At 47.8% G+C, this 57,671-nt stretch carries 49 protein-coding genes (2 of these 49 cut by a window edge); 23 read left to right on the top strand and 26 right to left on the bottom strand.

Going from position 1 to position 57,671, the window contains the following annotated elements; all coding sequences use genetic code 11:
• From prfA to rpmA, 11 genes are all read left to right on the top strand, one after another.
• A protein-coding gene (gene prfA, locus T496_RS0104885; RefSeq protein ID WP_027449754.1) for a peptide chain release factor 1 crosses the window boundary here: on the top strand, nt 1-559 show its 3' portion. Its footprint begins 557 nt before the window's first position; only the last 559 of its 1,116 coding nucleotides appear in the window; the start codon falls outside the window, past its left edge; it ends in the stop codon at nt 557-559.
• A gap of 7 nt (nt 560-566) precedes the next feature.
• Nucleotides 567-1,394 (top strand): orotidine-5'-phosphate decarboxylase, encoded by an 828-nt coding sequence (gene pyrF, locus T496_RS0104880; protein WP_027449753.1) that lies wholly within the window; start codon nt 567-569, stop codon nt 1,392-1,394.
• Nucleotides 1,395-1,405: 11 nt separating this feature from the next.
• Nucleotides 1,406-2,629: an HD domain-containing protein gene (locus tag T496_RS0104875; RefSeq protein WP_027449752.1), complete on the top strand. Its 1,224-nt coding sequence runs from the start codon at nt 1,406-1,408 to the stop codon at nt 2,627-2,629.
• Between the two features lie 44 nt (nt 2,630-2,673).
• The gene (gene lpxD / locus T496_RS0104870) at nt 2,674-3,708 is read left to right on the top strand and encodes a UDP-3-O-(3-hydroxymyristoyl)glucosamine N-acyltransferase (RefSeq protein WP_027449751.1); all 1,035 of its coding nucleotides are present in this window, start codon (nt 2,674-2,676) and stop codon (nt 3,706-3,708) included.
• 3 nt (nt 3,709-3,711) lie between these two features.
• Nucleotides 3,712-5,094, top strand: coding sequence for a bifunctional UDP-3-O-[3-hydroxymyristoyl] N-acetylglucosamine deacetylase/3-hydroxyacyl-ACP dehydratase (locus T496_RS0104865; RefSeq protein WP_027449750.1), 1,383 nt, complete (start codon nt 3,712-3,714; stop codon nt 5,092-5,094).
• Nucleotides 5,095-5,131: 37 nt separating this feature from the next.
• A complete protein-coding gene (lpxA, locus tag T496_RS0104860) occupies nt 5,132-5,905 on the top strand; it encodes an acyl-ACP--UDP-N-acetylglucosamine O-acyltransferase (protein WP_027449749.1) in 774 nt (257 codons plus the stop codon).
• Between the two features lie 7 nt (nt 5,906-5,912).
• A complete protein-coding gene (gene miaA, locus T496_RS0104855; RefSeq protein ID WP_027449748.1) occupies nt 5,913-6,833 on the top strand; it encodes a tRNA (adenosine(37)-N6)-dimethylallyltransferase MiaA in 921 nt (306 codons plus the stop codon).
• A complete protein-coding gene (locus T496_RS14870) occupies nt 6,830-9,250 on the top strand; it encodes a transglycosylase domain-containing protein (RefSeq protein WP_052342081.1) in 2,421 nt (806 codons plus the stop codon). The genes miaA and T496_RS14870 overlap by 4 nt, the downstream gene beginning before the upstream one ends.
• A 9-nt stretch (nt 9,251-9,259) precedes the next feature.
• Nucleotides 9,260-10,993, top strand: a complete 1,734-nt coding sequence (locus tag T496_RS14865) for an ATP-dependent DNA helicase (RefSeq protein WP_027449747.1) — start codon at nt 9,260-9,262, stop codon at nt 10,991-10,993.
• A gap of 383 nt (nt 10,994-11,376) precedes the next feature.
• Nucleotides 11,377-11,694, top strand: coding sequence for a 50S ribosomal protein L21 (gene rplU / locus T496_RS0104840; RefSeq protein WP_027449746.1), 318 nt, complete (start codon nt 11,377-11,379; stop codon nt 11,692-11,694).
• Nucleotides 11,695-11,713: 19 nt separating this feature from the next.
• Complete coding sequence (gene rpmA, locus T496_RS0104835) at nt 11,714-11,977, top strand: 50S ribosomal protein L27 (RefSeq protein ID WP_027449745.1); 264 nt, start codon at nt 11,714-11,716, stop codon at nt 11,975-11,977.
• 110 nt (nt 11,978-12,087) lie between these two features.
• Here rpmA and T496_RS0104830 read toward each other — a convergent pair whose 3' ends face one another.
• From T496_RS0104830 to T496_RS0104810, 5 genes are read right to left on the bottom strand one after another with little or no spacing between them, the layout of a single operon-like run.
• Nucleotides 12,088-13,569, bottom strand: coding sequence for a glycoside hydrolase family 10 protein (locus T496_RS0104830; RefSeq protein WP_044110654.1), 1,482 nt, complete (start codon nt 13,567-13,569; stop codon nt 12,088-12,090).
• On the bottom strand, nt 13,566-14,186 hold the full coding sequence (locus T496_RS0104825) for an HAD family hydrolase (protein WP_027449743.1): 621 nt from the start codon (nt 14,184-14,186) through the stop codon (nt 13,566-13,568). Before T496_RS0104825 ends, T496_RS0104830 begins: the two co-directional genes overlap by 4 nt.
• Complete coding sequence (gene metH / locus T496_RS13485; protein ID WP_052342080.1) at nt 14,183-16,891, bottom strand: methionine synthase; 2,709 nt, start codon at nt 16,889-16,891, stop codon at nt 14,183-14,185. The genes T496_RS0104825 and metH overlap by 4 nt, the downstream gene beginning before the upstream one ends.
• Entirely contained in the window at nt 16,888-17,370 is a 483-nt protein-coding gene (gene smpB / locus T496_RS0104815; RefSeq protein ID WP_027449742.1) for an SsrA-binding protein SmpB, read from the bottom strand. Before smpB ends, metH begins: the two co-directional genes overlap by 4 nt.
• A complete protein-coding gene (locus T496_RS0104810; RefSeq protein ID WP_027449741.1) occupies nt 17,367-17,873 on the bottom strand; it encodes a DMP19 family protein in 507 nt (168 codons plus the stop codon). The genes smpB and T496_RS0104810 overlap by 4 nt, the downstream gene beginning before the upstream one ends.
• Before the next feature lie 578 nt (nt 17,874-18,451).
• On the opposite strand from T496_RS0104810, the gene T496_RS0104805 reads away from it, so the two are divergent.
• From T496_RS0104805 to rpiB, 8 genes are all read left to right on the top strand, one after another.
• Nucleotides 18,452-19,633 (top strand): aldose epimerase family protein, encoded by a 1,182-nt coding sequence (locus T496_RS0104805; protein ID WP_027449740.1) that lies wholly within the window; start codon nt 18,452-18,454, stop codon nt 19,631-19,633.
• A gap of 53 nt (nt 19,634-19,686) precedes the next feature.
• Entirely contained in the window at nt 19,687-21,432 is a 1,746-nt protein-coding gene (locus T496_RS0104800) for a sodium:solute symporter (RefSeq protein WP_027449739.1), read from the top strand.
• Nucleotides 21,433-21,447: 15 nt separating this feature from the next.
• Entirely contained in the window at nt 21,448-22,122 is a 675-nt protein-coding gene (locus T496_RS0104795; protein WP_027449738.1) for an NUDIX hydrolase, read from the top strand.
• 48 nt (nt 22,123-22,170) lie between these two features.
• Nucleotides 22,171-22,881, top strand: coding sequence for an L-ribulose-5-phosphate 4-epimerase (locus T496_RS0104790; RefSeq protein WP_027449737.1), 711 nt, complete (start codon nt 22,171-22,173; stop codon nt 22,879-22,881).
• A 101-nt stretch (nt 22,882-22,982) separates the two neighbouring features.
• Nucleotides 22,983-24,524 carry an L-arabinose isomerase gene (araA, locus tag T496_RS0104785; RefSeq protein WP_027449736.1) on the top strand — a complete coding sequence of 514 codons (1,542 nt, stop codon included), beginning with the start codon at nt 22,983-22,985 and terminating at the stop codon, nt 24,522-24,524.
• 108 nt (nt 24,525-24,632) lie between these two features.
• Nucleotides 24,633-26,225 (top strand): xylulokinase, encoded by a 1,593-nt coding sequence (locus T496_RS0104780; protein WP_044110652.1) that lies wholly within the window; start codon nt 24,633-24,635, stop codon nt 26,223-26,225.
• Nucleotides 26,226-26,309: 84 nt separating this feature from the next.
• A complete protein-coding gene (locus tag T496_RS0104775; protein WP_027449734.1) occupies nt 26,310-28,322 on the top strand; it encodes a transketolase family protein in 2,013 nt (670 codons plus the stop codon).
• A 104-nt stretch (nt 28,323-28,426) separates the two neighbouring features.
• The gene (rpiB, locus tag T496_RS0104770) at nt 28,427-28,867 is read left to right on the top strand and encodes a ribose 5-phosphate isomerase B (RefSeq protein ID WP_027449733.1); all 441 of its coding nucleotides are present in this window, start codon (nt 28,427-28,429) and stop codon (nt 28,865-28,867) included.
• A 111-nt stretch (nt 28,868-28,978) separates the two neighbouring features.
• On the opposite strand, the gene T496_RS0104765 is transcribed toward rpiB, so the two are convergent.
• From T496_RS0104765 to T496_RS0104740, 6 genes are all read right to left on the bottom strand, one after another.
• Nucleotides 28,979-30,112, bottom strand: a complete 1,134-nt coding sequence (locus T496_RS0104765) for a hypothetical protein (RefSeq protein ID WP_027449732.1) — start codon at nt 30,110-30,112, stop codon at nt 28,979-28,981.
• A gap of 127 nt (nt 30,113-30,239) precedes the next feature.
• The gene (locus T496_RS0104760; RefSeq protein ID WP_231478004.1) at nt 30,240-30,791 is read right to left on the bottom strand and encodes a class I SAM-dependent methyltransferase; all 552 of its coding nucleotides are present in this window, start codon (nt 30,789-30,791) and stop codon (nt 30,240-30,242) included.
• A gap of 646 nt (nt 30,792-31,437) precedes the next feature.
• Entirely contained in the window at nt 31,438-33,930 is a 2,493-nt protein-coding gene (locus T496_RS0104755; RefSeq protein WP_197018929.1) for a C10 family peptidase, read from the bottom strand.
• 514 nt (nt 33,931-34,444) lie between these two features.
• Nucleotides 34,445-36,808, bottom strand: coding sequence for an ATP-dependent helicase (locus T496_RS0104750; RefSeq protein WP_027449729.1), 2,364 nt, complete (start codon nt 36,806-36,808; stop codon nt 34,445-34,447).
• A gap of 53 nt (nt 36,809-36,861) precedes the next feature.
• Nucleotides 36,862-37,848: a glycosyltransferase family 2 protein gene (locus T496_RS0104745; protein ID WP_027449728.1), complete on the bottom strand. Its 987-nt coding sequence runs from the start codon at nt 37,846-37,848 to the stop codon at nt 36,862-36,864.
• Nucleotides 37,841-39,340 carry an MATE family efflux transporter gene (locus T496_RS0104740; RefSeq protein ID WP_027449727.1) on the bottom strand — a complete coding sequence of 500 codons (1,500 nt, stop codon included), beginning with the start codon at nt 39,338-39,340 and terminating at the stop codon, nt 37,841-37,843. The genes T496_RS0104745 and T496_RS0104740 overlap by 8 nt, the downstream gene beginning before the upstream one ends.
• A gap of 83 nt (nt 39,341-39,423) precedes the next feature.
• Between T496_RS0104740 and T496_RS0104735 the strand changes: the two genes are divergently transcribed.
• From T496_RS0104735 to T496_RS0104725, 3 genes are all read left to right on the top strand, one after another.
• Nucleotides 39,424-40,326, top strand: coding sequence for a glycosyltransferase family 2 protein (locus tag T496_RS0104735; protein WP_027449726.1), 903 nt, complete (start codon nt 39,424-39,426; stop codon nt 40,324-40,326).
• Complete coding sequence (locus T496_RS0104730; RefSeq protein WP_027449725.1) at nt 40,281-41,270, top strand: glycosyltransferase family 2 protein; 990 nt, start codon at nt 40,281-40,283, stop codon at nt 41,268-41,270. Before T496_RS0104735 ends, T496_RS0104730 begins: the two co-directional genes overlap by 46 nt.
• A 71-nt stretch (nt 41,271-41,341) precedes the next feature.
• Nucleotides 41,342-42,481, top strand: coding sequence for a glycosyltransferase family protein (locus T496_RS0104725; protein WP_027449724.1), 1,140 nt, complete (start codon nt 41,342-41,344; stop codon nt 42,479-42,481).
• 155 nt (nt 42,482-42,636) lie between these two features.
• Here the strand turns inward: T496_RS0104725 and T496_RS14655 are convergent, their stop codons facing one another.
• The 15 genes from T496_RS14655 to T496_RS0104650 form a co-directional block, all read right to left on the bottom strand.
• Nucleotides 42,637-42,795 carry a DUF4295 domain-containing protein gene (locus T496_RS14655; protein WP_081778508.1) on the bottom strand — a complete coding sequence of 53 codons (159 nt, stop codon included), beginning with the start codon at nt 42,793-42,795 and terminating at the stop codon, nt 42,637-42,639.
• Between the two features lie 12 nt (nt 42,796-42,807).
• Complete coding sequence (gene rpmG / locus T496_RS0104715; RefSeq protein ID WP_027449723.1) at nt 42,808-42,999, bottom strand: 50S ribosomal protein L33; 192 nt, start codon at nt 42,997-42,999, stop codon at nt 42,808-42,810.
• A gap of 6 nt (nt 43,000-43,005) precedes the next feature.
• The gene (rpmB, locus tag T496_RS0104710; protein ID WP_027449722.1) at nt 43,006-43,269 is read right to left on the bottom strand and encodes a 50S ribosomal protein L28; all 264 of its coding nucleotides are present in this window, start codon (nt 43,267-43,269) and stop codon (nt 43,006-43,008) included.
• A gap of 117 nt (nt 43,270-43,386) precedes the next feature.
• A complete protein-coding gene (locus T496_RS0104705) occupies nt 43,387-43,902 on the bottom strand; it encodes a CinA family protein (protein WP_027449721.1) in 516 nt (171 codons plus the stop codon).
• A gap of 33 nt (nt 43,903-43,935) precedes the next feature.
• Nucleotides 43,936-44,967 carry a tRNA (adenosine(37)-N6)-threonylcarbamoyltransferase complex transferase subunit TsaD gene (gene tsaD, locus T496_RS0104700; RefSeq protein WP_044110650.1) on the bottom strand — a complete coding sequence of 344 codons (1,032 nt, stop codon included), beginning with the start codon at nt 44,965-44,967 and terminating at the stop codon, nt 43,936-43,938.
• The gene (gene map / locus T496_RS0104695; protein ID WP_027449719.1) at nt 44,967-45,824 is read right to left on the bottom strand and encodes a type I methionyl aminopeptidase; all 858 of its coding nucleotides are present in this window, start codon (nt 45,822-45,824) and stop codon (nt 44,967-44,969) included. Before map ends, tsaD begins: the two co-directional genes overlap by 1 nt.
• A 13-nt stretch (nt 45,825-45,837) precedes the next feature.
• Nucleotides 45,838-47,202, bottom strand: a complete 1,365-nt coding sequence (gene hisS, locus T496_RS0104690) for a histidine--tRNA ligase (protein WP_027449718.1) — start codon at nt 47,200-47,202, stop codon at nt 45,838-45,840.
• The gene (locus tag T496_RS0104685) at nt 47,192-48,469 is read right to left on the bottom strand and encodes an adenylosuccinate synthase (protein ID WP_027449717.1); all 1,278 of its coding nucleotides are present in this window, start codon (nt 48,467-48,469) and stop codon (nt 47,192-47,194) included. Before T496_RS0104685 ends, hisS begins: the two co-directional genes overlap by 11 nt.
• Nucleotides 48,470-48,488: 19 nt before the next feature.
• On the bottom strand, nt 48,489-48,983 hold the full coding sequence (locus tag T496_RS0104680; RefSeq protein ID WP_027449716.1) for a Fur family transcriptional regulator: 495 nt from the start codon (nt 48,981-48,983) through the stop codon (nt 48,489-48,491).
• 149 nt (nt 48,984-49,132) lie between these two features.
• Nucleotides 49,133-50,395 carry an NADH:ubiquinone reductase (Na(+)-transporting) subunit F gene (gene nqrF, locus T496_RS0104675; protein WP_027449715.1) on the bottom strand — a complete coding sequence of 421 codons (1,263 nt, stop codon included), beginning with the start codon at nt 50,393-50,395 and terminating at the stop codon, nt 49,133-49,135.
• A gap of 12 nt (nt 50,396-50,407) precedes the next feature.
• The gene (gene nqrE / locus T496_RS0104670) at nt 50,408-51,031 is read right to left on the bottom strand and encodes an NADH:ubiquinone reductase (Na(+)-transporting) subunit E (RefSeq protein WP_027449714.1); all 624 of its coding nucleotides are present in this window, start codon (nt 51,029-51,031) and stop codon (nt 50,408-50,410) included.
• A gap of 3 nt (nt 51,032-51,034) precedes the next feature.
• Entirely contained in the window at nt 51,035-51,643 is a 609-nt protein-coding gene (locus T496_RS0104665; RefSeq protein WP_027449713.1) for an NADH:ubiquinone reductase (Na(+)-transporting) subunit D, read from the bottom strand.
• 4 nt (nt 51,644-51,647) lie between these two features.
• Nucleotides 51,648-52,256, bottom strand: a complete 609-nt coding sequence (locus T496_RS0104660) for an FMN-binding protein (protein ID WP_027449712.1) — start codon at nt 52,254-52,256, stop codon at nt 51,648-51,650.
• 2 nt (nt 52,257-52,258) lie between these two features.
• Nucleotides 52,259-53,401, bottom strand: a complete 1,143-nt coding sequence (locus tag T496_RS0104655) for an NADH:ubiquinone reductase (Na(+)-transporting) subunit B (RefSeq protein ID WP_027449711.1) — start codon at nt 53,399-53,401, stop codon at nt 52,259-52,261.
• A gap of 6 nt (nt 53,402-53,407) precedes the next feature.
• On the bottom strand, nt 53,408-54,772 hold the full coding sequence (locus tag T496_RS0104650; protein WP_027449710.1) for a Na(+)-translocating NADH-quinone reductase subunit A: 1,365 nt from the start codon (nt 54,770-54,772) through the stop codon (nt 53,408-53,410).
• A 288-nt stretch (nt 54,773-55,060) separates the two neighbouring features.
• Here T496_RS0104650 and T496_RS13480 point away from each other — a divergent pair, with 288 nt between their 5' ends.
• On the top strand, nt 55,061-57,671 hold the 5' portion of the coding sequence (locus tag T496_RS13480; RefSeq protein ID WP_052342078.1) for a translocation/assembly module TamB domain-containing protein. The gene runs 1,691 nt beyond the window's last position; only the first 2,611 of its 4,302 coding nucleotides appear in the window; its start codon is at nt 55,061-55,063; its stop codon lies beyond the right edge, outside the window.

The raw sequence follows: 57,671 nt of genomic DNA, 5'->3' as shown, positions 1-57,671 counted from the left end.
TGTTCACCGCGTACAGCGTGTACCCGTCACCGAGTCTAATGGACGTATGCAGACAAGTGCTGCCACTGTGGCCGTTCTGCCTGAAGCAGACAAATTCGAAGTACACATCAACGAAGGTGAAATCAAATGGGACACCTTCCGTTCGAGCGGTGCCGGTGGTCAGAACGTAAACAAGGTAGAATCTGGTGTACGTCTGCGCTATATGTGGAAGAATCCCAACACGGGCGAAACCGAGGAAATCCTGATAGAATGTACTGAGACACGTGACCAGCCCAAGAATAAAGAGCGCGCCCTGTCTCGTCTTTATACATTCATCTACGACAAAGAGCACCAGAAATATATGGACGACATTGCAAGTCGCCGTAAGACATTGGTGAGCACGGGTGACCGCTCAGCCAAAATCCGCACCTACAACTTCCCTCAAGGTCGTGTCACCGATCATCGTATCGGCTATACCACACACGATTTGCAGGGATTCCTGGGTGGCGACATTCAGGCCATGATTGATGCGCTGACCGTAGCTGAGAATGCAGAACGAATGAAAGAAAACGAATTATAAAAAGAATATGACTAGACAGGAACTTATCCAGCAAATAAAAGAGAAACACTCTTTTCTGTGCGTTGGTCTTGACACAGACCTAAAGAAAATCCCACAGCACTTGCTAAAAGACGAAGACCCTATCTTCGCCTTCAATAAGGCTATCATCGAAGCTACCGCCCCCTACTGCGTGGCCTACAAGCCCAATTTGGCATTCTATGAGGCCTTCGGCGTGAAAGGTATGATTTCCTTTGAGAAAACCATTTCTTTCCTCAAAGAGAATTATCCTCATCATTTTATTGTAGCAGATGCTAAACGTGGTGATATTGGCAACACATCTGCCATGTATGCGCGCACTTTCTTTGAAGAATATGACGTAGATTCTCTGACCGTTGCTCCTTATATGGGTGAAGACTCTGTTACGCCTTTCTTGGGTTATGAGGGCAAGTGGGTGATTCTGCTGGCCTTGACAAGCAACAAGGGCTCACATGACTTCCAGTTGACAGCAGATGAGCAGGGCGAGCGTCTCTTCGAAAAAGTGCTGAAGACCTCACAGAAATGGGGCAATGACGAGAACATGATGTATGTGGTAGGTGCCACACAGGGACAGATGTTTGAGGATATCCGTAAGGTGGCTCCCAGCCACTTTCTGTTGGTACCTGGCGTTGGTGCACAAGGTGGCAGCCTGCAGGAAGTATGCAAATACGGCATGAATAAGGACTGCGGTCTGCTGGTCAACTCTTCTCGTGGCATCATCTATGCTTCTCAGGACGAGAACTATGCCGAAGTAGCAGGTCAGAAAGCTAAAGAACTTCAGCAGGAGATGGCTTTAGAACTTGCAAAGATCGGCATGTAAAAAACAGATGAATGAACGAAACAAAGATCATTAATGACCCCGTATTCGGGTTTATCCAAATACCTAGAGGATTGCTTTACGGCATCGTAAAGCATCCTCTGTTTCAACGTTTAAACAGGATCAACCAGTTGGGGCTAACATCGGTAGTTTATCCTGGTGCACGGCATACGCGATTTCAGCATTCACTTGGTGCCTTCCACCTGATGAGTGAAGCCATTCTGTCGCTCCAACAGAAAGGTCATTTTATCTTTGATTCAGAAGCCGAAGCCGTAAAAGCGGCTATTTTGATGCACGACATCGGCCACGCCCCCTTTTCGCACGTATTGGAAAACACGCTTATCTCAGGTATATCGCACGAGGACATCTCACTGATGATGATGGAGCAAATCAATCGCGACATGGGCGGTCAGCTTAATTTGGCCATTTCTATTTTCAAAAACGAATATCCGAAGAAATTTCTTCATCAGCTAATATCCAGCCAACTGGACATGGACCGATTGGACTATCTGCGCCGCGACTCTTTCTTCACAGGCGTCACAGAAGGCAATATCGGTTCGGCACGAATCATCAAGATGCTGAATGTGGTTGACGATCGTTTGGTCATCGAGCAAAAAGGCATTTACTCGCTCGAGAACTACCTCACCACAAGAAGACTGATGTACTGGCAAGTTTATCTTCACAAAACCACTGTGGCTTATGAGAAAGTGTTGGTAAGCATGCTGACGCGAGCCAAAGATTTGGTGCGCCAGGGTAAAGAGGTGTTTGCATCGCCTGCCCTCGCCTACTTCCTAAACGACAACGTGGACCGTCAGTGGTTTGAAAATCATAGTGAGGCATTGTTGATGTACGAGGATCTAGACGACTCCGACATCTGGAGTGCCATGAAAGCTTGGAAATATCACGAAGACAAAATACTGTCAACATTGGCGAAAGACATGCTCGACAGATGTGTCTTCAAAGTTGAGGTTCACGAAGAACCCATATCTGAAGAAAGATTAGAAGAACTACGTACGAGTATTGCCTTGAAAATGGGTATTCCAAAAGAGGATACACACTATATGTTTAACGTCAGCGAAATACAAAAAGATATGTATTCGGTTGATGATGATTCTATAGATATTTTATACAAAGACGGCAGTATAAAAGACATCTCAGAGGCCTCTGAGATACTAAATGTAGCACTTCTTTCTAAAAAAATACGAAAATATTATCTCTGTTATCAGCGAATTCAATAAAAATGTTTATATTTGCAGTCTAATTTGAAAAACTAGTAGATATTATGGAATTTACTGCTAAACAAATAGCTGATCTAATTGGAGGACGAGTAGAAGGCAATGAAGCAGCAGCCGTCCACACTTTTGCAAAGATTGAAGAAGGACAGGAAGGAGCTATTTCATTCCTATCAAATCCCAAATACACTCATTATCTTTACGAGACTAAGTCAACCATCGTATTGGTCAACGAAGACTTGGAACTGGAGCAGGAGGTTTCTGCCACGCTTATCCGTGTGAAGAATGCCTACGAGGCCGTAGCAAAGTTGCTGCAGATTTACGAGTCTATCAAGCCTAAGAAGACTGGCATTGACTCTTTGGCTTTCGTTTCGCCCAAGGCAACTATCGGTAAGGATGTATATATCGGAGCCTTTGCTTGCATCGGTGATGGTGCGGTGATTGGCGATGGTGCCCAGATTTACCCACACGTAGTCATTGGCGACGGCGTGAAAGTTGGAGAAAAATGTCTCTTCTACCCCAATGTAACCGTATATCAAGGTTGCCGTATCGGCAATAACGTAACCATCCATGCCGGTAGCGTGATTGGTGCGGATGGCTTTGGCTTTGCTCCAAGTACAGAGGGCTACGACAAGATTCCACAGATTGGTATCGTCATCATTGAGGACAATGTAGAGATTGGTGCTAACACATGTATCGACCGCTCTACAATGGGTGCTACAGTAGTTCATAAAGGAGTAAAACTAGACAACCTGATTCAGGTGGCTCACAACTGTGAGATTGGCGAGAACACCGTTATGTCGGCACAGGTCGGCATGGCTGGTAGCACAAAGATTGGTTCTTGGTGTATGGTTGGTGGACAGGCTGGCTTTGCCGGACATATCCACGTGGCTGACAAAACTTTCGTTGGTGCTCAGTGTGGTGTCATCAGCAACACCAAGGGCAACGAGCAACTTATCGGTTCGCCCGCCATGGATCCCAAAGTATTCTTCAAGGCTTCTGCCGTAATGAAGAAACTCCCTGATATGTATCGGGAACTTAATCAACTTAAGAAAGAATTAGCAGAACTTAAAGCAAACAAATAAAGTATGAAACAGAAAACTCTTAAAGGTAGTTTCTCGCTTTGCGGAAAAGGTCTTCACACAGGTCTTAGCCTGACTGTAACATTCAACCCCGCACCAGAGAACCACGGCTATAAAATACAGCGTATTGACCTCGATGGCATGCCTATCATCGATGCCATTGCAGAAAATGTTGTTGATACACAACGTGGTACGGTATTGGGCAAAGGCGATATTAAAGTTTCTACCATTGAGCATGCTCTTTCTGCTCTTTACGCTTTGGGCGTTGACAACTGCTTGATACAGGTTAACGGTCCTGAGTTTCCTATTCTTGACGGCTCTGCCATCAAATATGTAGAGAAGATTAACGAGATAGGTATTGAGGAGCAAAATGCCCCCAAAGACTACTATGTCATTCGTAAGAAAATAGAAGTTAAAGACGAAGCCACTGGCTCGTGCATCACCATCCTTCCCGATGATGACTTCACGCTGACAGCGATGTGTTCGTTTGAATCAAAGTTCATCCACAGTCAGTTTGCCACACTCGATGACATCAAGAAGTATCCCGAGGATATTGCAGCTGCTCGCACATTCGTATTTGTACGCGACATTGAGCCCCTGCTTCAAGCCAACTTAATTAAAGGTGGAGACCTTGACAATGCCATTGTCATCTATGAGCGCCAGACCACTCAGGAGCGCCTTGACACACTGGCAGATATGCTGCACGTAGAGCATCGTGATGCCAACGAATTGGGTTATATCCAGCACAAGCCACTGGTTTGGGACAACGAGTGTACACGTCATAAGCTGCTCGATGTCATTGGCGACATGGCCTTGATTGGAAAGCCTGTAAAGGGACGTATCGTTGCTACACGTCCTGGCCATACCATTAATAATAAGTTCGCACGCGAAATGCGTAAGGAGATTCGCAAGCACGAGATTCAAGCGCCTGCCTACGATCCAAACGAAGAGCCGGTAATGGATGTCAACCGCATCCGCGAACTGTTGCCACACCGCTACCCCATGCAGCTGGTTGACAAAGTGATTGAGATTGGTCCCAATAGCATTGTTGGTGTTAAGAATATCACATCTAATGAGCCCTTCTTCACTGGTCACTTCCCACAGGAGCCCGTCATGCCTGGTGTACTGCAGATTGAAGCCATGGCACAGTGCGGTGGTCTGTTAGTTCTCAACAGTGTGGAAGAACCTGAGCGTTGGTCAACATACTTTATGAAGATTGACGGTGTGAAGTTCCGCCAAAAGGTAGTACCTGGAGACACCCTGATCTTTAAAGTTGATTTGATGGCCCCACTCCGTCATGGTATTTCTACTATGCACGGCTATGCTTTCGTTGGCGACAAGATTGTGTCAGAAGCAACTTTCACTGCTCAAATTGTTAAGAACAAGTGAAGATTTGAAGATATTTAATAATAGAACAATTTAAATAATGGCAAATCAAATACATCCCCTAGCTGTTGTCGATCCTGAGGCAAAATTGGGAGACAATAATATCATTGGTCCTTTCTGCGTGATTGACAAGAACGTAGTGATGGGCGACAATAATCACCTGCTGAACAATGTTACCATACACACTGGTGCACGTATCGGCAGCGGTAACGAGTTCTTCCCAGGTGCATCAATTTCAACTAAGCCACAGGATTTGAAGTTCAAAGGCGAGGAAACAACATGCGAAGTTGGAGACAACAACTCTATCCGTGAGAATGTTACAATCAGTCGCGGTACTGCTAGTCGTGGTAAAACCGTAGTCGGTTCAAACAACCTGCTGATGGAAAACATGCACATTGCTCATGATTGTATCATTGGTAACGGCTGTATCATTGGCAATTCCACAAAGTTTGCCGGTGAAGTTGAGGTTGATGACTGCGCTATTGTTTCTGCAGAAGTCTTGTTCCACCAGTTCTGCCGTGTTGGAGGATATGTCATGATACAAGGCGGTAGCCGTACGAGCCAGGATATTCCTCCCTATATTATTGCAGGCAAGGAACCTATCCGCTATGCCGGCTTGAACCTTATCGGTCTGCGTCGTCGCGGTTTCTCTAATGAGACTATCGATATGATTCACGACACGTATCGCATCATCTACTCTCAGGGTATCCTGAAAGAAGGTATTGCTGAGGCCCGAGCAAAATATCCCGACTCTAAAGAAGTGGATTATATCTGCTCATTCTTTGAAAATTCAAAACGAGGCGTAATTAGATAAGAAGACTTTGGCAAAAACGCTGATAGTCATCACTGGCCCAACAGCTGTCGGAAAGACTGAGTTGTGCATTGAAATTGCCAAAAGATTTGGCATTCCTATTATCAATGCTGACTCTCGACAAATATTCCGCAAGCTATCTATTGGCACTGCCGCACCTACTGAAGCACAACTTCAGCAGGTGCGACATTATTTTGTTGGCCAACTAAACCTAGAGGATTACTACAGCGCTTCTATGTACGAAGAAGATGTTTTAAAACTTCTTCAAGAACTCTTTAAAACATCTGATTATGCCCTACTCACAGGTGGCAGCATGATGTATATTGATGCCGTATGCAATGGCATTGACGACATCCCTACTGTTGACGACGAGACACGTAATCTATTGAAGCGACATCTGGCAGAGGAGGGGTTGGAAAAGCTCTGTGAGGAGTTGAAGAGTTTAGACCCAGAGCATTATGCCATCGTGGACAAACAGAATCCACGACGTGTTGTACATGCTCTGGAGATATGTCACATGACGGGACGTACTTATTCTTCATTCCGCACAAATCAGAAACGAGAGCGCCCATTTAAAATTATAAAGATCGGTCTAACAAGAGATCGTGAGGAGTTGTATAGTCGCATCAATCAGCGTGTAGATAACATGATGCAAGACGGTTTTCTAGAGGAGGCTAAAATGCTATACGCAGAGAGAGACCTTAACGCGCTAAATACCGTTGGCTACAAAGAGCTATTTACATATTTGGAAGGCACTTGGTCACTAGATGAAGCCGTAGAACGCATTAAAGGCAATACCCGAAGATATGCCCGCAAGCAACTCACCTGGTACAAGAAAGATCCAGAGATGAAGTGGTTCACACTCGACAGCAACAAACAAATTCAAAACATAGAAGACGACATTTATAATTATATCATTCAGCAATCATGAATAGAACAGAAGTCGTGAACAAGACAAAACAGATCATAGAAAAGGGGAAGTTCTACTCTAAAAAGTTTATCTCTTGGTACATTGGTATATTCAAGGGACGCCCCTGGTATATCAAAATGGTATCGACCATTGGATCCTTCATCGTTCTTATGCTGTTATACATGGGAGCTGTGGATATCAATTTATTCTGGCTGTTCGGCAAATCGCCAAGCATGTCAACGATCATAAACACTCGTCCTGCGCAAGCATCTGAGATTTACAGTGCTGATGATGTGTTGATTGGTAAATTCTTTAGCGAGAATAGAACCCCCGTCACATTTGAAGATGTCAATCCTGTATTCTGGCAAGCTCTGATTGACACCGAGGACGAGCGCTACTACCATCACTTCGGCATCGACTTCCCTGCTTTTGGCGCTGCACTAAAAGACTATGTTATTCATGGTGAAGCACGCGGTGCTTCAACCATCACCCAACAGTTGGCCAAGAACCTCTTCCGTGTTCGCACCGAATACTCTACTGGATTACTGGGAAACATTCCTGGCGTTAAGATGCTGATAATGAAGACAAAGGAATGGATTACTGCTGTTAAATTAGAGGTCTATTTCGACAAGAACGAAATACTTACCATGTATGCCAATACGGTAGATTTTGGCTCAAACGCCTATGGTATTAAGACGGCATGTAAGACTTACTTTGGCATTACACCTAAAAATCTGAAGCCAGAACAAGCTGCCATCCTGGTTGGTATGCTAAAAGCCACAACTTACTACAATCCCAGACTGAACCCACAAAATAGTTTGAATCGCAGAAATGTAGTACTTGACAACATGCTTCAGCATGGACATCTGACCAAAGAACAGTTCGACACGTTAAGCGTAAAAAACATTGATCTGGACTATTCAGTTGAAAATGCCTATGACGGACAGGCGAACTATTTCCGCGAAGCATTGGCAAGCCATCTGAAAGATTGGTGCAACGAAAATGGATATGATCTCTACACCGATGGTTTGAAAATCTATACCACCATTGACACCCGCATGCAGAAATATGCTGAGGATGCTGCCTTGGAACAAATGAAACATGTGCAGACCAGCTTTAACAATCACTGGGGCAACACCAATCCTTGGCGCGACGAACAATATAGGGAAATACCTAATTTCATTGAGAATATTGCAAAGAGAACCTCACATTACAAGGCTCTGAAAAACAAATTTCCCAATGACCCTGACTCAATTGAATACTATTTGAATCAACCTCACCCCGTAAAGCTGTTTAGCTACGATGGAGAGATTGAACGCGAAATGAGCACCATGGATAGCATCCGCTACATGGTACATTTCATGCATTGTGGATTTGTGGCAATGGAGCCACACACCGGACATATCAAAGCATGGGTTGGCGACTTGGATTTTAAATCCTGGAAATACGACAAGGTTACCGCTATGCGTCAACCTGGCTCAACCTTTAAACTCTTTGTTTATACAGAAGCTATGAACCAGGGCCTCACCCCCGTCGATACACGTACAGACACGTATCTCAGCATCAAAGTATGGGACAAAGAGAAAAATCAAGAGGTTAACTGGATGCCACACAATGCCGATGGCATCACCTCTGGAGCTGACATGCCGCTGAAAGCAGCTTTTGCCAAGAGTATCAATACGATTGCTGCAAGACTGGGACAGGAGGTTGGCATTGACAAAGTTGCAAAAACGGCTCATCGAATGGGAATCAAGAGCAATCTTCAGGTAGTACCAGCCTTAGCTCTGGGTGCTAGCGACGTAAACCTACTGGAACTGGTAAATTCGTATGCCACCATCGCCAACGACGGACAAATGCACGAACCTGTCTTTGTTACACGCATTCTGGATCGTGATGGCAACGAGATATACAAGTCAAAAGAGAAGACTCAAGAGGCTGTAAGCTATCGCAGTTCCTTCTTCATGCAACAAATGTTGATGGGAGGCTTGCACGGAACCAGTTGGGCTTTGAATCAGTATGTCAGCCAATTTACAGACACCGATTTTGGTGGCAAGACCGGAACTTCCAACAATCATTCTGATGCATGGTTTGTAGGCGTCAGTCCAAAACTTGTTTGCGGTGCTTGGGTCGGTGGCGAATACCGCGCCATTCACTTCCGCACTGGTGCACTTGGCCAAGGTGGAGTCACGGCTCTACCAATTTGCGGCAAGTTTTACAAAGCTGTTCTCAGCGATCCTGCTTTCAAAGATTATCGAACCAAGTTTAATCCTTGTCACGATAAAAATATAACTCCAAGTATGTACGAGGGAGGCTACTACTACGAGGTACCCGATAGCCTTCAAGAAGACTCGACTGCTGTCGACGAACAAATAAATGAGGATATTGATGCCACCAAAGCATCTGCAAACGAAGGAAACACCCCATCAACAACGGAATAACACCGCTACATGGAAGAACTTGACTTAGACAATAAGGAGTGGCAGGATGCCCTTCAAATTATCAATCATACCCGGTGCTCTCTTTTTCTCACAGGAAAAGCGGGCACCGGTAAATCTACGTTCTTGCGTTACGTAGCCAAACATACAAAAAAAAAGAATGTTATTCTTGCGCCAACAGGTATTGCTGCCATTAATGCTGGTGGATCCACATTACATAGTTTCTTTAAGCTACCGTTTCATCCATTGCTACCAAACGATACCAGATACGACCGTCGGCACATCAAAGAGACATTGAAATATACAAGTGAACAAAGGAAACTCATTCGCGAGATAGAACTCATCATCATCGATGAAATTTCGATGGTACGTGCAGACATCATCGACTTCATTGACAAAGTGCTACGTATCTACACCCGAAATAACGATCCATTTGGAGGCAAGCAACTTTTACTTGTAGGCGACATCTATCAGTTGGAGCCCGTTCTTAAGGAGGAGGAACGCCAATTGATGTATCCCTTCTATCCTTCGGCCTATTTCTTCAATGCAAAAGTATGGCAAAACATTCAACTTGTTAGCATAGAACTTATCAAGGTCTATAGACAAAAAGATAGCAACTTTATTGCAATGCTGGACCGCATTAGGCAGAACCAGACGACAAGACAAGATCTGGCAGTACTTAATGAAAGAGTTAAGTATGCAGAAGAAGAAAATACAGCTCAAGAGCATCGTCTATCCATTACGTTGGCTACACGCAGAGATACTGTTGACTACATCAACGAGCAACATCTTAGCAAACTTGAGGGCCAGCCAAGCGTGTTCTATGGCAATATCAAGGGAGACTTCCCTGAGTCGTCCCTCCCCACCCCCATGGAACTACAACTAAAACTTGGGGCTCAAATTATCTTTATCAAGAACGACAAGGAAAAACGATGGGTCAATGGCACTCTTGGCATCATCACTGGTATCGATGAGGAAACAGGCATCATCAGCATTGCTGACGAAGAAGGACACGACTTCGATGTAGAACGCGAGATATGGGAGAACATGCGCTATACTTTCAATGAAAAAGAGCAGAAGATTGAAGAGCAACTGCTGGGCACCTACGAACAATTTCCCATTCGCTTAGCATGGGCCATCACCGTCCATAAGAGTCAGGGCCTCACTTTCAACAGAGTATCTATAGACTTCACTGGTGGCGCCTTCGCTGGGGGACAAACCTATGTAGCCTTGTCGCGATGCACATCATTACAAGGCATTTCACTGGTGGCCCCTATTCGTCAACAAGACATCTTCGTCAGAGCCGAAGTCGTACAGTTTGCTAGACAATACAACAATCAGACATTGATCAACCAAGCCCTACAAGCAGGAAAGGCCGATCGAGAATATCGCGATGCCATCCATGCATTTGACCGCGGTGATTTCAAACGTTTTTTGGACAACTTTTTCAAAGCTATCCATAGTCGCTACGACATAGAGAAACCCAATGCACAGCGATATATACGCCATAAGCTGGAAATCATTAATAAACAGAAAGATGAAATAGCGACGCTTAAGTCACAACTAGATGCCCAACAGGCCATCTTGAGACGCTTAGCCGCAGAATATACACTACTGGGTAAAGAGTGCGAACAGGAGCACATGACAGAGGCTGCTATACGTAATTACCAGAAAGCATTAGAGCTCTATCCTGAGTGCGGGGATGCCCAACGCAGACTCAAAAAGCTCAATAAAAACAAAAAATAAGTTTTTTCACGTCTCCAAATCATAAATCAAGATATTGTGTTCCCACACAATAAAAAAAACAAAAAATAATTAAAGAAAAGTTTGGAGACTTCAAAAAAAAAACATACCTTTGTCAACGTTATCCTGAAAACAATCTTTTTACCTTAAAAGAGCTAATACCTATTGAAGATAAAGCGATTGACTGTGAAGTCCATCGCTTTCGCTTTATATATGGATTTTAAGTTAAATAATACTAATACTAATAAAAAATATCAATTATACACCTTGTATAATGGAATAAAAGCAGTACCTTTGCACCCCGAAAGAGTCCGTGGAGGCAGGGTGAAGTGTGTACGAACGTACACCGCCTTGCGGAAAAACCCCTATTTACAAATAAAAACATAATGTACGCAATTGTAGAAATTCAGGGTCAGCAGTTCAAGGCTGAGGAGGGCAAAAAGCTCTTCGTGCATCACATCAAGGATGTAGAGGCAGGCAAGACTGTTGAATTTGACAAGGTGCTGCTCGTTGATACCGACGGCGCTGTCAAGGTTGGCGCACCCACCGTAGAAGGTGCAAAGGTAGTAGTAGAAGTAGTGAACCCGCTCGTTAAGGGCGACAAGGTCATCGTTTTCAAGATGAAGCGCCGCAAGGACTTCCGCAAGAAGAACGGTCACCGCGAACAGTTCACAGAAGTAGTAATCAAGCAGGTAGTCGCTTAAAACGTAGGAGGAACAGAAAATGGCACATAAAAAAGGTGTAGGTAGTTCTAAGAACGGTCGCGAGAGTGCTGCTCAGCGACTTGGCGTTAAGATCTGGGGTGGCCAGAAAGTAGAAGCAGGCAACATTATTGTTCGCCAGCGCGGTACAAAGCACAATCCCGGTAACGGCGTTGGTATTGGTAAAGACGATACTCTGTACGCTCTCATTGATGGAACAGTTAACTTCCACAAGGGCAAGCGCGATAAGAGCGTTGTTTCAGTAATTCCAGCAGCTGAAGCTTAACCAACTTACAAACAAAAACTTATTCCAAACAAACAATAGAGCCCTGCCTTTTGGCAGGGCTTCTACTTTATATATACTTTAAAACTTAATTTCGTAAAACTTGTCCAAGGTTATAGCTTTACTGTTTTCTTAGCCACCTTACTCTCATTTTGCATACGGTCAAGAGCTGTCACCACATAGGTATAGGCTTGATTTCCGTTCTTGTAAGGAAGCTTATAAAACGTATTCGTTGTGATTGTTACGATCTTTGAAGGGTCATTGGTATTCAACTTCTCTCCTTTAGCAAAACAATATACGACATACTTTGTTGCCACATCACCCCACTGTTTGCCTTTTGGAGCAGTCCAAAACAGCACATAACCATCCTGAGTCCAAACTGGCTTTACTTTACGAGGTTTACCGGGTGCCTTCTTATCCAAAAATGGCATCTCTGGTTGTAGTGCAGGATAGCGCCAGTAATTCTGACGAAGCTGAGTGGCATAGTTTCCCGTATTATCTACAGCAGCTTTAGCATACCACAAAACCGTTCCTTTCACGTTGCGCATTTGCTGGTGCAGACGCTGCTTAGCAGGTTGCTGATTAAAATTCGGATCACTTGGGTCTGCATGTTTTACGGTTCTTTCAATATCCTCACCAATAAACAGGGGACGTCCTCCTGCATACTGATTCCACCAGCGAATCAATGTATCATAGTCAGATGCACGATTTCCAATCTCCCAATAAATCTGAGGTACACAATAGTCCAACCAGCCATTATTAATCCATAATAACACATCTGCATATAGATCATCATAGTTCTGCAGACCATTGGTGTTACTACCGATAGCAGCATTTTTCTTGTTACGATAGATGCCGAATGGTGAGATACCCACTTTTACCCATGGCTTCGTTTCGTGAACTGTTTCATAGAACTGCTTGATAAATAGGTTCACGTTATATCTTCGCCAATCTCCACGGTCCATGATTCCATTTGAATGCTGACGATACTGTGCATCATCAGGGATAATCTGGCCTGGGGCAGGATAAGGATAGAAATAGTCGTCCATATGGATACCGTCGATATCATAACGCGAAACGATATCCTTTGCCACCATACAGATAAAGTCGCGGTTCTCTGGGATGCCAGGATTCAGAATCTTCAGCCCATCGTAATCAAAGCAACGCTCAGGGTGCTGAATAGCCACATGACTCGTAGCAAGAGCTGTAGTACCCTTCGTCTTAGCACGATAAGGATTAATCCAAGCATGCAACTCCATACCACGAGCATGACACTGGTCAATCATCCACTGCAGAGGATCCCAATAAGGACTAGGAGCCTTACCCTGCTGTCCTGTGAGAAAACGACTCCACGGTTCGAATTTGCTTGGATAGAGCGCATCGCACTCAGGACGAACCTGGAAGATGATGGCATTCACACCATCCTTTTGCAGTTCGTTCAACTGGTAAACCAGGGTCTCCTGCATTTTCTTAGTGCCCATGCCCTGAAACTGGCCGTTGACACATTGTATCCAGGCACCACGAAATTCCCTTTTCTGTTGTGCATTTGCCGTTGATGTCAGCAGCAAAGCAAGTAGTAATAGTATGTTTCTCATTTTATAAACTGATATATATCCTTTGTCCAGTCTGCCCCATTCTCAGGGCAGAACGTTTTGATACCCATCTGGCTGGCAGCAGCCACGTTGCGCGGACTATCATCAAGAAACAAGCATTCAGATGGTCTTAACTGCTCGGCTATCAGCAATCTACCGAATATCTCGGGATTTGGTTTCATCAACTTCATACGATAGCTCAAATATAAGTTATCGAAATAGTAGTCCACACTATGACCACGACCGTCAAACTTCTCCGAACCGACCCACTCCATCATGTAGGGATTGGTGTTAGAAAGCAGCAGCAGTCGATAGCCCTCCTGACGAAGACGTATCAGAGCCTCCAGATTACGTGCCGGCAGCTCTTTCGCATAGCCTTGCCATGCATAGGCACATTGTTCATGAGTCACCTCATTGCCCACCAGTTTAGAGAGTTCCAGACGAAACGTCTCCGCATCTATTCTACCACCTTCCAAGTCTCCAAAGATTCCCTCTTGCGTGTAGGCATCCAGTCGTTGCGCAGCATCTTTCAGTCCCAGGGCTTCAAACCTCCTGATGGCTTGCGACTGATCCAAAGTGATGACAACACCACCGAGGTCAAAAATAATGTTTTTAATCATTCAAACAAGTTTGGTTTATTACGCCGTGCCTCCTCTAAAGAGAGCAACTGCTGTTGTTCGTTATTATATTGTTCGCGCATGTGTTCGTATTCCTCATTTAGCTCTTCGGAATAAGCCTTTGCCTCTTTCATCAGTCGCTGCGCCACAATAGGATTCTGAGAGGCATCCTTTAACCATACCACAGGACCGCCATAGACCGGGGCAATCTTCAGCGCCACATGCAGTTCACTAGTGGTCGCGCCACCTATCATGATGGGGATATCAAGACCAGCCTTGCGCAGTTCCTTGGCAACATTCACCATTTCTTCCAGACTAGGGGTTATCAGTCCAGATAGACCTATCATATCCACCTGTTCATCTATGGCTTTCTGAACGATCTGGTCGGCAGGCACCATCACGCCCATATCAATGACTTCATACCCATTGCACGCCATGATAACACTTACGATATTCTTTCCTATGTCGTGTACATCGCCCTTAACCGTGGCCAAAAGTACTTTTCCCGACTTCGTTGAATTGCCTTGCTTTCCAGAATCAATGAAAGGTTGCAGTATTTCCACGGCTTGCTTCATAGTTCTAGCCGTCTTTACGACCTGAGGCAAGAACATCTTTCCTTGACCAAAACGTCGTCCTACCTCGTTCATGCCAGCCATCAAGGGTCCTTCAATGATGTCCACCGCCCGAGGATATTTTGCGACAGCCTCTTGTAAATCAGCAGCCAGTGTCTCGTTAGTACCACGAATAAGCGCCTCTTGTAATCGCTCCTCCACAGTGCGCTGTTCCTGAACAGCCGCTTGTGTCTTTTCGCTGCCTTGTACAGTCTCTTTATTGGCTGCATATTCCGAGTTCAATAGGCGTTCGGCAGCATCCTGACGGCGATTCAGGACCACATCTTCAAGCAACTCTAAGAGATCTTCTGGTATGTCGTCGTAAGTAACCTTCGTAGAAGGGTTTACGATACCAAAGTCCATGCCTACATGAATGCCGTGATAGAGGAATACGGCATGCATTGCCTCACGAATATAATTGTTGCCACGAAACGAGAACGAGAGATTGCTCACGCCTCCACTGACATGCGCACCAGGCAGGTTCTTTTTAATCCATTCTGCTGCTCTTATAAAATCGAGCGCATATGCATTATGTTCCTCCATACCGGTAGCCACTGCCAACACATTAGGGTCGAAGATAATATCTTGTGGAGCGAATGCCAACCTTTCGGTCAAGAGACGATAGGCTCTCTCGGCAATTTCCAATCGACGTTCGTAGGTCGTAGCCTGCCCCTTCTCGTCGAAACACATTACGACGACAGCGGCACCCATACGCTTCACATCAGCAGCATGACTCAAGAACACCTCCTCGCCCTCTTTCAGCGAAATACTGTTCACGATGCTTTTGCCTTGCACACACTTCAAACCCGCCATGATGACATCCCATTTACTGGAGTCAATCATCACAGGCACACGAGCAATTTCCGGTTCTGAGGCTATCAAATTAAGAAACATCACCATTTCGGCTTTTGCATCCAAAAGGGCATCGTCCATATTGATATCCAGCACCATTGCTCCATCTTCTACCTGCTTGCGCGCTATCTGCAGTGCCTCATCGTAGTTCTTTTCTTTTATCAGTCGCAGAAACTTGCGCGAGCCTGCCACATTACAGCGCTCACCCACATTGGTGAAAGCCATTGGCTCGAGCAGATCGAGACCCGAAAGTTGGATTTTACCAGATTTTGGAGCTGGCTGACGGGGCGTCTTTCCCACTGTTAGGGGCACGTATTCACGGATAAAATCTGGCGTCGTTCCGCAACAGCCGCCAACGATGTTTAACAATTCCTCATCAATAAACTCAGCTATCTGGGGAGCCATCGACGTGGGTGTCTCATCATAAAGGCCCAAAGAATTGGGAAGACCCGCATTGGGATAGGCACTGACATAATAAGGGGCTCTGCGTGCCAGTTCCTTCAGATAAGGTTTCATCTGGCGAGCGCCAAACGAGCAGTTGAGTCCTATGCTGAAAATGGGATATGAAGAAACCGAAGCCATAAAGGCATCCAACGTTTGTCCACTCAGCGTACGACCTGCAGCATCACTGACAGTCACCGAGAGCATAATGGGAATGTCGCGACTACCACGAGCTTGAACAGCAGCATCGATGGCAACCTTCGCATTCAGTGAGTCAAAGATGGTCTCTATGAGCAACAAATCCACCCCACCCTCTATGAGTCCTTCTATCTGTTCGGTATAAGCCTCAAACAGCTCATCATAGGTCAGTTCGCGGCGTGCCGGATCCGACACATCGGGCGACATTGAGCACGTCTTATTGGTGGGTCCAATAGAGCCAGCCACAAAGCGTGGCTTATCTAGCGTTGAGAACGCGTCAGCACACTGGCGAGCCAAACGGGCGCCAGCAATATTCATCTCTTTTGAGTATGATTGTAGATGATAGTCACTTTGCGAGATACGTTGAGCATTAAACGTATTGGTGGTGATTATATCAGCTCCAGCTTCAAGGTATCGTCGGTGAATATCGGCTATCACGTCAGGGCGCGTCAAGCAGAGCACATCATTATTGCCCTTCAGTTGCCCTTCGATGTCCTGAAAACGTTCTCCTCTAAAGTCTTTCTCGTCAAGTCCATACTCCTGAACAACGGTTCCCATAGCACCGTCGAGCACCAGTATTCGTTTAGTTATTTCGTTGTGTATCATTTATATACTTTCATTGCGCGATCCATTTCGCGTCTGTCTTCCTTCTCTTTCAGCGTCTGGCGTTTGTCATAGGCTTTCTTACCTTTACACAAAGCCAAATCCATCTTAGCGCGACCATTATCATCGATAAACACCAAGGTTGGCACGATGGTGTATCCTGTCTGCTTAGTTGCGCTCTCCAGTCTGTTGATCTCACGGCGTGTCAGCAACAGCTTGCGGTCACGCTTCTGTTCATGGTTATTATATGAACCATAGAAGTAAGGACTAATAGACATTCCTTTCACCCACAGTTCGCCGTGAATAATCGTACAATAAGTATCTACCAAGCTTGCTTTTCCTGCTCTTATAGACTTAATCTCTGTGCCCGTAAGAACAATACCGGCCGTAAACTCTTCTATAAAGAAGTACTCGAAAGCCGCTTTCTTGTTTTTTATCTGCACGGGACTCTTTTTACGGAGTTCCTGTTCTTGCTTATTCATTCTACTGTTGCAAATTTCTCAATGTTCTCATCCACATAGTGGGCAATCTGCTCTGTCCACATCTCTTCATTTTCTACAAACATATCATCGTAGTCGTCGAACTGTGGATACTGTTCAAAGAGTGCCATAAATTCCTCATCACTGCAGTCGGCCTCCAGCGCTTCGCGGTTTTCCAACCACAGCGTATGCACCTCGTAAAGCATCTTCGACAGGTCGCGCATATGCCACATCTTATTAAGCGCCTTAGCAAAGGGATTCTTGAAAATGAAAGGTCCGTAGCCATTGTGTATCAACTGTACGAAACCACCATCCATCACTTCCTGATGCAACGTATCCCAGCAAAGCAGCGTCATCTGGTCGGCATTCAATTCCTGAATAGCTTCAGCACTTGGTTCGCCTCCAACAGCCTCGCGCAGGGCGTCAATAAAAACCTGCAAGAAAGCATCCATTCCTTCAAGAGCAGCATTGCTCAAATCGGCATCTTTTACGATAATCTGTTTCATAGTGCAAAGGTAATATTAATTTTCGGAACCACCAAATTTTTTCACGCACCCGTGAAACATCAAGCCTGTAGAACTTGTTATCTTAGAAAAGCACCGACTAAAGCAAAAGCCAAAGCTAGGGCACACAAAAAGTGGAAATAACATGGATATTTATTTAAAAGTCATTAAAGACATAAAGAAAGAACTATTGACAGCTAAAAGGGTTCGAATAAGACAACAAAAGCGGCCAAACAAGGAGACAAGACGGCAACTATTACAAGCCAAAAGTGATTGAATAACCACACAAAACATATTAAGCAATATAGCAAAACAACAGATATACCCCCCTACCTCACTTCTCAAAACAGAGAACAACACAAAGAAAGTTTTCTTTACACTTTTCAATAACTCAGTTTCACAAAAAACCTCTCATTTTCCTTTATTCTGCACAGAAGTAGCAACAAACGGATATTGTTAAAATAAACAATAAGGAGTAAAAAACACATGAATATATTTGGCTAATTTAAAAGAATGTTGTAATTTTACACCCAAATTTGGAAACCTACAACAGATTTTATTATAATTAAAACCCAAAACCAATGAAAGCATTAAAAGCTAGTTTGTTCGGACTCGGCGCATCGATGGCGCTCGCGTTTTGTGCATGTAGTGGCAGCCAAGAAGCTGCAAATCTGACTGTTTCGGGACTGAACCCTGAAAAGTTTGACACCGTAATCAACGAGAAACCCGTGAAACTCTACACCCTTGTCAACGAGAATGGTGTGGAGGCATGTATCACCAATTTTGGTGCCCGTCTGGTTTCATTGATGGTCCCTGATCGTGACGGCAAGCTCACCGACGTCGTTTTAGGCTACGACAACATTGCCCAGTATGCCGACGCAGAAAAATTCGGTAGCGACTTTGGCGCCTCTATTGGTCGCTATGCCAACCGCATCAAGAACGGTCAGTTCTGCATTGGCGACTCTACCATTCAGTTGCCCCAGAACAATTTCGGCCATTGCCTGCACGGTGGTCCCACCGGATGGCAGTATCAGATTTTCGATGCCGAGCAGATTGACTCTACCACATTGAAACTCACACTTGTCAGCCCCGATGGCGACAACAACTTCCCCGGCGAGGTAAAAGCCACCGTCACCTACACGCTGACCAGTGACAACGCCATTGACATCAAGATGGAGGCCGAGACCGACCAGCCCACTATTGTCAATATGACTAACCACTCTTACTTCAACCTGAACGGCGATCCCACTCAGCCCGCAATGGATATGGAGTTGTATATCAATGCAGACAAGTTCACACCTGCCGACTCTACCTTTATGCCTACTGGCGAAATCTGTGAGGTAGCCGGCACACCTATGGATTTCCGCACAGCCCATGCCATCCAGGACTCTCTGCGCATGGACTTCGAGCAGGTAAAGTTTGGCAATGGCTTCGACCACAACTGGATTCTGAACACCTATAAGGACGGTAAGGGCGACGACACACAGGTTGCTGCATCACTCTACTCTCCAAAGACTGGAATTCTGCTCGAGGCCTTCACCAACGAGCCCGGCATGCAGGTTTACACTGGCAACTTCCAAGGCATCAACGGCGAGCAGGACAAGGTTCGCAAGGGTGGCGTGAAGTACCCACAGCGTCCTTCTGTATGTCTTGAGAGTCAGAAGTACCCCAACTCACCCAACCATCCCGAGTGGCCAAGTCCATTCCTGAATCCTGGTGAGAAGTACTACAGTCACTTGGTATTCAAGTTCTCTGTGAAATAAGGGAGTCTCGAAAAACTACAAACAAACTAACTACAATAATTACTAATACAACTATGAATTGGAGTTCTCATGAATTTATATGGCTCGACTGGACCATTCTTGCCGTCGGCCTTTTAGGAGTAGTGGCAGCCGTATGGTATGCTATTTGGAAAGATAAGAAAGCGCAGCAGGGTGAAGACTCATCTGCCTACCTTTTTGGTAAAGGCGAGCCTTGGTACGTGATCGGTATGGCCATTTTCGCAGCCAATATCGGTTCCGAACACCTTGTTGGTTTGGCTGGTACTGGTGCTAAAGACGGTGTGGGTATGGCCCATTGGGAGATGCAGGGTTGGATGATCCTCATCCTGGGTTGGCTGTTCGTGCCCTTCTACCAGTTGCTAATCAACAAGATGGGTAAGATTATCACCATGCCCGACTTCCTGAAGTTCCGCTACACCCAGCGCACAGGTTCATGGCTCAGCATTATCACACTGGTGGCCTACGTACTGACAAAGGTTTCAGTCACAGCCTTCACTGGTGGTATCTTCTTCAAATTCCTCTTGGGTATCCCCTTCTGGTATGGCGCCATCGGACTGATTGTCATCACAGCCGTGTTCACCGTGTTTGGTGGCATGAAGGGTGTCATGACCCTCTCTACCATCCAGACCCCGATTCTTATTATCGGTTCTTTCCTTGTTCTCTTCCTCGGACTGTCGGCATTGGGCGATGGCAGCATTGTTGCTGGTTGGGAAAACATGATGGCTGCATGTAATGCTGCACACGATGGTTTCGGAACTACTCACATGTTTCACACCGAACCTGGCGATCCCATGTATCCTCAGTTCCCTGGCTATGTAGTGTTCCTCGGTGCCTCAATCATTGGTTTCTGGTACTGGTGTACAGACCAACACATCGTTCAGCGTGTACTGGGTCAGGTGCCTGGCGAGGACAACGCAGAGGTTATCAAGCGTGCCCGTCGCGGCACCATTGCAGCAGGTTTCTTTAAGATTCTGCCTTGCTTCATGTTCCTCATCCCTGGTATGATTGCCTATGCACTCTCACAGAATCCCGATAGCGGCATCGTGATGGATATCACCAACCACGAGTCAACTGACGGTGCCTTCGCCATGATGGTGAAAAACATTCTGCCTGCAGGTGTCAAGGGTATCGTGACCATCGGTTTCGTTTGCGCGCTTGTAGCTTCGCTGGCAGCCTTCTTCAATAGCTGTGCCACCCTCTTCACCGAGGACTTCTACAAGCCCATGAAGAAAGGTATGAGCGAAGCCCACTACGTATTCGTAGGTCGAATGGCAACCGTTGTTGTCGTACTACTGGGTCTGGCCTGGATGCCTATCATGATGAACATGGGCAACCTTTATTCTTACCTGCAGGACATCCAGTCACTTATTGCTCCCGCTATGGTAGCTGTCTTCACGCTGGGTATCTTCTCTAAGAAGATTACACCAAAGGCAGGTGAGTGGGGCTTGATTGGCGGTTTCCTCATTGGTATGCTGCGCTTGGTGACCAACGTAGTCACTGATTCAGGTAAAGCCGTGATGGACGGCGCCTTCTGGGAGAACACTGCATGGTTCTGGCAGACCAACTGGCTCATCTTCGAGTGCTGGCTGTTGGTATTCATCATCCTGCTGATGGTAGTTGTCAGCTGCTTCACACCAGCTCCTTCTAAGGCACAGGTTGATGCCATCACCTTCTCTTCAGACTTCAAGAAATCTATCAAGGAGAGCTGGGGTGCATGGGACATTATTGGCACGTTGGTTGTAATTGGCCTCTGCGCTTGTTTCTATGTATATTTCTGGTAATAAAAGAAGAACGCAATGACATTCTATCAAGAACATGCTAAAGCCTGGGTGTCAGTAGACTGTATCATCTTTGGTTTCGAGAATGGCAAGCTGAAAGTACTCATAGGTCGTCGTAAGATGGACCCGGGTCGTGGCGAATGGAGCCTCTACGGAGGCTTCGTTGGCCCCGACGAAAGTATCGACGACTGTGCAGCCAACACGCTTTACGAACTGACAGGACTCAACAAGCTTTATATGCGCCAGGTAGGTGCCTTTGGTGCTGTAGATCGTGATCCTGGCGAGCGCGTTATCTCAATTGCTTACTACGCACTTATCAACGTCAAGGACTACGACGAGAAGCTTCGTTTGGAACACGACGTGGAATGGGTGGACATCAACGAGTTGCCTCATCTTTATTCCGATCACAACGAGATGGTGGACAAGGCACTCCGCATGATGCGACAGAAGATCAAGACTGAGCCCATCAGTTTCCGTCTGCTTCCCCCGCTCTTTACGCTCACCCAGCTGCAGAAGCTCTACGAGGCCGTGCTAGGAGAAGAGATTGACAAGCGCAACTTCCGCAAGCGCATCAAGGATATGGACTTCATCGAGAAGACCGAACTCATCGACAAGGTGACATCTAAACGCGGTGCAGCCCTCTATCGATTCAACAAGAAGGCTTACTCGGAAGATCCAAACTTCAAACTATAACGAACAGAACAAATAGAGGTTTCCTCATTATTTAAACGTACAACAAACATGTTAGAATCACTAAAACAAAAAGTATTTAAGGCCAATCTTGACCTTGTTAAGCAAGGCTTAGTCATCTTCACATGGGGTAACGTATCTGGTATCGACCGCGAGAAAGGTCTTGTTGTCATCAAGCCCAGTGGCGTGAGCTACGACGAGATGAAGGCTGAAGACATGGTGGTCGTAGACCTCGAGACAGGCAAGGTGGTGGAAGGCGAACTCAATCCTTCGAGCGACACGCCCACACACCTTATATTATATAAGGCATTCCCCAATATCCAGGGCGTGGTTCACACCCACTCTACCTATGCCACAGCCTTTGCGCAGGCTGGTCGCGACATTCCCAACATTGGCACCACTCATGCCGACTATTTCTATCAGGACATCCCCTGCACACGCGATATGACTGAAGCCGAGGTAAAAGGACTGTACGAGTTGGAGACGGGCAACGTGATTGTAGATGAGATACTGAACATCCGCAAGATCAACCCCGATCACACACCCGCTGTGCTGGTGAAGAACCATGGTCCGTTCTCATGGGGTACATCACCCGACAACGCCGTTTACAACGCCAAGGTGATGGAGCAGTGCGCCAAGATGGCCTTCATTGCATTCTCAGTGAATCCCAATCTCACCATGAACCCACTCCTGGTAGAGAAGCACTACATGCGCAAGCACGGTCCTAACGCCTACTATGGCCAGAAGGGCCAGAAGCATTAAGCTACAATAAAGACAAACGAAACAGCTACTTTGTTAATTCAATAAGCTACTTATTATTAATCAAATAAGCTACTAATTATTAATTAAAAACTAACAATATTATGATTAAAGCATTTGACAATTTCGAGATTTGGTGGGTAACTGGCGCTCAGCTCCTTTACGGAGGCGACGCTGTAGTTGCAGTCGACGGACACTCAAAAGAGATGGTTGACGGCCTGAACAAGAGCGGCAACATTCCCGTTAAGATTGTATATAAGGGCACAGCCAACAGCTCTAAAGAGGTAGAGCAGATCATGCTGGCTGCCAACAACGACGAGAAGTGCGTAGGTATCATCACATGGATGCACACCTTCTCGCCCGCCAAGATGTGGATCAAGGGCCTGCAGCAGTTGCAGAAGCCTCTGTGCCACTTCCACACCCAGTATAATGCCGAGATACCCTGGAGCGACATTGACATGGACTTCATGAACCTGAACCAGAGTGCTCATGGTGACATCGAGTTCGGCCACATCTGCACTCGCATGCGCGTTGCTCGCAAGGTGGTTTGCGGCTACTGGAAAGACGAGAAGGCTCAGAAGCAGATTGCCGTTTGGGCTCGCGTAGCAGCTGGTGTTGCTGATGCTCACAATGTGCGCTGTCTGATGTTCGGTATGAACATGAACAACGTAGCTGTGACCGATGGCGACCGTGTAGAGTTTGAGCAGCGTCTGGGTTACCACGTTGACTACTACCCCGTTAGCTCACTGATGGAGTACTTCAAGAAGGTGACCGATGCCGAGGCCGACGCCCTGGTTGAGGAGTATAAGAAACTCTACACCATCAAGATCGATGAGAGCGGCGAGCAGGTTTACTGGGAGAAGGTGAAGAACGCTGCCAAGGCCGAGATTGCTCTGCGCCGCGTGCTGAAGGATGAGGGTGCTACTGCCTTCACCACCAACTTCGACGACCTGGGCGATGCCAACATCGACGATCCTAACTTCTGCGGTTTCGACCAGATTCCCGGTCTGGCCTCTCAGCGCCTGATGCAGGAAGGCTACGGTTTCGGTGCCGAGGGCGACTGGAAGACAGCTTGCCTCTATCGCACACTGTGGGTGATTCAGCAGGGTATGCCTACCGGCTGCTCGTTCCTCGAGGACTACACCCTCAACTTTGCCGGCGACAAGAGCTCATGCCTGCAGAGCCACATGCTCGAGGTATGTCCTCTCATTGCTACCGACAAGCCCAAACTCGAGGTTCACTTCCTCGGCATCGGTATCCGCAAGCAGCAGACCGCCCGTCTGGTGTTCACTTCAAAGACCGGTGCAGGTATCAAGGCTACTGTTGTTGACCTGGGCAACCGCTTCCGCCTGATTTCTCAGGAGGTAGAGTGCATCGAGCCCAAGCCCATGCCTAAGCTCCCCGTGGCTTCAGCCCTGTGGATTCCTCAGCCCAGCTTCGAGGTTGGCGCTGCCGCATGGATCCTGGCTGGTGGTACTCACCACAGTGCTTTCTCTTATGACATCAACGAGGAGTACTGGGAAGACTTTGCCGAGATGCTGGGCATCGAGTATGTGAAGATCAACAAGCAGACAAATATTGCTGATTTCAAGCAGACTCTGCGCAACAACGAGGTTTACTTCATGCTTAACAAGGCATTGAAATAATATTATCTGAGCACGAAGAAACGAAGAGACAATGGGGCTTCACCACTGAGGCATCCTGCCACCTTCGTTCCTTCGTGCCTTTGTTTTCTACAAAAAACTATCATCGCTATGACACCAAAACAAACGATCGAAGCAGGCAAGACCATCCTCGGCATCGAGTTCGGCTCTACCCGCATCAAGGCCGTTCTCATCGACGAGAACAACAAGCCTATAGCACAAGGCTCACACGAGTGGGAAAACCAACTGGTAGATGGTCTCTGGACCTACTCTACCGAAGCCATTTGGTATGGTCTGCAGGACTGCTACGCCGAACTGCGCAAGGACGTGCTGAAGCAGTACGACTGCGAGATTGAGAGCCTGGCCGCCATTGGCTTCAGCGCCATGATGCACGGCTACATGGCTTTCAACGAGAAGCAAGACATCTTGGTGCCCTTCCGCACTTGGCGCAACACCAATACGGGCAAGGCTGCAGCTAAGCTCTCTGAGCTTTTCAACTACAATATCCCCCTGCGCTGGAGCATTAGCCACCTCTATGAGGCCATCCTCGACAATGAGGAGCACGTGGGCGACATCAAGTACCTCACCACCCTCGCCGGCTATGTTCACTGGCAGGTGACGGGTCAGTTCGTACTGGGCGTGGGCGATGCATCAGGCATGATTCCCGTTGACCCCAAGACCAAGACCTACGACGCCACGATGGTCAAGAAGTTCGACGAACTCATCGCTCCAAAGGGCTTCTCGTGGAAACTGCTCGACATTCTGCCTAAGTCGCTCAACGCAGGTGAGAATGCCGGTTTCCTGACTCCCGATGGTGCCAAGAAACTCGACGTCTCTGGCCACCTGAAGGCCGGCATCCCCGTTTGTCCTCCCGAGGGCGACGCAGGCACCGGCATGGTAGCCACCAATGCAGTGAAGCAGCGCACGGGTAACGTATCTGCCGGCACCTCGTCATTCTCAATGATTGTACTCGAGAAGGAGCTCTCCAAGCCCTACGAGATGATCGACATGGTGACCACACCCGATGGTTCACTCGTGGCCATGGTTCATTGCAACAACTGCACCAGCGACATCAACGCCTGGGTGGGCCTGTTCAAGGAGTACCAGCAGTTACTGGGCATCCCCGTAGATATGAACGAGCTCTATGGTAAGCTGTTCAACCGCGCCCTCGAGGGTGACACCGACTGTGGTGGACTGATGGCCTACAACTACGTCTCTGGCGAGCCCGTGACGGGACTCTCTGAGGGTCGCCCCATGTTCATTCGTTCTGCTAATGATAAATTCAATCTGGCCAACTTCATGCGTGCCCACCTTTATGGTGCCATTGGTGTGCTGAAGATTGGCAACGACATCCTGTTCAAACAAGAAAACATCAAGGTGGACCGCATCACCGGTCATGGTGGCTACTTCAAGACCGCTGGTGTGGGTCAGCGCATGCTGGCTGCTGCCCTCAACAGCCCCATCTCTGTGATGGAGACTGCTGGAGAAGGCGGTGCCTGGGGTATTGCCCTGCTGGCAGGCTTCATGGTGAACAACGCCCAGAAGCTTTCGCTGGCCGACTATCTTGAGACCGTTGTCTTTGCTGGCAACAAGGGTGTCAGCATTGCTCCCACGGCCGAGGATGTGGCTGGTTTCGAGCGCTATATCGAGAATTACAAGCGTTGTCTGCCCGTGGAGCAATGCGCCGTTGACAACAAGAAATAACGCATTATCGCAGTCATTTCTTTGTCTATTCAACAATTTTGCTTAACTTTGCAGACAAATTAGACATTTATTCATTATAGTATTATGAACGACAACAAGATTATGAACCTTGCAGCGGACAACATCCGCATCCTTGCTGCATCTATGGTCGAGAAAGCCAAGAGTGGACACCCCGGTGGTGCCATGGGTGGTGCCGACTTCATCAACACCCTCTACAGCGAGTTCCTGGTCTATGACCCCGAGAACCCCACATGGGAGGGTCGCGACCGTTTCTTCCTGGATCCTGGTCACATGGCACCCATGCTCTACTCTCAGCTGGCCCTCATCGGCAAGTTCAGCATCGACGACCTGAAAAACCTGCGCCAGTGGGGCTCTGTAACCCCTGGCCACCCCGAGCGCGAGATTGAGCGCGGCATCGAGAACACCTCTGGTCCTCTGGGCCAGGGCCACTGCTTCGCCGTTGGTGCTGCCATCGCTGCCAAGTTCCTGAAGGCTCGTCTGGGCAACGTCATGAATCAGACCATCTATGCTTACATCAGCGATGGTGGCGTGCAGGAGGAGATCTCACAGGGTGCTGGCCGTATTGCCGGCAATCTGGGCTTGGACAACCTCATCATGTTCTACGACGCTAACGACATCCAGCTCTCTACCAAGACCGAGGTGGTGACCTCTGAGGATACCGCCAAGAAGTATGAGGCATGGGGATGGTACGTACAGACCATCGATGGTAACAACGTAGATCAGATTCGCGAGGCCATCAAGAAGGCACAGGCCGAGACCGCTCGCCCCAGCCTGATCATTGGCCACTGCGTGATGGGTAAGGGTGCCCGCAAGGCCGACAACTCATCATACGAGAGCAACTGCGCCACCCACGGTGCACCACTTGGTGGCGATGCATATATCAACACCATGAAGAACTTGGGTGCTGATCCCGAGAATCCCTTCCAGATCTTCCCCGAGGTACAAGAGCTCTATGCTAAGCGTGCTGAGGAGCTGAAGAAGATCGTGGCCGAGCGCTATGCCGAGAAGGCTGCTTGGGCCAAGGCCAACCCCGAGAAGGCTGCTCAGCTGGAAGAGTGGTTCAGCGGCAAGGCTCCTAAGATTGACTGGAGCAAGGTAGAGCAGAAGGCTGGCGCTGCCACCCGTGGCGCTTCGGCTACCGTACTGGGCGTACTTGCCGAGCAGGTGCCCAACATGATCTGTGCTTCTGCCGACCTGTCTAATTCAGACAAGACCGATGGCTTCCTCAAGAAGACCCACGACATCGTTCGCGGTGACTTCAGCGGAGCATTCTTCGAGGCCGGTGTTGCCGAGCTCACCATGGCTTGCTGCTGCATCGGTATGGCTCTGCACGGTGGTGTCATCCCCGCTTGCGGCACCTTCTTCGTGTTCTCCGACTACATGAAGCCCGCCGTACGTATGGCTGCCCTGATGGAGCTGCCCGTGAAGTTCATCTGGACCCACGACGCCTTCCGCGTTGGTGAGGACGGACCTACCCACGAGCCCGTAGAGCAGGAGGCACAGATCCGCCTGATGGAGAAACTGAAGAACCACCACGGCAAGAACTCCGTATTGGTAGTTCGTCCTGCCGATGCCGAGGAGACCACCGTTTGCTGGCGCATGGCTATGGAGAACATCGATACGCCTACAGCGCTTATCTTCTCACGTCAGAACATCGACATGCTGCCCGCTGGCAACGACTACACACAGGCCACCAAGGGTGCCTATGTCGTAGCTGGTTCAGACGAGGACTACGATGTCATCCTGCTGGCTTCAGGTTCAGAGGTTTCTACCCTCGAGGCCGGTGCACAGCTGCTGCGCAAGGATGGTGTGAAGTGCCGCATCGTCAGCGTGCCTTCTGAAGGTCTCTTCCGCTCACAGAGCAAGGAGTATCAGCAGAGTGTGCTGCCCGCTGGCAAGAAGAAGTTCGGCCTCACCGCCGGTCTGCCCGTCAACCTCGAAGGCCTTGTTGGTGCCGACGGTTGCGTATGGGGCTTGGAGAGCTTCGGTTTCTCTGCACCCTACAAGGTACTCGACGAGAAACTCGGCTTCACAGGCGAGAATGTATATAATCAGGTAAAGAAACTCCTGGCTTAATATCATTAATCCACAAAGAGATACAGGGGGCACAGAGTGCGACTACAAGCCAATCTCTGTCCGCCTGTGTCTCTCTCTTTTTTATAATTTAATACCTATTGCTTATGGAAGTAAAGACTGTTGGCGTAGCCTGCGACCACGCAGGTTTTGCACTCAAGAAGTTCGTACTCGAGTATCTCGAGGAGAAAGGTTACCCCTACAAGGACTACGGCACCTATAGCGATGCCAGCGTAGATTATCCCGACTTTGGCCATGCCCTGGCCGAGGGCATCGAGCGTGGCGAGGTATATCCAGGCATAGCCATCTGCGGCAGTGGCGAGGGCATCTCTATGACGCTCAACAAGCACCAGCAGGTACGTGCTGGTCTCTGCTGGATTCCCGAGATAGCCCATCTCATTCGTCAGCACAACGATGCCAACGTGCTGGTGATGCCCGGTCGCTTCATCGACAACAACATGGCACGCAAGATCATGGACGAGTTTTTCAGCGCCACCTTCGAAGGTGGTCGCCACCAGAAGCGCGTCGACAAGATTGCGATTAAGTGAGAAAATGAATGCTTGCATTTATTTTCGAGCGTGAGCAATTTCAACCGCTAGGTCAAGTTGCGATTAAGCGAACGCAATAACAAGAAAGCGAGGCCTTGAGCCCCGCTTTTTTTATCCATTCAAATGTAACACTATTGCTTCTGCCATTTCATTCAGGGCCACACACTCCTCACGCGTCACATGGCGTTTGTCGGCATCATAGGTCCATGGACTAAGTATCAGCACGCGCCCCTCTGCACATGCCTCAAAAAGAGCAGCCGACGGTTTGTAGTAATTGCGAAAGCCATTGTCTGCCAAAAGGATAAACGGATGTTTTTCATCTAACAGAACCCGCATCACTTGCTTCTCCTGTGGCGAGATGAATGGCGACACCATCACACACCCCTTGCGAGCCTCAATCACACAGCCATTCATATAGCTACGCAGTTGCTGACGGTCGCCCCTTTCTGCAGCCCTCACCCACATGCCACGCACATGCACCGCAGCAAAGTGCTCCATAGATAGCAACTTCACATTCCCCACCCCACTATAGATACGCTCGCCTAGCTCAATGCCCTGTTGCATGCAAAAGAAGCCCGGCATCATCCGTTTCGTAGCCAACCGTTGAGGGTTCATCTGCACATATCGAATCATCGCATGCAACTGCCCACGACGTGATAATGGCCGCAGAAAAGGTCGCTCTATGAATACAGGGTCCAGCCGACAATAGCGTTCCTTACCAATAGCCAGACAAAGAGAATTCTTCTGGCTATCAGCCTCAACAATCGACGAAAGCCTCAACGCCCCACCTCTTTCGTTCATTGTGCCGTCTGTAAGGCAAGCATCAACAGCCCCATCCCTTTCGTTCATTGTGCCGCCTGTAAGGCAGGCATCACTTTCGCCCTCCACGATATAGCTATATGCACGCCCCAGTTTCTTGACAGCCTGCCAGAACCCTTGCGCCACCTGTCTAATACTCTTTTCCATCGGACGGCGAACGTACCAGACCATGTGCAAGTGATCAGGCATAAGACAATACTGCAAGATCTGAATCTCGGGATGAAACACAGGCACAGACCGCTGACACTCCAACAAGAGTCTGCCCAGCTCCGTTCTTTCCACTCGAGCCTTAGAAGGGTCGCTATCCGTCACGACCAAACGTCCTAACAACAGTTGCCTTGACGGCACCGTCAGCGTGACGTGATAAATGCCGATGCCCCTCCACGAAGTACCTTCCTTTTGCCATTGCCATAGACTCTTACCCATGCTTTTATATTCTCTTTAGTTAAGTTCCATTTTTCAATTTGCAAAGATACCCAAAAAAATCCCATGCCACCCTTTTGGCATGAGATTTTCTCGTCATCCCCTATTTTTCTCGTCAGTTCCAGACACATCAAGACTTCACCCCCACAATGGCAGCATATGAAGGACGCTTTCTGTGTATTTCCGTTTTCACGAATCCAGCCTCATCAAGCATCTCTTTCAGCTGCTCAGGAGGATAAGCCGTCATACCCTCCACCACGTCAATCCATTTTGAGCAGCTGTCCACCACCTCTACCATAATTACAAAGCGTCCGCCATGCTTCAGCACACGACGCACCTCCTGCAAGCACACAGGCAACTCTGGCCAGAAATAGACCGTTTCCACAGCTGTCACCAGTTCAAACTTCTCGTCTTCATAAGGCAGTTTCACAGCCGAGCCCTGACAGACGAACACCTGCCGGTCTATCACCTTAGCATTAACCTTACGTGCCTTTGCCACACTTTCCTCTGAGATGTCGATGCCATAAGCTACGCCGTTCTTGCTCCGTTTCAGCAGGCGTCTCAGCGTAGCACCACCGCCACAGCCAATGTCAAGCATGGTCCATCCCTCTTTAAACGTCACGAACGACAGTCCCCAATTGGTCAGCGGTGCATGACACGCATTCATAACCCTAAGCATCATGCGCCCCATTGTTCCCTTAGGGTAAGCGCAATTAGTGAAAAACTTACTTACTAATCCCATAATAGCTAATACATTTATTCAACGATAGATTATCGTTGCAAAGATAGCCTAAAAAGCCCAAGAGCGCAATACTCAAATCATGGTGTTTTTTCGCTCCGTCATAGCTCCATAAGCCTCACAAAATATTAACCATTTATGGGTATCCAGCCCCCCCTCTTTTTTTTCGTCCATTGCACTGCCTGTAAGGCAAGTGGACCATTAGCCTGTCCCAGTAAGCACTTTAAATAAAAAAGTGATAAATGGAGCAGTAAATCCTCGTACTGTTGCGTCTAGTCATACTTCTGTTTCTGGTATTCCTACTGTTTCAAAATAACCACGAGCAACTTTTTCGAAAAGCTGTATTATTCTAATGTTTGATATATTGAGGGAATAACTGATCATCATCAACAATTTCCTTATTATCTTTTATGTAGTCAAGAAACTCAGAATAAGGAATATATAATACATGGTCTCTATCAGAAAAATAATGCATTTTGTTAAAAAATCTGCTTAATGCACTATCTTTCTCATAAAGGAGTAGGCTTAACAAACATGACACAATGAAACTAGTAGGGAAGAACTCGAGGTTCTTCCCTACTTTGTTTTTTTATCTAATCATCACCTTTTTGCGATTAACCACATACACACCCTTAGGCATTCCTTCGAGATTGGTGACAGCTCTCTTTACAAGCTTTCCATCCACGGAGTAGATATCAAAGGTATGCTCGGACGAGTGTCCATCAAGAATATTAGAATCAATGCTCAGCACTTGAGCATTGGCTGGTGCATACTGTCCTTGAGCCACAAGAGCAAAATATTCGATCTCGGCAATCTGGAATACCGTGGACTGAGCATCCCGGCGTTGAGTAACCACTAATCGATAATGACTGTAGCTGTTTGAAGGATTGACACTGAAAGTTTTCTTTTGGAAACGCGCCGTGAATATTTCGTTGCTACGCGTGTCAATAGTCTCCCACGTAGTGCCGTTGGTCGAACCCTCCAATCGCCAGTTCTTCGGGTCGCGGCCTTCGAAGTCGTTGGCCGAAGTAATGGTGTAGCTAGTCAGTCGGGCACTTCTTGTTGAGTGGAAGGTCATTGAGACCTCGTCTGTAGAACCGACAAATGCACAATATTTGGTATTTGAATTGTTGTCAAATAGCTTTGTAGCTGACTCATTGCCGTTCACAGCCGCATGCGACACCTCGCATGAGCCACCGAGATCGGTCAAATCAGCCGTCGTGTAAGCCACCGCCAGCTGCCACCACGAACATATCTGATTATTATTGTCCCAGATCTGCACATGTTCGCCCGAAGTGGTGCTGGCATTAGGCATTTCCACGACACGTCCACAATTGCGTGCCACCAGCTGATACCAGCCAGCGCCCTTGTCGAAGACGATGAACTGCTGATGAGCACCATTTAGATAGTCGTAAAGAATGACTTGCGTGCCGTTGGCAGTGCCACGGTTGATAATGTCGAGCCCTCGGCTCTGCGTGGCAGCAGCCTGAATCGTATAGACACCTGGCTCTATCTCGTTGAAGCGCCATTGCTGATAGAGCTCAGTACCCTCGTCGTCCCACTGCACGATAGCGGTGCCATTGTTAGTGCTATTACCATCTAGATCCATAAACTTGCCACTGTGATAATTCTTCAGCTTATGGATGCCACCCAGACCGCTCACGCCATTGGGTTCAATCTTGATAGAACTGGCTCGGTCGTTCCAGTCGCCACCAATCCAACTACAATCAGCCGACAGCGTCTTGCTATCACCATTGAAAGACGAGCCATCAAAAACAGTCACCTTGAATCCAGCCAATACCTTCAGCGAGGTGATGTCATTGTTTCGGATGCCCCGAGCCTCCAGTTGCGACTGTGTATAGGTGCCCTCGCTAAGCTGTACAGCATAGCCACCGTAGTTAATGTCCTGATAGAACGTAGCCACTGGTACACCGCCCGAGTTTGTTCCACCACCGATGCCGTCAGGACGGCGCACATTCATAACTGCACCCTCGTGCCAATAATAACCATTTCCACCAGGAGCTGCGCCCATGCCACTGTGATCATCGGGGTTCAGTACGTCAAGACTGAAATAGCCGTCGCACCAGCCGCCCCAGCCCCAGTTGATGTGGAAGCAGCCATCGTCGCGGTAGCCATCACAAACAAAGGCATGTCCACCGCCCCAGTTGATGTCTGAGTAACCCTCTATCAGTACTGGACGTCCATAGTAGAGCTCTGCATAGACAGCATTAACCCAGTCACTACTGCTATAGTTGTCCTTATATATCTCATAGATATCCTGAGGATAACCAAAATAATTCTTGAGTGCATTGATTGCATTGACAAAAGCTGCTCCTGAGCCTCCACCTGTATAATGCATCAAAGCCCCCTTGCCCACATAGTGCATCAGCTTGGCTACGGCATTGCCACTGCTCGAGCCGCTGTCGCCGTCGCCATAGCTATTCTTCATCAGGTTCCAATCAAAGGTAGTGGCAGGCAACGAGCTGTAATTCAGTCCGTCGTCCGAATAGCCTGGCACCGATGTTGTGGCACCCTCAGGCCAGCGGTAATAGTACATCACCTGAGCAAAGGCAGTTGCTGTACAGCCTGTGTAGCAACGCTGTCCATCACGGAAGGGACAGTTGTCCCAATAGGGAGTACCCTGATTCCACGTGCTCGACAACAGTGGTGGAATGACCACCGTGGCCGCAGCTGCTCGTGCAGACTTGACATGCTTGCTTTGACTCGTTGTGGCTGTTGCATCGCCGAGCGACGTGATGCGGTCAGCAACCATTTGCAACCACGACTTCATGTTTTCAGGCAGTGTGCCTTCATCATAGCAGCCCTTCTCTGTGTATCCGATAATGCTGCGTGTGCGGTCATCGCCAGAAACAATCACGAAGCCGCCATCTTGAGCCATATCAAACACATAATAAGGTGAGGTTTCCTGTTCTTTGGCTTGTGGAGCCTTGTGAACAGCACTTTTAGTGAAACTAAGCGTACGTCCTTTTCTGACAGCAAAGGTTTCCGCTTTCTTACGCGCTGCGTCTTTCGAGATGGGCGCAGCATCAACACTCTCTGATGCAAGCAATAATGCAAGCACTAGGTAAAGATGTTTAACCATAAAAAATAATTAATTAAATAAAAGGTTTTAGGTTACAAATTGACTTGTATCAATTCGGGAACAAAAATAGTCAATTTTTCAAAAAGGGCAATGGATGTATTAAAGTTTAACACGAGTTAACTTTACATCTCAGTACCAAAAAGAGTACCACGTTTTGGTACTGGTCGTACCAGGCGCTGGTACTGAGGCTACCAAGCCGCGGTAGTCACACTACCAACGCTTGGTAGTCGGGCTACCAACGCCAGGTACTGAGACTACCAAATGGCGGTACTGAAACTACCCCAATGGTACCTCCCAGCACTATGTTTTTTAAAGAAAACAACGATGCCGAACATATATGTATATTCGTAAAAAGGTGTGTTCGTAAAAAAAGTATGTTCGTAAAAAAAGTATGTTCGTCTGTTATTTCAGTCGCTTCGCTTGGTGAAAGCGGCAGAGCCGAGCGATTATGTCTTTACCCCCGTTATTATGTCTTTCCCTCTATTATTATGTCTCAAGACACGACTTTGAATTTTGCAAACTTCAGCAGCAACTGTTTAGTGCCCAGGTTGCGGAACTCCACGGTGGCCTTCTCGTTCTCGCCACTGCCCTCCACCTTGACAACGGTGCCGATGCCAAAGCGCTGATGCTCAATCACATTGCCTTCATGCAGCCGACCAGACGTGGCTTCTGCTGCAGGGGCTGACGACATAGCGGGGACTTGCCCACGAACAGGTTTGAAACGTCCACCACTCTCGCTGACTAGCCGGCGCTTGAAGCCCTCGGAGAAGGGGTCTACTGGCGCCTCGGCACGACGAGGTGCCACCTGGCGTGGCATGGGGTCGGCCTTGAACTGCGACGCCACAGGGCGCGGGTTCTGCGTCCATGGCAAGCGCTTGGTGCCATAGTCCTGCTCGGGCACTTCTTTGGCCGAATCGACACGCAGCAACGACGGATCGATATCTCGAATGAAGCGCGAGGGCGTGTCGTACTCCACGCGCCCAAAGCGGAAGCGGTTCTGCGCACAGGTCAGGATGCAATGTTTCTCGGCACGCGTAATGGCCACATAGAGCAGGCGGCGCTCCTCTTCGAGCGCACGCATCGAATCGGTGCACATGGGCGATGGGAAGATGTTCTCCTCCAGTCCCACCACAAAGACCGTGGGAAACTCAAGTCCTTTGGCTGCATGGATGGTCATCAGCGAGACCTTGGCTTGCTCCTCATCGCTATCGCTATCCAGGTCGGTGAGCAGCGCCACCTCCTGCAGGAAGTCGCCCAGCGACACGGCATCGCCCATGTCCTCCTCTCGCCTACTCTCCACAAAGTCCTGCATACCTCCGAGAAACTCCTCGAGGTTCTCCTGTCGGGAGATGTCTTCCGGGTTGCGTCCACTATAGATGTCGCGCGAGATGCCGCTCTCCATGATGATGGCATGGCCCAGCTGATAGGCATCCTCGCCATCAAGGCGCATACGCCAGCCATCGATGAGCTGACAGAAGTTGGAAATCTTGGTGAGCGTGGCCTTGCTCACGTTGAGATGAGCCGGGCGGGTCATCACGTCCCAGAGCGACACACCATCTTGCGAGGCGGTATCCACGATCTTAGAGAGCGTGGTGTCGCCGATGCCACGTGTGGGATAGTTGATGATGCGCTTTAGGGCCTCCTCGTCGTTGGGGTTCACCACTACGCGGAAATAGGCTATCACGTCTTTGATCTCCTTGCGCTGATAGAAGCTCAGTCCGCCATAGATGCGATACGGGATGTTCATCTTGCGCATATATTCCTCGAAGGATCGGCTCTGCGAATTGGTGCGATAGAGTATGGCAAAATCGCTAAACTCGCAATGTTCCTGACGCTTGATGCGCAGTATGTCGTTGCACACGATGAGCGCCTCTTCCTTGTCGCTGTAGGCAGGCTTGAGTGTCAACTTTTCTCCGTGCTCATTTTCACTAAACACCTCCTTTGGTATCTGACGCTCGTTCTTGCGAATCAGGCTATTGGCTGCCTGTACGATAAGCTGCGTAGAGCGGTAGTTCTGCTCCAGTTTAAACAATCGAGCATCATCATACGACTGCCTAAAATTCAGTATATTATCAATATTTGCTCCACGAAAACTATAAATACTCTGAGCATCATCGCCCACCACGCAGACGCGCTGACGTTCGCGCGTAAGCTGCAGTACTATCTGCTGTTGAGCATAGTTCGTATCCTGATACTCATCGACCAGCACGAAGTGAAATTTCTCAACATATTTCCTTCGCACATCCTCATGATTAAGAAACAGCAGATATGTCTGTACCAGCAGGTCATCGAAGTCCATCGCGTTGGCCTGATGACAGCGCTCCACATAGCGACGATAGACCTCGGCCACGGCAGGTTTCTTGCTGTCGTAAATCGAACATTGGGCAAAGCCGCTGGGCAATACCAAATGGTTCTTGGCCATTGAAATCTGGTCGCTCACACTATTGGGCTTGTAGGCCTTATCATCCAACTGCATCTCTTTGACGATGCTCTTCACCAGCGAGCGGGCGTCGCTCTGGTCGTAGATGGTGAAGTTAGACTGAAAGCCCAACTTGTCGGCCTCGGCACGCAGGATGCGGGCAAACACCGAATGGAAGGTACCCATCTGCAGATAGCGTGCCTGCTCTGAGCCCACCAGTCGGCCTATGCGCTCTTTCATCTCGCGAGCGGCCTTGTTGGTGAAGGTCAATGCCAAGATGTTCCAGGGCTTCAGTCCCTGTTGCAGCAGGTAGGCAATCTTATAGGTGAGCACACGTGTCTTGCCCGAGCCGGCACCCGCAATAACCAGCGAGGCACCATCGTTATACTCCACGGCAGCACGCTGCCCGGCGTTAAGTTGTGAAAGGAGGTCTTCCATATATATCTATCGTATTCTTTTTTTCGGATTAATAAATAAGAGGTGGCAGCAACTCAGCGATTCTTTCCCAAGAAGCCACGAAGGGTGAAATAGAGCCACTCCTGAAAGCGGAACAGCACCCACGAGGGCATGAGCCGATAGCCAAACTTACGGGTACGAGCGGGATCGAGCAAGCAAGGCTCAATGGTTGCCCTGACGCGTCTCAGCTCCTGCAGTCCGTAGGCCGCATCGGCCGGGGGCAACTCGCGGGAGTGACAATGGTAGAACATACACAGATCTACCAGCGTGAGCATGCGCTGGGTCTCCCACAGACGCATCACGTCGGTCCCCATCCCTAAGGCCTGCAACTGGCGCTTCATACTCTCGCCCGCCCGCAGGAAGTCGAACCGACGCACATCGCAGGCATGGGTGACTGAAGCGGCGTGCTGCAGATAGTGGTAAACACCCTGGCAACGGCGCACCCGGCGCGAGGCCAGATAGTGCAGGCGTGTGGTGTTGTCGTCGCTATACGAGCGGCAGGTGTCGTCGTAGGGATAGCGCTGATGCAACTCGCGGCGCACCATATAGACCCCATGAATGGTCCAGTCGAGACTCAATCGGAAAGCCTCTTCGCCCGTGAGCGACGTGAAAGGAGGCATTGCGTAGAGCTCAGAATGGCTGGGATAGACGTAGTCCACATCAAAGAGCACGCAGTCGGTATCATCATACTGCTGGAACACGGCCACCGCCTGGGCTATAGCATCGGGCGAATACCAGTCGTCGGCATCGAGAAAGCATACATAGTCGCCATCGGCCTGCAGTAAGCCCTGATTGCGGGCGTAGGCCTGACCATGGTTACTGTCGAGGGTAATAACGGTGATGCGATCGTCCTGTTGCTGATACTGGCGGAGCAGTGCCAGCGAGCCATCGGTAGAGGCATCGTCGATGCACAGCACCTGCACGTTGCGATGGGTCTGGGCCAGCAACGAGTCGAGACAGCGCGGCAACCATTTCTCTGCATTATAGACAGCCACTAACACGGAGACCTTCTTACTACTCATGGCGACGGAATTTGGATTGCAAACGTTGCTTTAGCGACAGCCACAGCGAGGTCTTCTGATGAAGAATGGTGAGCGAGAAGACGATGCTGACAAAGGCCAACACATAGCTCAGCACCACTCCCAACCAAGGATGGTCTAGCTGGGACAGCAGGTAGATGCACACGCCTAAAGGCAACTGCACCAGCACCATCTGGAGTAATGGCAACGAGAAACGATAGCCATAGCGGCGGCTGGTGAAGAAGAAAATGATGACGAGGTCCACGGCATAGGACACATCGAGTGCCAGACCTGTGCCAACCAGTCCGTAATAGCGAAAGCCTAACACCACAAGGAAGAACAGCAAAATAGAGTCGAAGCCCTCGATGAGCAGATAGGCCAGCGAGTCGCCCTTGGCCAGCACCATGAACGACATGGGTAGCGAGAGTGCACGCAGATACATGGAGAACGATGATGCCTGGGCCATAGGGACGGCAGGCGTAAAATCGGTACGCGTGAGCAGGGGCAACAGCTCTGGCAGCAACAAGATGAACACGGCCAGCATGGGCGATACCAACAGGAAAGACACCTCAATCTGCTTGTTGACCACGTCAGATATCGTGTCAGCGCCAGCGTTCATCACCGCGGAAATACGGGGAAAATAGTCGGTCTCCATAGCCGAGAAAACCATACCGGCATAGGTGATGGTGAGGACGAAACCTGCATTATAGAGGCCCACCACATCGAGCTCGCCCGCCACATTCAGATGGGCACGAATCAGCATCTCGGCTCCACTGCCTAGAATACCTGCCAGCACATAGGCCACTCCCAGGCGCACCATGCCCATACCCTCACCAAGAATGCCCTTGCAGCCTCGCAACCGAAGGGGATAAAGGCGGTAAGACATATAGATTGTGGTGAGCATAGCCGAGAAAGCGGTGAGCACGATGACTGGCACAATGCCGCTCTCGCCAAAGAAGTAGTAGATGGGCACGGTGATGATCAATGCCAACAGAACATTGAGCAACTGAATCAGAGCCAGCGACTTCAGGCGGCGGGCACCCTTGAGAATGGCCGACTCGCCACCCGTGATGGCCAACAAGCCCACGGCAAACGACAGGAGAACAAAGTGGAGGGTGTGGTCGCCCCACGAGAAGGTGTACTTGCTGAGCAAAGGACCGGCAGCCACACACACCAGCATGCCCAAAAGGGCTGTGAGTAAACTCCAGGCACGCACCACCTTGACAAAATGCTGTATCTGATCCTCGTTGCCCTTGTCAAAGAGCTCGGACACGTGGCGCACAGCACTGAAAGAGATGCCAAAATTGGTGGTCTGAGAAACAAACGTCACCACTGAGCCAAAAAGCGAAGCCAAACCCATACCCGATGGACCAAGAAACATGGCCACCACCTTGGTGCGCACCAGATTGATAAAGATGTTCAATCCCTGCACACCACCAAAAATGCCCGTGTATTTCAGCACATGGGCGTAGCTATCTTCGCCTTCGACTTTCATGAATTATATTATTAAAATGCAAAATTACAACTTTTATTTTGATTATCCGATATTTTATTGTACTTTTGTCAACCGAATAAGATATGAAACTAAGTGTCATTATACCCGTATATCGCGTGGAAGCCACGCTAGACAAATGCGTGGAGAGCGTGTTAAACCAGAACATCGCTAACATGGAGGTCATACTCGTGGACGATGGGTCTGACGACGCGTGCCCCGTGTTGTGCAACCAATGGCAAGAGCGAGACAGCCGCGTCTGCGTCATACACAAACGAAACGGCGGACTGAGCGACGCTCGCAACGCCGGCATCAAACGAGCTACAGGCGAGTATCTGACGTTTGTGGATTCAGACGACTACCTGGAGCCTAACACCTACCTCCAGCTACTGCCACTGATGGAAGACTGCGACATACTGGAATATCCCGTAGAGAAAAGCGTGAACGGTGAAAAAACGAGCGATCTAAGCCTGCAAGACCGCACCTACGACAACATGCTGGACTACTGGATAAACGAAGAGGTCTTCGATCACTGTTACGCTTGGAACAAGCTGTATCGCAGAGAACTGTTTGAGAATATCAAGTTCCCCGTAGGACGCGTGTTTGAAGATATACACACATTGCGCCGCCTACTGCTGAACGCCCACCGTGTCAAAACATCTTCGAAAGGACTGTACCACTACTGCATGAACGAAAAGGGCATCACGGCAACAGCCAAAGGACCTGAACTGGAGATGCTGCTGGACGCACACTTGGCCGCATTAAAACATTGGTACACGCCCGCGTACTACATGAGGATACTGAACACACAAATGGATGTCTATGAACTCACGGGAAAAGAGCCCATGCTGAGATTCAGATATATATCGCCCTTCGACCGCAGCCTGACACCCATGCAGAGAGTAAAAGCCCTCATGCAAGACATTTTTGGAATCAAAGGTATATGTATTCTGAACAAAGCCATACACAACAACTTAGGACGCCGCTAGTAAGTTTTATTATACCGACTTACAACGTGCCAAACTGGATGATAAAAGACTGCCTGAACAGCATCCTGTCTTTATCGCTAAGGCCCACCGAACGAGAAATCATCCTCGTGGATGATGGCTCGCAAAGGTGTGTCATCGACGAACTGGACGAGTTGAAAGAAGACATCATCTATATCCGACAGAGAAACCAGGGACAAAGTGCAGCCAGAAACGTGGGGCTGAAAATGGCTTCCGGAAAATATGTGCAGTTTGTGGATAGCGACGACAGACTGATAACGCCGGTATATGAGCACTGCTTGGATCTGGTGAGATTTAAAAAGCCAGAAATGGTGGTCTTCGATTTCACCAGCAAGGAGAAGCGACAAGCGCTGTTCAAGGACAACGACGAGAGAACCGGCATCGACTACATGACCAACTGCAACATCTACGGAACCGCGTGTAACTACATCTGCAGACGCGACATTATCGGCGGCCTGAGATTTATCGAAGGAATCATACACGAAGACGAAGACTTCACACCCAGGTTACTACTGAAGGCTAAAAGAATCATCATAACAGACGCCAAGGCTTACTTCTACAACATAAGGACGGACTCGACAATAACAAAGAGAACGCCAGAAGCTATTGCCAAACGCCTGAATGATAAGCTACACGTCATCGAGGATCTGCGCGAGCTGGCTCAGCATTCGCCCACCGATGAACGCACAGCCCTGACAAGGCGTGTAGATCAGCTGACAATGGATTATATCTACCAAACCATCGTTGAAACAAAAAGCAGAACGGAGGTAGAAAAACGCCTGGAAGACCTAAAGAACAAGAATCTCTTCCCCCTACCCGAGCGCGACTATACCAACAAATATAAATGGTTTCGCAGAATGACAAACTCCGAAGTAGGGCTGACGGTCTTGATACATACCCTACCTTTGATGAGCCGCGAACGATAAGTATTCTTTCACATAGGAAGCTCAACAACAAACGTCTTACACCAGGAAAACCTCAGCAATAACCACGAACAATGAGAATACTTCTGCTTGGAGAATATAGCAATGTGCACGCCACACTGGCCGAAGGCCTAAGGGCATTGGGGCACGAGGTCACAGTGGCTTCAAATGGTGACTTCTGGAAAAACTACCCACGTGACATCGACCTGGCAAGAAAGGAAGGCAAACTGGGAGGCATCGCCCTGATGGCAAAGATATACGCACTACTTCCCACTTGGCGCAACTACGACGTGGTTCAGCTTATTAACCCTATGTTCGTGGAACTAAAGGCAGAACGCATCTTCCCCATATACCGCTACCTGCGCAAGCACAACAAGAAAATGGTGCTATGTGCCATGGGAATGGACTACTACTGGGTGCACGAGAGCACATACAAAAAACCTATGCGCTATAGCGACTTCAACATTGGCGACCAGGTGCGCACCGAACCGCACGTGATAAAAGACCAGCAAGACTGGTTGGGCACGCCCAAAGAGCAACTGAACAAGCTAATTGCCGAAGATTGCGACGCTATCGTGTCTGGCCTCTACGATGACCATATCTGCTACCAGCCGTATTTCAGCCAAAAACTGACTTACATTCCCCTACCCATCAAAATGCCTTCAGACGAGCAGACTACTCTAGTTCAGAACGAGTCAACGAGTCTGTCGACAACACCTACGTCATTCACCAAAGAAGACCACACTAAACTGAAGGTGTTTATCGGTATCAGCAAAGGACGTAGCGCCTATAAGGGAACCGACATCATGCTGAAAGCTGCCGAAGACCTTCTGCGCAAATACCCCGACAAGATGGAGTTGATGAAAGCTGAAGGCGTGCCATTTGCCGAATACCAACATATGATGGACGGCAGCGATGCCATCCTAGACCAGCTCTATAGTTACACTCCTTCCATGAACCCCCTACTAGCCATGTCGAAAGGCATCATCTGCATAGGCGGCGGCGAACCCGAAAACTACGAGATCATCAATGAGCACGAGCTACGCCCCATCATCAACGTACAGCCCACCTACGAGAGCGTTTACAACGAGTTAGAGCAGCTCATACTCAATCCCTCTCGCATCCCCATGCTGAAAAAGCAAAGCATAGAATATGTCAAGCGCCACCACGACTATCTGAAGGTGGCAAAACAATACGAACAAGTATATCGCTAACGGAAGGAACTAGAGAGAGAGAAGCAATAAACAAGCTCGAAATAGATAAGAAAAAAAGGGAAAAATAAAGAAATAAGAGAGAAACAAAAAAGAGAGATGCATCTTCACAACGCATCTCTCTTTAATATTTGATTAAAATAATCGTTCAAATAAGATTAGTTCTTGAAGAAGTCCTTAACGGCTTCATTGGGAACCATCTGCTCATCGAAGATGTACGCGCCAGTCTTGGGGCTGCGAACCATCTTGATAACCTTTGAGTAAGCGCGACCATCCTTTGAGCCTTCGTGGAGGGTAGCGACGGTTTTCTTTGCCATTCTGTCTTACTATTACTTAATCTCCTTATGAAGAGTCATCTTCTTCAGGATGGGGTTATACTTCATCAGCTCCATGCGCTCAGGCGTATTCTTACGATTCTTGGTCGTAATGTAACGGCTGGTGCCAGGAAGACCGCTGCTTTTCATCTCGGTGCACTCCAGAACTACCTGGACGCGGTTGCCCTTTGCTTTCTTGCTTGCCATGGTCTATTAGTCTCCTATTACTTTAATGTCTTTCCAATCCACGAAGCCATTGGCAACAGCCTGCTTCAAAGCGGCGTCAAGACCTACTTTATTAATCATACGAAGGCCAGCAGCGCTGATCTTCAACTGAATCCAGCAATTCTCCTCTACGTAGTAGAACTTCTTGCTGAACAGGTTTACATCAAAGCTTCTCTTAGTGCGATGCTTTGAGTGAGACACGTTATTACCGATCTGTGCCTTCTTTCCTGTGATTTGACAAATCTTAGACATCTCTATCTACTTTAAAATGTGTACTTTTGATACTTACTCCAAACAGGGTGCAAAGGTACGAATTTTTATTGTAAAATGAGAATTAATGCAAAACAATCACTTAATCATTAATGTTTTTTAACTCTCTGCAGCTTCTTCCTCTTTATTTTCCTGAGTCAGAAAATCACGAAGCATCTGCATGGCAGTATTGGTAGCAATGGCAATATTGATGTCGCGACCATGATCCTCGACAATCTTTGTGGTAACAGTTTTTTCGGCATTTCCTACTGCCAGCCAGATAGTGCCAACAGGGATTTCCTTAGAACCGCCGCCAGGACCAGCCAGACCTGTAGCTGCCACAGCATAATCGGTATTCAGCGTTTGACAAGCTCCTTTCACCATCTCGATAGCGACCTCTTCGCAAACGGCTGTCTTCTCTTCCAAGAGTTCGTGAGAAACACCGAGAAGATTTTCTTTAACCTCGTTAACATAGCAGATGATACCGCCCTTGAAATATTTAGAAGCGCCAGGAACGCCCATGATAGTTTCTGCGATACGACCGCCAGTACAACTCTCGGCTGTACTTACAGTTTTCTCCATTTCCCACAGCAACTGACTAACGTCGCGACTGATGATTTTTCCTTCAAAATCCATATTACTGAAATCTATGTTTGATTGTTAGTTGATTCACTTAAAAGTCACTTTACTAAAGGTTGGTGCATCAATAGAACAGAACTCGCCGTCCAAATATTTATAATGTCCAACGATACCTATCATGGCTGCATTATCAGTGGTGTAGCTGAACTTAGGTATATAGACAGTCCACCCGAAACGCTTAGCATGATCGTAGAAAGCGTTACGAAGTCCATTGTTGGCACTCACGCCACCTGCCACCGCAACATGCTTAATACCAGTCTGTTTCACGGCTAGGCGTAACTTCTTCATAAGTATATCCACAATGGTCCACTCGAGCGAAGCAGCCAAGTCTTCCTTATGATGTTCCACAAAGTCTTGATCGTCCTCTACCCACTTACGAAGGTTGTAAAGGAAAGAGGTCTTTAGACCCGAGAAACTGTAGTCCAGACCTGGGATATGCGGTTCAGAGAACTGATAGGCCTTTGGATTGCCCTGACGCGCCAATCGGTCGATGATGGGTCCACCAGGATAGCCCAGCCCCATCACCTTCGAGCATTTGTCGATCGCTTCGCCTGCGGCATCGTCAATGGTCTGTCCTAGGACTTCCATATCATTGTAGGCATTCACCTTTACTATCTGAGAGTTACCGCCACTAACAAGCAGACAGAGGAATGGCAATGGTGGCAATGCGTGGTCATCTTCGGCCTCGCGGATGAAGTGTGCCATCACATGTCCCTGGAGATGATTGACATCGATAAGAGGAATGCCCAGCGAGCGTGCGAAACCTTTGGCAAAGCTGACGCCTACCAACAGCGAGCCCATCAAACCCGGACCGCGTGTAAAGGCAATAGCTGTGAGCTGCTCTTTGGTAATACCGGCACGCTTGATGGCCTGATCTACAACAGGCACCACATTCTGCTGGTGGGCTCTTGAAGCCAATTCAGGAACCACACCGCCATAAGCTTCGTGAACTGCCTGAGAGGCGGTCACGTTAGACAGCAAGATGCCGTTCTTCAGAACTGCGGCAGAGGTATCGTCGCAGGAGCTTTCTATTCCTAATATATAAATATCTTTTTCTTCCATTAGTAAGTCAGTATTTCAACTCCATGTTCTGTCATGACAAGCGTATGCTCCCACTGAGCTGAAGGTTTCTCGTCTTCTGTAATGACTTCCCATCCATATGGATCGTCGGCATCAATGAACACGCGCCATGTTCCCATGTTGATCATAGGTTCGATGGTAAACACCATGCCAGGTACGAGCAACATGCCAGTACCGCGATGTCCATAGTGATTGACATCGGGCTCTTCATGGAACTGAAGTCCTACGCCATGACCGGCCAGATCGCGGACGATGCCATATCCATACTTCTTACAATGTTTCTCGATGGCATGACCGATGTCGCCAACAAAGCTATATGGCTTTGCTGCTTCCATACCGATTTCCAAACATTCTTTGGCCACACGCACCAACTGTTCCTTTTCGGGGGTTGTCTTACCGATGATGAACATACGCGATGCGTCAGCATAATAGCCATCAAGAATGGTGGTAAAGTCAACATTGATGATGTCACCTTCCTCAAGGATATCCTCCTCTTTAGGAATACCATGACAAACCACCTCGTTGATGCTGGTGCAGACGCTCATTGGGAAGCCCTCATAGTTAAGACATGCAGGAATACCACCATGGTCCTCGCAATACTTACGACAGATCTGGTCTATCTCCAGCGTACTCATACCGGCATGAATCTCTGCTGCTACAGCATCGAGCACACCTGTATTCACAACGCCTGCTTTTCTGATACCTTCAATTTGTTCTGGCGTTTTAATCAAGTCACGTGTGGGAACAAGTTTTCCCTTGTTCTCCCAATACATAACCTGCTTGTCAAGTTCCGTGGGTTCTTGTCCCGACAGACAATGCCATCTGCGTTTCTTTTGCATTATGAAATTTGTATTATAACACCTTGTTTATCAACTCATCAACATCAAGACAGAACTGTTCGCCCGTCTCCATATTTTTCAGAGTCACCTTACCTTGTTCGATTTCGCTTTCGCCAGCCAGAGCAACAAATGGTATCTGCTTGGCATTGGCATACGACATCTGCTTCTTCATCTTTGCAGCATCGGGATAGAGCTCGGTACGGATGCCACGGGCACGAACCTTTGAGATGATAGGCAGACAATAGGCCGTCTCGCGTTCACCAAAGTTGATGAAAAGCAGACGAGAGGTCTGAAGCGAATCTTTTGGATAAAGGTCGAGAGCATTGAGCACATCGTAGATGCGGTCCACACCGAAAGAGATACCGACACCCGAGAGACCTGGTATACCAAAGATACCGGTGAGGTTATCGTAACGTCCACCACCAGAGATACTACCCATGGGTGTATCGAGTGCTTTTACTTCAAAGATTGCACCTGTGTAATAGCTCAATCCGCGAGCCAAAGTCAGGTCTAGCTGAATCTCATTGCGCAGGGTGCCAAGGGTGTTCAGGGTGCCAAGAATAAACTTGGTTTCCTCAATACCCTTCTGCCCTACCTCACTCTCTTTCAGTACCTCGTCGATTACTTTAAGTTTCTCTTCGTTAGTTCCCTCGAGAGCAATAATAGGCTGAAGTTTAGCGATTTGCTCCTCTGTCAGACCATCCTGGCGCAGTTCGGCATTAACACCATCGACGCCAATCTTATCGAGCTTATCAATAGCAACGGTAATGTCAACGATCTTATCGGCAGCTCCAATAACCTCGGCAATACCCGTCAGAATCTTACGGTTATTAATCTTAATCTGTACGCGTACGCCCAAGCGTGTAAATACCTCGTCCTCTATCTGCATCAGCTCAACCTCGTTTAAGAGTGAGTCTGAACCAACCACATCGCCATCAAACTGATAGAACTCGCGATAGCGACCCTTCTGAGGACGATCGGCGCGCCATACAGGCTGCATCTGATAGCGTTTGAAAGGCAACTGCAGTTCTTCACGGTGCATCACCACATAGCGTGCGAAGGGCACTGTCAAGTCATAGCGCAGGCCCTTTTCGCAAATCTTTGATGCCAGACGCAACGTGTTGCGCTCTTGCAGTTCGGCATCGTCGATCTTTGACAGATAATCGCCACTGTTCAGAATCTTGAAAAGCAGTTTATCACCCTCTTCGCCATACTTGCCCATCAACGTCTGAAGGGTCTCCTGTGCAGGGGTTTCAATCTGTTGAAATCCGTAGAGTTCATAGACACTACGGATTGTATTGAAGATATAATTGCGCTTGGCCATTTCTACTGGGCCGAAGTCGCGTGTTCCTTTGGGTATACTTGGTTTATTTGCCATTTCTTATGATAGTTTGTTCACGATCTGGACCAATGCTGATAATGGTGATTGGTGTCTCCAGTTGTTTCTCGAGGAAGTCGATATAGTCATTGAATTCTTTAGGGAACTGACTCTCGCTGGTGAAACGAGTCATGTCGGTCTTCCATCCTGGCATCTCCTGATATACAGGCTCAATGCCCTCTTCAATATTATAGGGGAAATCGCGTGTCAACTGTCCGTTCACTTTATAGGCGGTGCAAGCCTTGATGGTATCGAAGCCATCGAGCACGTCGCTCTTCATCATGATGAGCTGAGTAACGCCATTGACCATGATAGAATAGCGCAGTGCCACAAGGTCTATCCAACCGCAGCGACGCTCACGGCCTGTTACTGCTCCATACTCATGGCCGAGGTCGCGAATCTTCTTGCCTGTCTCGTCAAAGAGCTCAGTGGGGAAAGGACCAGCACCAACACGTGTGCAGTAGGCCTTCATGATGCCAAATACCTCACCAATCTTGTTAGGACCGATACCGAGGCCGGTGCAGGCACCAGCACAAATAGTGTTTGAAGAAGTCACGAAGGGATAAGAACCGAAGTCCACATCGAGCATCGTGCCCTGAGCACCCTCACAAAGTACGCTCTTACCATCGGCAAGCAACTTATTAAGCTCGTGTTCAGAATCAACGATGGGGAACTGACGAAGATATTCAACGCCCTCCATCCACTTCTTCTCAACCTCAGTAATGTCATACTCAAAGTTGAGCGACTTCAGGATAGCCTCATGACGAGCCTTTGCAGCGGCATACTTCTCCTCGAAGTTCTCCAAGATATCGCCTACGCGAAGACCTGTGCGGCTAACTTTATCCGTATAGGTAGGACCGATACCCTTACCAGTGGTACCTACCTTATTTTTTCCCTTTTGTGCCTCGTAGGCAGCATCAAGAACACGATGGGTTGGCATGATCAAATGGGCCTTCTTTGAAATATGAAGGCGCTGACGAAGTGGATGTCCACTTGCCTCGAGGGCTTTAGCCTCGTCCATAAAAAGGTCTGGAGCCAAAACGACACCATTACCAATAATATTCACTTTGCCACCCTGGAAAATACCTGAAGGAATAGAGCGTAGCACATACTTCTCACCATTGAATTCAAGGGTATGACCAGCGTTAGGACCACCCTGGAAGCGGGCCACCACATCATACTTGGGAGTCAGCACGTCAACTACCTTTCCTTTACCTTCATCGCCCCACTGCAAACCCAGCAGGACATCTACCTTACCTGTGTTCATCGAAATCTATCGTTTAATTTTAATGTTTAACATTCATACTATTACGTTTTCTGGTCAGAGCAGCCTGACAAGTAGAACAGATGCCATAAATATATAGCGTAAATCCATCTTTATGGAATCGCTTTAGCTTCATCTGATCAATGGCCATTGATATCTCGGGAGCGCGGACTTCGGTCACCTTTCCACAAACGGTACATACCTGGTGACAATGGCTATCATCGGCATAACAGGCTTCATACTTTGTAGCGCCCTGAAAACTGTGACGTACCACGAGTCGCAATTCCAAAAAGAGATTGATGGTGTTGTAGAGGGTTGCACGGCTAACTGGAAACTTATAAACATCGTTCAACTTTTGGCCAAGTTCCTCGAGCGTGAAGTGGCCCTTGAAACTGTAAACAGCCTCTAATATCGCAAAGCGTTCTGGCGTCTTGCGATGATTATTCATCTCCAAATAACTAGTCAGTATGCGCTCTACAGCCAATCGCACACTGTCCTTCTTCTCTGTTGCTTTCATAAACCGCTTGCAAAGTTAATAAAAAAGGAGTGAATAGAAAAATCTAAAAGTTGAAAAAAACAAAAATTACTGAACTAGAACGGAAAAGGGCAACTTTACGATGCGTAAAGTTGCCCTTTAAGATGAGTAAAGTAATGCTTTTCTGTGCCTTATCCACCGAAGTTATCATACATGATGCTCTCGGGATCTACACCCAGAGAGTCGAGCATGCCGACAACGGCCTTTGACATAGGACCAGGACCGCACATGTAGTACTCGATATCCTCGGGAGCCTCGTGGTCCTTCAGATAGGTCTCGAACATCACGTTGTGAACAAAACCTGGAGTGTACTTTACGCCAGCAGCATCGGCTGCGGGGTCTGGACGGTCCAAAGCCAAGTGGAAGTGGAAGTTGGGATACTCCTTCTCCAATCCGAGGAAATCCTCGAGATAGAACACCTCGTTCAGCGCACGTGCACCATAGAAGTAGTGCATCTCGCGATCGGTGGTGTGAAGCGTTTTGGTCATGTGCATAATCTGAGCGCGCAGAGGAGCCATACCGGCACCACCACCTACCCAAATCATCTCCTTCTTCGAGTCGAAGTGTGGATGGAAGTCACCGAAAGGACCACTCATGATAACCTTGTCACCGGGTTTCAGTGAGAAGATATAAGACGAAGCGATACCAGGATTAACTTCCATAAAGCCTGAACGATCGGCCTTGAAAGGAGGTGTGGCAATACGAACTGTCAACATGAACACATCGCCCTCGGCAGGATAGTTTGCCATTGAGTAAGCACGGATAGTAGGTTCGGGGTTCTTACACTTGAGTGGGAACAAACCGAACTTCTCCCATGCAGGCAGATACTCATCACCAATCAGGCTCTTGTCGATGTCCTTATCATAGTCGATGCAGTCGAATGCAGGAATCTTAATCTGAGCATAAGAACCAGGCAGGAAGTCCATGTGAGCACCTGCAGGCAGCTGCACTTTGAACTCCTTGATGAAGGTAGCCACGTTCTTGTTAGAGATAACAGTACACTCGTACTCTTTAACACCCAGAATTGACTCATCTACATGAATCTTCAGGTCGCCCTTCACCTTGCACTGACATCCCAGACGCCAGTGATCCTTGATCTCCTTACGGGTGAAGTGAGGCTTCTCTGAGTCGAGAATCTCGCCACCGCCCTCAAGAACCTGTACCTTACACTGGCCGCATGATGCCTTACCACCACAGGCAGAAGGCAGGAAGATGCCATTCTGATTGAGTGTAGCCATCAGGTTGTTACCCTGAGGCACATTGATAGTGCGCTCGCCATTGATCTCAATATTCACATTGCCCGAGGGAGACAGATATTTCTTCGCAACGAGCAGGATGATGACGATGGCAATGATCGTCACCAGAAACACGATAATGCTATTTAAAATAAACATACTGTCCTCCTCTTAAATTTTAAGTCCGCTGAAGCACATCATAGCCATAGCCATCAAGCCAACGGTGATAAACGTAATTCCGAGTCCCTGCAAAGGCTTGGGAACATCGCTGTACTGCATCTTCTCACGAATAGCACCCATAGCCACAATAGCTATTGTCCAACCGATACCTGAACCAAAAGCGTAAACCAAAGCGTCAACAACGCTGGTGATGGCTTTAGTCTCTGAGGGGTCGAGCAGGATGCGCTGCTGCATGAAGAGTGATGCACCCATGATGGCACAGTTCACAGCAATCAGAGGCAAGAAGATACCCAAGGCTGCATAAAGTGATGGAGAATACTTCTCAACCACCATCTCTACCAACTGCACGATACCTGCGATAACAGCGATAAAGAGGATGAATGACAGATAAGAGAGGTCCATGCCGAAGATGCCGTTTTCACTAAGCACCTTGGTCTGGAGCAGATAATCAACTGGGACAGTGACCAGCAGCACAAAAGTAACTGCCATACCCAATCCGAGCGATGTCTTAACATTCTTCGAAACGGCAAGGAACGAGCACATACCCAAGAAGAATGCGAAAATCATATTGTCGACAAAGATCGACCTAAAGAATAATGATATTGCGTGTTCCATAAATTACTTCTCCTTATAAAAATATGCACGATGTATCCAGATGACGCATCCCACCAAAATCAGAGCCATGGCAGGCATTGTCATCATACCATTGTTAAAGTCCTTGCAGTCAATGATCTGGAAGCCCAGCAATGAGCCACGTCCGAAGAACTCACGGAAAGCTCCCACGACAACCAAAATCATAGCATAGCCGATACCATTACCCACACCATCGAGGAACGAAGGCCAAGGCTTGTTCTGCATAGCGAAAGCCTCAAGACGGCCCATCAGAATACAGTTGGTGATAATCAAACCAACATATACTGAGAGCTGTACACTTACGTCATAAACGTAGGCTTTGAGCACCTGAGAAACAATGGTTACCAGCGCTGCAACAACAACCAACTGTACCACAATACGGATACGGTTAGGAATGGTGTTACGAATAATTGAGATAATCACATTAGAGAAGGCTGTAATAACAGTCACAGCTAGACCCATCACGATAGCCGGCTTCAGCTGGCTGGTTACAGCAAGTGCAGAACAGATACCCAGTACCTGCACCAATATGGGATGATCGAGGTTCAACGGATTAGTGAAAGCCTCTTTGTTTTGCTTACTTAATAGTGCCATAGTCTTAGTTCTTTAAAAAGTCCAAGTACTTCTTAGTCAACTGCTCCTGCAGCATCTTGCTCACAGCAGTAGAGGTCACGGTAGCACCTGTAACAGCATCAACCGTTGTCTCGTTGTTCACGTTTTTCTCGACAGACAATGCAAGTGTCTCTTTGCTCTCATCGGCAAAAATCTTCTTGCCATGGAACTTAGCCTGCCAATCAGGGTTATCCTTGATTTCAGCACCAAGACCAGCTGTCTCACTTTCATGATTGAAATAGGCTCCATAGATGGTGTTCTTATCACTATCTACTGACAGGAATGCACTGATGCCACCCCACATGCCCTGTCCCTTCAAAGGAAGAACATACTTCACATCACCATTCTCCAAAGTGCAGACATATACATTCTGCGCCTCGTCGAAGGTCACAATCTTCTCATAGGTAGCATGTGCTTCGTCGTCTGAAAGACCACGAAGGTTCAGTGAATTCAGAATCTGCTTCTCCTGATCGAGAGCCACATTCTTGTCCTGCTGAGGCTTCAAGCTCTGCGACACGAAGGCCAAGAGGAAAGCCACAATCAGTACAAGCACCGTACTATATACAATAATGTACGTATTGGAATTTGTATTCAGTTTCATTTATTACCTCCTCTCTTCAAACGTTTCGTAATATTGCGGTCAACCACGAAGTAGTCAATCGTAGGAGCAAACATATTCATCAGCAGGATAGCCAACATCATGCCCTCGGGGAAACCAGGATTCATGACACGAACCACAATGGCAACAACACCAATGAGGAAGCCATAGATCCACTTACCACACTCCGTGCGACATGAGGTAACAGGATCGGTTGCCATGAACACAGCACCGAAACAGAAACCGCCCAGGACGATGTGCTCGTACCAATGAATTGGAGTCATTTCAAGGCTCTCGAACAGCAAACCTGCCAGAATACCACCAGCGAAGACGCTGAACATGGTCTTCCAAGAAGCGATGCCTGTGTAGAGAAGAATAACTGCACCAATGGCAATAGCAATAACGCTAGTCTCACCAATTGAGCCAGGAATCAAACCTGTTACAGCATCCATATTGAAGGCATAGCTATCCAGGTGTGAAAGAGGTGTAGCTCCAGAGAATCCGTCGGGCACCTGACCACCAAAACCAAAGATAGGACTATTAGCAATCCAAGCCTGATCACCTGTCATTTTCTGAGGATAGGCAAAGAACAGGAAGGCACGTGCCATTAATGCGGGGTTAAAGATGTTCATACCTGTACCACCGAAGATCTCCTTACCAATAACAACGGCAAAAGCAACGGCGATAGCCAGCATCCAAAGAGGCAAGTTTACAGGAACAATCAGAGGAATCAGGATACCACTTACAAGGAAGCCTTCCTGGATCTCCTCGCCCTTCCACTGTGCCCAGGCAAACTCGATACCCAGACCTACGATGTAAGAAACGAGGATTTTGGGAAGAACAGCCAGGAAGCCAAAGATGAACATATCCATGAAGGAAGCATCCAAACCTGAGGCAATGGCATTCTGATATCCCACATTATACATACCGAACAGCATAGCAGGCATCAGAGCGATAACTACCATACTCATAATACGCTTCGAGTCGATGGCATCGTGGATGTGTACACCTTTCGTCGATGTGGTGTTAGGCACATAGAGGAAGGTCTCGAAACCATCGAACAGACTACGGAAAGCGTGCAGCTTGCCGCCCTCTTCGAAGTTCGGCTTAATCTTATTTAAGTAATTTCTTATTGCTTTCATCGTCTATTATGCGTTTTCTTTACGTAAATTATTCAAACCTTCACGAACGATGCGCTGAAGTTCAAGTTTTGAAGAGTCAACAAACTCAGCAAGCGCAAAGTCCTCGGGAGCAACCTCGTAGATACCCAACTGCTCCATCTTGTCGATGTCGCCAGCAATGATCGCCTTGATCAGGTATTCGCCATAGATATCCATAGGCAGCACTTTGTCATACTCTCCACTCATAATCATGTGACGCTCGCCACCCTTAACACGGGCATCCAAAGCATACTCTTTCTTACCAAACAGCCAAGAGAAATAGCTGCGGTTTACAGAGAACTGATTAAAGCGGGGCATAATCCATCCCAGCATCTCATCGTTGTCGTCACCCTCGGGGATAACAGTAATCTCTGAAGTATGAGCTCCGAGGAAGCCATCTTTTGAAGTCTGGCGACCCGTCAGCACGTTACCATTGATTACACGAACAGAATGAGAATTGTCATAACTGTTGCTGAGCAACGTTGACAACTCCTCTCCCACCTTCATATCAACATAGCAGGGGTTGGTCACTTCGCTACCACAAAGAGCAACAGTACGAGTAAGATCAACCTTGCCAGTATTGAAAAGACGACCAATAAAGAGAACTACTGTAGGATCACCAATAGTCCAAACGATCTCACCTTTGTTTACTGGATTAAGGTGATTAACTTGAACGCCTACGTTACCTGCAGGGCATTTGCCGTCAAACACAGTTACCTCGACGTCCTTTTCAACGTTCATCTGCTGCAACTTAGACTGAAGGTCGGGCTGAACACCAAGACCCAAATAAGTCTTAGCAATCTTAGACAATGCCTGCAAACCAGTTACGAAATCTTGCTCCTGACCTTTCACTTCGAAATCAAAACTGCCAGCTAAGGGCTTGTCACGAAGTGCAGAAACAAAGATAGCCTTCGGCATCACCGAGGGATTGGTGGAGATGGCATAAGGAAGCTGATTGATGTATCCAAAGATACCAGCTTCGAGCAGAGCGTCAACAACGGCCTTGCCGTCCATCTTTGACACGTCCTTCTTACCAAAATCCACATACTGTTGTTGAGCATCGGCCTCTACTTTCACACAGAGCACCTTGCGACGTTCGCCACGTTCCACTGCGGTAACTTTACCACTGACTGGAGAGGCAAAACGAACTTCGGGATAGAGCTTGTTTACAAACAAGGCATCCCCGGCCTTGACAACGTCACCTTCACGGACAATCACTTTGGGCGTAACTCCCTCAAAATCGTCGGGTACCAAAGCATACTTGCCGTTCGATTTGAGGTCCAGTTTCGTTTCCTTCGCTTTCCCCTGAAGATGAATGTCTAAGCCTTTGCGTAGCTTAATAACATTTGCCATATATAATCAATGAGAATTAATTAAAGTCTATTCTTTTAGCGGTGCAAAATTAATAAAAATTAGTAATATAGGGAACAAATATTCACCGAAAAATGTGGGAATAAAAACTTTTTGTCGTAATTTTGCAACTGAAAAAAGACGAAAGCAAAACTTTTGCTATCTCGGTTTATCAGTTTGAAGCGGCTTAAACATATAACCAACTGGACAATATGGAGCATCGTGGCGCTCTATATGTCTCTTTTAGTTCTCATTCAGATGCCAGTAATTCAGGATGGCATTGGAAGGAGAATGGCTTCTTTTTTAGGTCAAAAGATTGGCACAGAGGTATCTATAGGACGAGTTGACCTAGGCTTTTTCACACGTATCATCATCGATGACGTGGTGGTGAAAGATCAGCAGAATACCGAGATGCTAAAGGCAGGACGCTTATCCGTGAAGTTCAACCCGCTATCATTGATGGAAGGAAAACTGCAGATCTCTTCCGCTCAACTTTTCAATGCAAACGCAGTATTGTACCAGAAGGACTCTTTGACAGGTCCCAACTATCAGTTTGTCATCGACTCTCTATCTTCTAAAGATGATAATTCTTCGTCAAAACTCGACCTTATAATCAAATCTTTGATAGTAAGGCGTTCAAGCATCAAATACGACCGATATGACAAGCCAGTAACACCTGGGCAACTAAACTTAAACCATCTATATATTAATGATGTGAGCGCACACGTCATGTTGAAGAGTCTGTCGAAGGACTCTATCAACGTCAACCTGAAACGACTGACGTTCAACGAGCAGTCAGGACTGGTTGTAAGTCGCATCTCGGCATTATACGAAGCCAACGATCACCAAGCTACTATTCGTAATTTCCGTTTAGAACTGCCTAACACCAACATTCTGGCCCCCCAATGGACCATCAATTACGAAGGTGGAAACATGAAGAACATGCAAGGTGCGTTCAGTCATTCGCATATCACGCTGTCTGACCTTGCAAGTATTGACAAGAAGTTAAAGCCATTCAACGAGCCCATAGACTTTGAGACAACCGTCATTGGTGGCTCACACTATGTATCTCTTCAAAGCACTAAGATCTCTATCCCTGAAGAACTGCGCTTTGAGGGCGACGGACAAATAGACTGGAAAGCTAAAAAACTGGCGTGGCAGACACGAATCAACAACCTACACATAGACAATTCCCTCATCGTAAAGCTGCACGAAAACTTCAAAGAGATTCCGGAATTATTGGTGCGTCTCAATGACATCAACATATCTGGAGAGGCTAGACAATCACACAACGGTCTTTTGGAGGCTAAAGGCATCATCCAAACCGGCATTGGTCACGCAACAATAAAAGGTTCTATTTCGCCCGATAAAAAAATTACATCCGTTATCAAGTCAGACAGTTTAAACCTTGGAAAACTCCTGAACGATAATCACCTGGGGCTTATATCTTCAAACATCAATATCAGCGGAACAACTACACAAGCAAAAGTGAACGCTGATATATCGAGGTTCGATTACAACAACTATAGCTATCACAACATCAACATCAATGGTACATATCGTCCTACAGAAATAGATGGTGCCATTCAAATTAATGATCATAATTTACAAGTTAACCTCAATGGTGCATGGAACAAGTCAGCAAAATCCAACTTCAGACTTAGCGGTCTTATCGCCAAACTGGCCCCCGAAGCACTCAACTTATCCAACCAGTGGGGGAACGTATCTTTCTCCACATCAATCGACGCTAACTTCCGGGCTACCACCCCCAACAATGCAGAAGGAAATATCAACATCAGCAACTTTCTGATGACCACAAATGATTCTTTATCAAAAAGAATTTATAATATTGAGAATCTTAATATTACATCAGGCTATAACGAAGACAAGAACCACTTCCTAAACATTAAGGGAGACATGGGCGAGATCTTACTCAAAGGTCACTTTGAATGGCAGACCTTGCCCCAGAGTTTCATTAATTATATTGCATCTAAGCTCCCCACTCTACCCGGATTACCTCAGTCCAAGTCCCAACCCCACAACGACTTTGAACTAGAGATATATCTGACAGAAACCGAATGGCTTGAAAAGTTATTGGGCATACACATAATAATTAACAAGCCTGCGCACCTTCAAGCCAAGCTCAATGATCTTTCCAACGAGTTAGACATCTATGGTCAGTTCCCCTCTTTCACCTATAACGACGCTCCATATCAGGATGGATTCATTCATCTGACGACAGAAAAAGATACCGCTTTCTGCGAATTAGAACTCAATAAAATCATGGACAACGGACGCCGTACTTTATTATCGCTAACATCCAAGGCGTCCGACAACCTGATTACAAATTCCTTAACATGGGACAACAGCACACGCTGGAGCAGTGACCACACCCAGGCTATGTATGGCACCATCAACACCATTACACAGCTTTACACCAACGAGACAGGCAAAGCTGAGGCCCAAGTACGTGTGCTTCCGTCATTGATGCACCTAAGAGGAGCCGACTGGAATCTTGAGCCATGTGATATTCTGTACTCAGACAATCACTTGATCATCGACCATTTTAATATATCGCATGGAGAGCAGCATCTCAACATCGACGGTGTTGCTTCAAACAATCCTGCTGATACCATTACGCTGGATTTAAATCAAATGGACGTTGAATACATTCTTGACTTGGTCAACTTCCATTCGGTAGATTTCGCGGGTAAAGCCTCTGGAAAGGTCTATGCGAATAACATCTTTGGCGAATTCGGTGCAAAAGCTGATCTGGAAGTAGCAGACTTCCACTTCCAGAATGGCGGCATGGGAACACTCTTCGCAAAAGCAGAATGGAACAAGCAGAAGCAGCAGATCGATATTGACGCCGTAAGCATTGAGAGCCTGCTAGCTAGAACAA

The sequence above is a fragment of the Xylanibacter brevis P6B11 genome, assembly GCF_000621825.1.
In the GTDB taxonomy this organism is placed as follows: domain Bacteria; phylum Bacteroidota; class Bacteroidia; order Bacteroidales; family Bacteroidaceae; genus Prevotella; species Prevotella brevis.
This window is presented reverse-complemented; position numbering and strand designations above follow the sequence as displayed.

Bases quoted from the DNA above. Each gene is read 5' to 3' on its own strand.
- pyrF (WP_027449753.1), top strand. From the start codon at position 567: ATGACTAGACAGGAACTTATCCAGCAAATAAAAGAGAAACACTCTTTT.
- T496_RS0104875 (WP_027449752.1), top strand. From the start codon at position 1,406: ATGAACGAAACAAAGATCATTAATGACCCCGTATTCGGGTTTATCCAA.
- lpxD (WP_027449751.1), top strand. From the start codon at position 2,674: ATGGAATTTACTGCTAAACAAATAGCTGATCTAATTGGAGGACGAGTA.
- T496_RS0104865 (WP_027449750.1), top strand. From the start codon at position 3,712: ATGAAACAGAAAACTCTTAAAGGTAGTTTCTCGCTTTGCGGAAAAGGT.
- lpxA (WP_027449749.1), top strand. From the start codon at position 5,132: ATGGCAAATCAAATACATCCCCTAGCTGTTGTCGATCCTGAGGCAAAA.
- T496_RS14870 (WP_052342081.1), top strand. From the start codon at position 6,830: ATGAATAGAACAGAAGTCGTGAACAAGACAAAACAGATCATAGAAAAG.
- T496_RS14865 (WP_027449747.1), top strand. From the start codon at position 9,260: ATGGAAGAACTTGACTTAGACAATAAGGAGTGGCAGGATGCCCTTCAA.
- rplU (WP_027449746.1), top strand. From the start codon at position 11,377: ATGTACGCAATTGTAGAAATTCAGGGTCAGCAGTTCAAGGCTGAGGAG.
- rpmA (WP_027449745.1), top strand. From the start codon at position 11,714: ATGGCACATAAAAAAGGTGTAGGTAGTTCTAAGAACGGTCGCGAGAGT.
- T496_RS0104830 (WP_044110654.1), bottom strand. From the start codon at position 13,569: ATGAGAAACATACTATTACTACTTGCTTTGCTGCTGACATCAACGGCA.
- T496_RS0104825 (WP_027449743.1), bottom strand. From the start codon at position 14,186: ATGATTAAAAACATTATTTTTGACCTCGGTGGTGTTGTCATCACTTTG.
- metH (WP_052342080.1), bottom strand. From the start codon at position 16,891: ATGATACACAACGAAATAACTAAACGAATACTGGTGCTCGACGGTGCT.
- smpB (WP_027449742.1), bottom strand. From the start codon at position 17,370: ATGAATAAGCAAGAACAGGAACTCCGTAAAAAGAGTCCCGTGCAGATA.
- T496_RS0104810 (WP_027449741.1), bottom strand. From the start codon at position 17,873: ATGAAACAGATTATCGTAAAAGATGCCGATTTGAGCAATGCTGCTCTT.
- T496_RS0104805 (WP_027449740.1), top strand. From the start codon at position 18,452: ATGAAAGCATTAAAAGCTAGTTTGTTCGGACTCGGCGCATCGATGGCG.
- T496_RS0104800 (WP_027449739.1), top strand. From the start codon at position 19,687: ATGAATTGGAGTTCTCATGAATTTATATGGCTCGACTGGACCATTCTT.
- T496_RS0104795 (WP_027449738.1), top strand. From the start codon at position 21,448: ATGACATTCTATCAAGAACATGCTAAAGCCTGGGTGTCAGTAGACTGT.
- T496_RS0104790 (WP_027449737.1), top strand. From the start codon at position 22,171: ATGTTAGAATCACTAAAACAAAAAGTATTTAAGGCCAATCTTGACCTT.
- araA (WP_027449736.1), top strand. From the start codon at position 22,983: ATGATTAAAGCATTTGACAATTTCGAGATTTGGTGGGTAACTGGCGCT.
- T496_RS0104780 (WP_044110652.1), top strand. From the start codon at position 24,633: ATGACACCAAAACAAACGATCGAAGCAGGCAAGACCATCCTCGGCATC.
- T496_RS0104775 (WP_027449734.1), top strand. From the start codon at position 26,310: ATGAACGACAACAAGATTATGAACCTTGCAGCGGACAACATCCGCATC.
- rpiB (WP_027449733.1), top strand. From the start codon at position 28,427: ATGGAAGTAAAGACTGTTGGCGTAGCCTGCGACCACGCAGGTTTTGCA.
- T496_RS0104765 (WP_027449732.1), bottom strand. From the start codon at position 30,112: ATGGGTAAGAGTCTATGGCAATGGCAAAAGGAAGGTACTTCGTGGAGG.
- T496_RS0104760 (WP_231478004.1), bottom strand. From the start codon at position 30,791: ATGATGCTTAGGGTTATGAATGCGTGTCATGCACCGCTGACCAATTGG.
- T496_RS0104750 (WP_027449729.1), bottom strand. From the start codon at position 36,808: ATGGAAGACCTCCTTTCACAACTTAACGCCGGGCAGCGTGCTGCCGTG.
- T496_RS0104745 (WP_027449728.1), bottom strand. From the start codon at position 37,848: ATGAGTAGTAAGAAGGTCTCCGTGTTAGTGGCTGTCTATAATGCAGAG.
- T496_RS0104740 (WP_027449727.1), bottom strand. From the start codon at position 39,340: ATGAAAGTCGAAGGCGAAGATAGCTACGCCCATGTGCTGAAATACACG.
- T496_RS0104735 (WP_027449726.1), top strand. From the start codon at position 39,424: ATGAAACTAAGTGTCATTATACCCGTATATCGCGTGGAAGCCACGCTA.
- T496_RS0104730 (WP_027449725.1), top strand. From the start codon at position 40,281: ATGTATTCTGAACAAAGCCATACACAACAACTTAGGACGCCGCTAGTA.
- T496_RS0104725 (WP_027449724.1), top strand. From the start codon at position 41,342: ATGAGAATACTTCTGCTTGGAGAATATAGCAATGTGCACGCCACACTG.
- T496_RS14655 (WP_081778508.1), bottom strand. From the start codon at position 42,795: ATGGCAAAGAAAACCGTCGCTACCCTCCACGAAGGCTCAAAGGATGGT.
- rpmG (WP_027449723.1), bottom strand. From the start codon at position 42,999: ATGGCAAGCAAGAAAGCAAAGGGCAACCGCGTCCAGGTAGTTCTGGAG.
- rpmB (WP_027449722.1), bottom strand. From the start codon at position 43,269: ATGTCTAAGATTTGTCAAATCACAGGAAAGAAGGCACAGATCGGTAAT.
- T496_RS0104705 (WP_027449721.1), bottom strand. From the start codon at position 43,902: ATGGATTTTGAAGGAAAAATCATCAGTCGCGACGTTAGTCAGTTGCTG.
- tsaD (WP_044110650.1), bottom strand. From the start codon at position 44,967: ATGGAAGAAAAAGATATTTATATATTAGGAATAGAAAGCTCCTGCGAC.
- map (WP_027449719.1), bottom strand. From the start codon at position 45,824: ATGCAAAAGAAACGCAGATGGCATTGTCTGTCGGGACAAGAACCCACG.
- hisS (WP_027449718.1), bottom strand. From the start codon at position 47,202: ATGGCAAATAAACCAAGTATACCCAAAGGAACACGCGACTTCGGCCCA.
- T496_RS0104685 (WP_027449717.1), bottom strand. From the start codon at position 48,469: ATGAACACAGGTAAGGTAGATGTCCTGCTGGGTTTGCAGTGGGGCGAT.
- T496_RS0104680 (WP_027449716.1), bottom strand. From the start codon at position 48,983: ATGAAAGCAACAGAGAAGAAGGACAGTGTGCGATTGGCTGTAGAGCGC.
- nqrF (WP_027449715.1), bottom strand. From the start codon at position 50,395: ATGTTTATTTTAAATAGCATTATCGTGTTTCTGGTGACGATCATTGCC.
- nqrE (WP_027449714.1), bottom strand. From the start codon at position 51,031: ATGGAACACGCAATATCATTATTCTTTAGGTCGATCTTTGTCGACAAT.
- T496_RS0104665 (WP_027449713.1), bottom strand. From the start codon at position 51,643: ATGGCACTATTAAGTAAGCAAAACAAAGAGGCTTTCACTAATCCGTTG.
- T496_RS0104655 (WP_027449711.1), bottom strand. From the start codon at position 53,401: ATGAAAGCAATAAGAAATTACTTAAATAAGATTAAGCCGAACTTCGAA.
- T496_RS0104650 (WP_027449710.1), bottom strand. From the start codon at position 54,772: ATGGCAAATGTTATTAAGCTACGCAAAGGCTTAGACATTCATCTTCAG.